This is a genomic window from Vibrio sp. 1CM2L (assembly GCF_023161695.1).
In the GTDB taxonomy this organism is placed as follows: domain Bacteria; phylum Pseudomonadota; class Gammaproteobacteria; order Enterobacterales; family Vibrionaceae; genus Vibrio; species Vibrio coralliirubri.
Genome location: NZ_JALNTT010000002.1, coordinates 807,090 through 864,090, shown reverse-complemented (window position 1 = coordinate 864,090; position 57,001 = coordinate 807,090). Strand labels below are relative to the sequence as shown.

General features: G+C 45.1%; 56 protein-coding genes (1 of these 56 running past the window's edge). 33 read left to right on the top strand and 23 right to left on the bottom strand.

Going from position 1 to position 57,001, the window contains the following annotated elements:
• From MSG34_RS08955 to MSG34_RS08940, 4 genes are all read right to left on the bottom strand, one after another.
• On the bottom strand, positions 1 to 1,036 hold the 5' portion of the coding sequence (locus MSG34_RS08955; protein ID WP_248337085.1) for a BamA/TamA family outer membrane protein. The gene continues 128 nt to the left of window position 1, outside the view; only the first 1,036 of its 1,164 coding nucleotides appear in the window; it begins with the start codon at positions 1,034 to 1,036; its stop codon lies off the left edge, out of view.
• A gap of 188 nt (positions 1,037 to 1,224) precedes the next feature.
• Positions 1,225 to 1,980, bottom strand: a complete 756-nt coding sequence (locus MSG34_RS08950; protein ID WP_248337083.1) for a MipA/OmpV family protein — start codon at positions 1,978 to 1,980, stop codon at positions 1,225 to 1,227.
• Between the two features lie 117 nt (positions 1,981 to 2,097).
• Positions 2,098 to 2,541 (bottom strand): YaiI/YqxD family protein, encoded by a 444-nt coding sequence (locus MSG34_RS08945; protein ID WP_009847429.1) that lies wholly within the window; start codon positions 2,539 to 2,541, stop codon positions 2,098 to 2,100.
• 38 nt (positions 2,542 to 2,579) lie between these two features.
• Positions 2,580 to 2,867 (bottom strand): hypothetical protein, encoded by a 288-nt coding sequence (locus tag MSG34_RS08940; protein WP_017110392.1) that lies wholly within the window; start codon positions 2,865 to 2,867, stop codon positions 2,580 to 2,582.
• Between the two features lie 769 nt (positions 2,868 to 3,636).
• Here MSG34_RS08940 and MSG34_RS08935 point away from each other — a divergent pair.
• Complete coding sequence (locus MSG34_RS08935; RefSeq protein WP_048612224.1) at positions 3,637 to 4,155, top strand: GNAT family N-acetyltransferase; 519 nt, start codon at positions 3,637 to 3,639, stop codon at positions 4,153 to 4,155.
• Here the strand turns inward: MSG34_RS08935 and MSG34_RS08930 are convergent.
• A complete protein-coding gene (locus MSG34_RS08930) occupies positions 4,121 to 4,429 on the bottom strand; it encodes a DUF3301 domain-containing protein (RefSeq protein WP_017060748.1) in 309 nt (102 codons plus the stop codon). The genes MSG34_RS08935 and MSG34_RS08930 overlap by 35 nt on opposite strands.
• A gap of 84 nt (positions 4,430 to 4,513) precedes the next feature.
• Positions 4,514 to 5,554, bottom strand: a complete 1,041-nt coding sequence (locus MSG34_RS08925) for a DUF3549 family protein (RefSeq protein ID WP_248337081.1) — start codon at positions 5,552 to 5,554, stop codon at positions 4,514 to 4,516.
• Positions 5,555 to 5,641: 87 nt separating this feature from the next.
• Here MSG34_RS08925 and MSG34_RS08920 point away from each other — a divergent pair, with 87 nt between their 5' ends.
• On the top strand, positions 5,642 to 5,956 hold the full coding sequence (locus MSG34_RS08920; protein WP_248337079.1) for a YqcC family protein: 315 nt from the start codon (positions 5,642 to 5,644) through the stop codon (positions 5,954 to 5,956).
• Positions 5,956 to 6,705 (top strand): tRNA pseudouridine(65) synthase TruC, encoded by a 750-nt coding sequence (gene truC, locus MSG34_RS08915; RefSeq protein ID WP_248337077.1) that lies wholly within the window; start codon positions 5,956 to 5,958, stop codon positions 6,703 to 6,705. Before MSG34_RS08920 ends, truC begins: the two co-directional genes overlap by 1 nt.
• Positions 6,706 to 6,855: 150 nt before the next feature.
• On the opposite strand, the gene MSG34_RS08910 is transcribed toward truC, so the two are convergent.
• The 3 genes from MSG34_RS08910 to map form a co-directional block, all read right to left on the bottom strand.
• Positions 6,856 to 7,239: a DUF3461 family protein gene (locus MSG34_RS08910; protein WP_004734354.1), complete on the bottom strand. Its 384-nt coding sequence runs from the start codon at positions 7,237 to 7,239 to the stop codon at positions 6,856 to 6,858.
• A 180-nt stretch (positions 7,240 to 7,419) separates the two neighbouring features.
• A complete protein-coding gene (gene glnD / locus MSG34_RS08905; protein WP_248337075.1) occupies positions 7,420 to 10,041 on the bottom strand; it encodes a bifunctional uridylyltransferase/uridylyl-removing protein GlnD in 2,622 nt (873 codons plus the stop codon).
• Positions 10,042 to 10,180: 139 nt separating this feature from the next.
• Complete coding sequence (gene map / locus MSG34_RS08900; protein WP_048612219.1) at positions 10,181 to 11,059, bottom strand: type I methionyl aminopeptidase; 879 nt, start codon at positions 11,057 to 11,059, stop codon at positions 10,181 to 10,183.
• Positions 11,060 to 11,516: 457 nt separating this feature from the next.
• Between map and rpsB the strand changes: the two genes are divergently transcribed.
• The 21 genes from rpsB (at position 11,517) to MSG34_RS08795 (ending at position 34,228) form a co-directional block, all read left to right on the top strand.
• On the top strand, positions 11,517 to 12,248 hold the full coding sequence (gene rpsB, locus MSG34_RS08895; protein WP_032547152.1) for a 30S ribosomal protein S2: 732 nt from the start codon (positions 11,517 to 11,519) through the stop codon (positions 12,246 to 12,248).
• Positions 12,249 to 12,386: 138 nt separating this feature from the next.
• Positions 12,387 to 13,232: a translation elongation factor Ts gene (tsf, locus tag MSG34_RS08890; RefSeq protein WP_048606678.1), complete on the top strand. Its 846-nt coding sequence runs from the start codon at positions 12,387 to 12,389 to the stop codon at positions 13,230 to 13,232.
• Positions 13,233 to 13,382: 150 nt separating this feature from the next.
• Positions 13,383 to 14,114 (top strand): UMP kinase, encoded by a 732-nt coding sequence (gene pyrH / locus MSG34_RS08885; protein WP_017630771.1) that lies wholly within the window; start codon positions 13,383 to 13,385, stop codon positions 14,112 to 14,114.
• A 98-nt stretch (positions 14,115 to 14,212) separates the two neighbouring features.
• Positions 14,213 to 14,770 (top strand): ribosome recycling factor, encoded by a 558-nt coding sequence (gene frr, locus MSG34_RS08880; protein WP_017060741.1) that lies wholly within the window; start codon positions 14,213 to 14,215, stop codon positions 14,768 to 14,770.
• A gap of 98 nt (positions 14,771 to 14,868) precedes the next feature.
• Entirely contained in the window at positions 14,869 to 15,621 is a 753-nt protein-coding gene (locus MSG34_RS08875; protein ID WP_248337073.1) for an isoprenyl transferase, read from the top strand.
• Between the two features lie 15 nt (positions 15,622 to 15,636).
• On the top strand, positions 15,637 to 16,479 hold the full coding sequence (locus MSG34_RS08870; RefSeq protein ID WP_017063365.1) for a phosphatidate cytidylyltransferase: 843 nt from the start codon (positions 15,637 to 15,639) through the stop codon (positions 16,477 to 16,479).
• Between the two features lie 51 nt (positions 16,480 to 16,530).
• On the top strand, positions 16,531 to 17,739 hold the full coding sequence (gene ispC / locus MSG34_RS08865; RefSeq protein ID WP_248337071.1) for a 1-deoxy-D-xylulose-5-phosphate reductoisomerase: 1,209 nt from the start codon (positions 16,531 to 16,533) through the stop codon (positions 17,737 to 17,739).
• Positions 17,736 to 19,094: a sigma E protease regulator RseP gene (gene rseP, locus MSG34_RS08860; RefSeq protein WP_248337069.1), complete on the top strand. Its 1,359-nt coding sequence runs from the start codon at positions 17,736 to 17,738 to the stop codon at positions 19,092 to 19,094. Before ispC ends, rseP begins: the two co-directional genes overlap by 4 nt.
• Before the next feature lie 48 nt (positions 19,095 to 19,142).
• Positions 19,143 to 21,548 (top strand): outer membrane protein assembly factor BamA, encoded by a 2,406-nt coding sequence (gene bamA / locus MSG34_RS08855; RefSeq protein ID WP_248337067.1) that lies wholly within the window; start codon positions 19,143 to 19,145, stop codon positions 21,546 to 21,548.
• Between the two features lie 27 nt (positions 21,549 to 21,575).
• Positions 21,576 to 22,076 carry an OmpH family outer membrane protein gene (locus MSG34_RS08850; protein WP_017063367.1) on the top strand — a complete coding sequence of 167 codons (501 nt, stop codon included), beginning with the start codon at positions 21,576 to 21,578 and terminating at the stop codon, positions 22,074 to 22,076.
• Positions 22,077 to 22,081: 5 nt separating this feature from the next.
• Positions 22,082 to 23,113, top strand: a complete 1,032-nt coding sequence (gene lpxD / locus MSG34_RS08845) for a UDP-3-O-(3-hydroxymyristoyl)glucosamine N-acyltransferase (RefSeq protein WP_248337065.1) — start codon at positions 22,082 to 22,084, stop codon at positions 23,111 to 23,113.
• Between the two features lie 93 nt (positions 23,114 to 23,206).
• The gene (gene fabZ, locus MSG34_RS08840; RefSeq protein ID WP_009847408.1) at positions 23,207 to 23,659 is read left to right on the top strand and encodes a 3-hydroxyacyl-ACP dehydratase FabZ; all 453 of its coding nucleotides are present in this window, start codon (positions 23,207 to 23,209) and stop codon (positions 23,657 to 23,659) included.
• A gap of 1 nt (position 23,660) precedes the next feature.
• On the top strand, positions 23,661 to 24,449 hold the full coding sequence (gene lpxA / locus MSG34_RS08835) for an acyl-ACP--UDP-N-acetylglucosamine O-acyltransferase (RefSeq protein WP_048606664.1): 789 nt from the start codon (positions 23,661 to 23,663) through the stop codon (positions 24,447 to 24,449).
• 129 nt (positions 24,450 to 24,578) lie between these two features.
• Entirely contained in the window at positions 24,579 to 25,775 is a 1,197-nt protein-coding gene (lpxB, locus tag MSG34_RS08830) for a lipid-A-disaccharide synthase (protein WP_248337064.1), read from the top strand.
• 33 nt (positions 25,776 to 25,808) lie between these two features.
• Positions 25,809 to 26,429 carry a ribonuclease HII gene (rnhB, locus tag MSG34_RS08825; protein ID WP_248337062.1) on the top strand — a complete coding sequence of 207 codons (621 nt, stop codon included), beginning with the start codon at positions 25,809 to 25,811 and terminating at the stop codon, positions 26,427 to 26,429.
• A gap of 112 nt (positions 26,430 to 26,541) precedes the next feature.
• Positions 26,542 to 30,021, top strand: a complete 3,480-nt coding sequence (gene dnaE / locus MSG34_RS08820) for a DNA polymerase III subunit alpha (RefSeq protein ID WP_248337060.1) — start codon at positions 26,542 to 26,544, stop codon at positions 30,019 to 30,021.
• Positions 30,022 to 30,066: 45 nt separating this feature from the next.
• Positions 30,067 to 31,026, top strand: coding sequence for an acetyl-CoA carboxylase carboxyl transferase subunit alpha (gene accA, locus MSG34_RS08815; protein ID WP_017060731.1), 960 nt, complete (start codon positions 30,067 to 30,069; stop codon positions 31,024 to 31,026).
• A gap of 124 nt (positions 31,027 to 31,150) precedes the next feature.
• On the top strand, positions 31,151 to 32,485 hold the full coding sequence (gene tilS / locus MSG34_RS08810; protein ID WP_248337058.1) for a tRNA lysidine(34) synthetase TilS: 1,335 nt from the start codon (positions 31,151 to 31,153) through the stop codon (positions 32,483 to 32,485).
• Positions 32,486 to 32,531: 46 nt separating this feature from the next.
• On the top strand, positions 32,532 to 32,855 hold the full coding sequence (locus MSG34_RS08805) for a cytochrome c (RefSeq protein WP_170791809.1): 324 nt from the start codon (positions 32,532 to 32,534) through the stop codon (positions 32,853 to 32,855).
• 130 nt (positions 32,856 to 32,985) lie between these two features.
• A complete protein-coding gene (gene glnB / locus MSG34_RS08800; protein ID WP_017063373.1) occupies positions 32,986 to 33,324 on the top strand; it encodes a nitrogen regulatory protein P-II in 339 nt (112 codons plus the stop codon).
• A gap of 61 nt (positions 33,325 to 33,385) precedes the next feature.
• Positions 33,386 to 34,228 (top strand): endonuclease/exonuclease/phosphatase family protein, encoded by an 843-nt coding sequence (locus MSG34_RS08795; RefSeq protein WP_248337057.1) that lies wholly within the window; start codon positions 33,386 to 33,388, stop codon positions 34,226 to 34,228.
• 106 nt (positions 34,229 to 34,334) lie between these two features.
• Here the strand turns inward: MSG34_RS08795 and MSG34_RS08790 are convergent, their stop codons facing one another.
• The 3 genes from MSG34_RS08790 to gloB form a co-directional block, all read right to left on the bottom strand.
• Positions 34,335 to 35,021 (bottom strand): YIP1 family protein, encoded by a 687-nt coding sequence (locus tag MSG34_RS08790; RefSeq protein ID WP_017060727.1) that lies wholly within the window; start codon positions 35,019 to 35,021, stop codon positions 34,335 to 34,337.
• A complete protein-coding gene (locus tag MSG34_RS08785; protein WP_248337055.1) occupies positions 35,018 to 36,592 on the bottom strand; it encodes a LysM peptidoglycan-binding domain-containing protein in 1,575 nt (524 codons plus the stop codon). The genes MSG34_RS08790 and MSG34_RS08785 overlap by 4 nt, the downstream gene beginning before the upstream one ends.
• Before the next feature lie 70 nt (positions 36,593 to 36,662).
• Positions 36,663 to 37,421, bottom strand: coding sequence for a hydroxyacylglutathione hydrolase (gene gloB / locus MSG34_RS08780; RefSeq protein ID WP_248337053.1), 759 nt, complete (start codon positions 37,419 to 37,421; stop codon positions 36,663 to 36,665).
• A 53-nt stretch (positions 37,422 to 37,474) separates the two neighbouring features.
• On the opposite strand from gloB, the gene MSG34_RS08775 reads away from it, so the two are divergent.
• Positions 37,475 to 38,257: a class I SAM-dependent methyltransferase gene (locus tag MSG34_RS08775; protein ID WP_048661233.1), complete on the top strand. Its 783-nt coding sequence runs from the start codon at positions 37,475 to 37,477 to the stop codon at positions 38,255 to 38,257.
• Positions 38,258 to 38,376: 119 nt separating this feature from the next.
• On the opposite strand, the gene rnhA is transcribed toward MSG34_RS08775, so the two are convergent.
• Positions 38,377 to 38,841 (bottom strand): ribonuclease HI, encoded by a 465-nt coding sequence (rnhA, locus tag MSG34_RS08770; protein ID WP_048661234.1) that lies wholly within the window; start codon positions 38,839 to 38,841, stop codon positions 38,377 to 38,379.
• Positions 38,842 to 38,897: 56 nt separating this feature from the next.
• Between rnhA and dnaQ the strand changes: the two genes are divergently transcribed.
• Together dnaQ and MSG34_RS08760 are read left to right on the top strand one after the other, a co-directional pair.
• Complete coding sequence (dnaQ, locus tag MSG34_RS08765) at positions 38,898 to 39,665, top strand: DNA polymerase III subunit epsilon (protein ID WP_017060722.1); 768 nt, start codon at positions 38,898 to 38,900, stop codon at positions 39,663 to 39,665.
• A 9-nt stretch (positions 39,666 to 39,674) separates the two neighbouring features.
• Positions 39,675 to 40,922: a TIGR03503 family protein gene (locus MSG34_RS08760; RefSeq protein ID WP_248337051.1), complete on the top strand. Its 1,248-nt coding sequence runs from the start codon at positions 39,675 to 39,677 to the stop codon at positions 40,920 to 40,922.
• A 128-nt stretch (positions 40,923 to 41,050) separates the two neighbouring features.
• On the opposite strand, the gene fadE is transcribed toward MSG34_RS08760, so the two are convergent.
• On the bottom strand, positions 41,051 to 43,516 hold the full coding sequence (gene fadE, locus MSG34_RS08755; RefSeq protein WP_050647915.1) for an acyl-CoA dehydrogenase FadE: 2,466 nt from the start codon (positions 43,514 to 43,516) through the stop codon (positions 41,051 to 41,053).
• Positions 43,517 to 43,844: 328 nt separating this feature from the next.
• Here fadE and lpcA point away from each other — a divergent pair, with 328 nt between their 5' ends.
• Entirely contained in the window at positions 43,845 to 44,420 is a 576-nt protein-coding gene (gene lpcA, locus MSG34_RS08750) for a D-sedoheptulose 7-phosphate isomerase (RefSeq protein ID WP_017063379.1), read from the top strand.
• Between the two features lie 67 nt (positions 44,421 to 44,487).
• Positions 44,488 to 45,333, top strand: a complete 846-nt coding sequence (locus MSG34_RS08745; protein ID WP_050649617.1) for a class II glutamine amidotransferase — start codon at positions 44,488 to 44,490, stop codon at positions 45,331 to 45,333.
• A gap of 103 nt (positions 45,334 to 45,436) precedes the next feature.
• Here MSG34_RS08745 and purN read toward each other — a convergent pair whose 3' ends face one another.
• The gene (purN, locus tag MSG34_RS08740; RefSeq protein ID WP_248337049.1) at positions 45,437 to 46,111 is read right to left on the bottom strand and encodes a phosphoribosylglycinamide formyltransferase; all 675 of its coding nucleotides are present in this window, start codon (positions 46,109 to 46,111) and stop codon (positions 45,437 to 45,439) included.
• Positions 46,112 to 46,243: 132 nt separating this feature from the next.
• The gene (gene purM, locus MSG34_RS08735) at positions 46,244 to 47,284 is read right to left on the bottom strand and encodes a phosphoribosylformylglycinamidine cyclo-ligase (RefSeq protein ID WP_008222945.1); all 1,041 of its coding nucleotides are present in this window, start codon (positions 47,282 to 47,284) and stop codon (positions 46,244 to 46,246) included.
• A gap of 169 nt (positions 47,285 to 47,453) precedes the next feature.
• On the opposite strand from purM, the gene upp reads away from it, so the two are divergent.
• On the top strand, positions 47,454 to 48,080 hold the full coding sequence (gene upp / locus MSG34_RS08730; RefSeq protein WP_017060716.1) for a uracil phosphoribosyltransferase: 627 nt from the start codon (positions 47,454 to 47,456) through the stop codon (positions 48,078 to 48,080).
• A gap of 141 nt (positions 48,081 to 48,221) precedes the next feature.
• On the opposite strand, the gene MSG34_RS08725 is transcribed toward upp, so the two are convergent.
• Positions 48,222 to 49,460: a uracil-xanthine permease family protein gene (locus MSG34_RS08725; protein WP_050619933.1), complete on the bottom strand. Its 1,239-nt coding sequence runs from the start codon at positions 49,458 to 49,460 to the stop codon at positions 48,222 to 48,224.
• Between the two features lie 278 nt (positions 49,461 to 49,738).
• Here MSG34_RS08725 and MSG34_RS08720 point away from each other — a divergent pair, with 278 nt between their 5' ends.
• Positions 49,739 to 50,992, top strand: a complete 1,254-nt coding sequence (locus MSG34_RS08720; protein WP_248337047.1) for a DUF2066 domain-containing protein — start codon at positions 49,739 to 49,741, stop codon at positions 50,990 to 50,992.
• A gap of 110 nt (positions 50,993 to 51,102) precedes the next feature.
• Here the strand turns inward: MSG34_RS08720 and MSG34_RS08715 are convergent, their stop codons facing one another.
• From MSG34_RS08715 to MSG34_RS08700, 4 genes are all read right to left on the bottom strand, one after another.
• Positions 51,103 to 51,540 carry a DUF2069 domain-containing protein gene (locus MSG34_RS08715; RefSeq protein WP_050644962.1) on the bottom strand — a complete coding sequence of 146 codons (438 nt, stop codon included), beginning with the start codon at positions 51,538 to 51,540 and terminating at the stop codon, positions 51,103 to 51,105.
• Positions 51,537 to 52,130 carry an NAD(P)H:quinone oxidoreductase gene (gene wrbA / locus MSG34_RS08710; RefSeq protein ID WP_050644963.1) on the bottom strand — a complete coding sequence of 198 codons (594 nt, stop codon included), beginning with the start codon at positions 52,128 to 52,130 and terminating at the stop codon, positions 51,537 to 51,539. The genes MSG34_RS08715 and wrbA overlap by 4 nt, the downstream gene beginning before the upstream one ends.
• A gap of 6 nt (positions 52,131 to 52,136) precedes the next feature.
• Positions 52,137 to 52,487: an arsenate reductase (glutaredoxin) gene (gene arsC, locus MSG34_RS08705; protein ID WP_017060711.1), complete on the bottom strand. Its 351-nt coding sequence runs from the start codon at positions 52,485 to 52,487 to the stop codon at positions 52,137 to 52,139.
• A 122-nt stretch (positions 52,488 to 52,609) separates the two neighbouring features.
• Positions 52,610 to 54,064, bottom strand: a complete 1,455-nt coding sequence (locus MSG34_RS08700) for a M48 family metallopeptidase (protein ID WP_050644964.1) — start codon at positions 54,062 to 54,064, stop codon at positions 52,610 to 52,612.
• A gap of 178 nt (positions 54,065 to 54,242) precedes the next feature.
• On the opposite strand from MSG34_RS08700, the gene MSG34_RS08695 reads away from it, so the two are divergent.
• Positions 54,243 to 54,482, top strand: a complete 240-nt coding sequence (locus tag MSG34_RS08695) for a sulfurtransferase TusA family protein (RefSeq protein ID WP_017060709.1) — start codon at positions 54,243 to 54,245, stop codon at positions 54,480 to 54,482.
• On the top strand, positions 54,475 to 55,551 hold the full coding sequence (locus tag MSG34_RS08690; protein ID WP_248337045.1) for an AI-2E family transporter: 1,077 nt from the start codon (positions 54,475 to 54,477) through the stop codon (positions 55,549 to 55,551). Before MSG34_RS08695 ends, MSG34_RS08690 begins: the two co-directional genes overlap by 8 nt.
• Before the next feature lie 124 nt (positions 55,552 to 55,675).
• On the opposite strand, the gene bcp is transcribed toward MSG34_RS08690, so the two are convergent.
• Positions 55,676 to 56,146, bottom strand: coding sequence for a thioredoxin-dependent thiol peroxidase (gene bcp, locus MSG34_RS08685; RefSeq protein ID WP_050649614.1), 471 nt, complete (start codon positions 56,144 to 56,146; stop codon positions 55,676 to 55,678).
• Between the two features lie 12 nt (positions 56,147 to 56,158).
• On the bottom strand, positions 56,159 to 56,701 hold the full coding sequence (locus tag MSG34_RS08680; RefSeq protein WP_017060705.1) for a glycine cleavage system protein R: 543 nt from the start codon (positions 56,699 to 56,701) through the stop codon (positions 56,159 to 56,161).
• Between the last annotated feature and the right edge of the window lie 300 nt (positions 56,702 to 57,001).

Genomic DNA, 57,001 nt, shown 5'->3' with positions numbered 1-57,001 from the left:
CCTGATACAGGTCATTGGTGTTTTCAGCCGTTGTTGCTAGACCTGCCCACATCGTAAAGCCGTGTTTGGTGTAATCACCATTACTCATAAATGACTGGCGATACTCCATGGTGTGCTCAACGCTGTGCATATCACGGTAGCGTCCGTAATAGATGCCACGCATGGAATCTTGGCCGCCAAAGGTTGGCAGTTCGTAATAAGGAACGTCGCCTGCGCTGAAGTTTGCAGTATTGAGAAAAGCCAAGGTGGAGCCTTTGATTGGTGTCCAGTACAGACGGTAATCAGCTTCAGCTTTTTCAAAATTGGAATCACTGCCAAAGTTGTCTTGGTAGCTCGCATATTCAAGGCTCAGAAACTGACCTTGACGTGCATTTACTGCGATGTCACGGGTATCCCACTGTAAGGCTACACCTACCCCGAGCGTGAAGGGGTTATCTTGACCGTAGATAAAATCGGTATCTTGAGCGACGTTTGATGAAATAGATTCTTCAATCGCCTTTTTGTACTGCAGGCGAAGTATTGGCCCCAGGTAAATGTTGTTACCCAAGTGTATTCCGAGATCGGCGTTGTAGGTGACGAAGTCATAGTCGACTAAGTTCTCTTCATCTTTACCGTTATTGACCCCTGACTGATAACCAGTACCGAAATAGTACAAGCTTTGTTTGCCCATCGATAACTGGCCGAAGTAGCGCAGTTTATTCTGTGGAGAAAATATTTTTTGTTTAGAGCGAACACCAAAACCGACGCCGCTATCCATTTCATTGGCGATACCGACTAATGTGATGGAAGATCGTTGAGTTTTACTCGGTTGTTCAGATGTTGTGTTAAATGAGTACAATCCACCGATGGCAAGCATAAAGCCCGTTTCTGGCATGTAAGCCGGGCCCCCAAGCAGTGAAAATAATCCGCTATCTTTGTTGTCTGGTGTTGAAGGGAGAACGGTATCTTCTTGTGCTAAAGAAGTAGAAGAGAATCCAAGGAGCAGGGAGCAGATCCATTGCAACGAGCCAAAAATAGTCGTTGTTTTACGTAGCATGGTGCACTCATGTGTTCACTAAAAGAGGGAGTATCCATGTCTGCGCTACGAGGAGGTAATGATCCGTTTCAATATCTGATATGTGTTAAGTGTATATCGTTATAGGAATAAGGCTTGGAGCACCATCTTGACCGATTTCAAAATGGTGCATGTAAAATAGGTTGGCTCGTTTATTTGGACGAGTAAACTCATAATCCGGCGAAACGATAGGTAACCCCAAATTCAAATGACCAGCCTAAATCTCGGTGTATCAAAGCGCTGTCGCTGTCGTGATGAATTAAGTCTGCTCGAGCGATACCAATCCAAGTTGGCGTGAACTCATAAAGCCCGATTAACCCCGCTTGATAAACAAACGTCGACTCCGCATCAAACTGGTTTAGTCCCGAGGCAGAAGATTCGGTGTTAGAAATACCATAAAGGTGATTGGACAGTTTCTTGTCACGATAATCGATTTCTAGGTAGGGCGTAATGGTGAATGGCTGCGTCCAGGTCTCTAATGTTCTGCCTAAGTGAAGCTGAACTTCGTAGCCGCTATGTTCTGAAGTCACATCGTGTAAGTAGGTAAGTCGTGCGCCTACCGTACCTAACGTTATCCCCAGCTCTCCATTACCATCTCTGTCTTGAATGCCATTAGGTAGGTCGACAAAAGTGTCTGACACCTCAGCAAAGCGCCAGCTTCCAGATAGCCCGACGTAAGGGAGCAGTTGCCAATTGGCTAAGCTGCCATCAATAAAGCCTTTTGGGCCTGAGTAGAATAGGTTGGGTGTCGCGCCAAATTGAGGGGCACTTTTAGTTGAGAAAACACTTTCACCATAGGTGATGCTGCCTCCGATGATTCCGAACTCTTTATTAGCAAGGTCTTCACCAGCAAAGTTTTCATCGGCAAAGGAAGGTTGAGTGCTGCAAAAAAGAATGGATAGCGAGAGGGCGATTCGACGAACCATAATCAATACTCCGTTATTGTAATAAATATCAAGAACGGAGTATGTCGATTAAAATTTCATCGGGGCTACAGCTATTAAGAACGAATATCAAAGGTTTCGTCGTTAGGAAGGTTGTGGTTAGCGTTTGGCTAGCAGGCGATCGAGGTGGTTGGCAAACTCACGACGGTCGGTTTGAGAAAGGGCACTTGGTCCACCCGTTTGGATGCCACTTGAGCGCATGGTATCCATAAAGTCACGAATATTCAGGCGCGCTTTGATGGTCTCTTTGGTGTATAGCTCGCCACGAGAGCTGAGGGCTTGCCCACCTTTAGTGATCACTTCGTCAGCCAGAGGGATATCGGATGTAATCACGAGATCGCCAGGTTCAGTGCGCTTTACGATTTCATCATCAGCAATATCAAACCCGCTTGGCACTTGAATTGAGTGAATGTTATTGCGTTTAGGAACGGGAACCAGATGGTTTGCCACAAAGGTACATTCAACCCCTGTGCGCTCAGCTGCGCGTACGATTGTTTCTCGGATAACCTTTGGACAAGCGTCCGCATCAACCCATATCTTCATAGTGTTCTATTTCTCTGTTAGCTTATTTATCGTTCAACTTATTGTTCAGTTAACTTAGCTTCAAGCGTAGCTACGCGAGCAGTGAGTTCAAGGATTTGCTTTTCCAGTTGGCTAACACGATCAAGTGCCGGCTCTTCTTGTGTCGCAACTTCAACTTTAGGAACGCGATTTGCGCTTTTCCAGCTCTTGATAGTCGTGATTAAAGCGGGCATCGGAACGGATGTGCTCATACGAGCCTTAACTAAAGCAACTGTCGGCTCTTTCCCTTGCGCTTGCAGTCCTTCAAGCACTGATTTCAACTCTTCAGAAACATCTTTTGTCAGCATGTTGACCTCCATTTTTAGTCTTCAGTCATTTTACTCGCTCTGGTGAATGATAGCGAATCATAAAACCGCCCATGGCTTGTGAGAGATCTCTTACAAAGGCTGTGAGATAACACGAATACATCGCTAGAGAGATTGATGTGCATATAGTTAAGGTGTTGAATTTTATTTGTTTTATATAATTAACAACTTTCTCGAATTCAAAATGTGATGCAAATCTATTGTCCGAAATCCTAAATCGCGTAAATTAAACCTTGTCGGAAGGATTCTGACACGGAACAGGAAAGCACCAAGGATTTGGTTATCTTCAGGATGAAGATTTGGTTACTTAGGATTGAGTGATCAAGCATGGAGCGTAAGGACATTGTAGGGATACAGTCAGTTAACAGGAAGTTAGCTGCAACGGAATGACAATGGACACCTTTAGGATTAAAGGGTTGGATTAGCATCAGGACGATGTAAAGGACACCGCTCACGGAACAAGTGATGTGCGCTAACTAGGATTGTTAGCTTTCAGGATGATTGGACACCGCTAGGACGGCGAAGTAAAGGAAAGAGCTGAAGGATTACAGCCACTATTATGGATGATGCATGGAGCATTAATTAGTAGCCGGACTGCTGCGAGTAAGACCCTAGCCCTGACACTTCGGTGTCGGGGCTTTTCTTTTCCTGAGGCTTTTCTCTATCTAGGAGGCTCTTTTTAATCGAGAGCTTTTTCATCTAAGAGCGCAACATCTGCTTTTCTGCTAATGGTCAACACAAGGAGTGTTTTATGACGATAGCAACCTCAAGAACGCTGTTGGTACCTTATACTGAACAGCTAGAACTCGACTTTATTAAGTTAAATTGCTGCCCCATTAATCGCGCTGAAATGAACGGGCCTCACTCTGTCGCCTCTGCGAAGCATCTTTTTCAAGAAATACTGCAAGATAACGTTGGCTTCTGCCGTGCGATCATCCACAACCAAACCCGCGAATATCTTGGACATGTCTTTGTTTCATCGGAAAAGGGTAAGCATGAACTTGGCTTTATTTTGGATAAAGAATACTGGAATCAAGGCTTTGCTAGTGAGGTACTAAAGCCTTTCTTTAGTTTGGTGCGTTTTGAAGAGCGTCTAACGAATGTTGTTGCGACTGTGAATGTCGGACACAACCCATCGATTAAGTTATTAGAAAAATTAGGCTTTGCATTTAAAGAGACCAAACAAGATCAGTTTGGCCCTTATCATGAATATCGTTATACCGAGTATTGCGACGTTACATTCTATGAGGCTGTAGCTCAAACCGCATAGAACGGAAACCCACCATGGTCAGTTTCCCTTGGTACAGGTCATCACCCAACGCTGAAAACTCAAATTGATACACGGTGTGCCAGCGCCAAATGGTGGTGAGCTCATGGCGCATCTTAAGTTTATGACCACTAAAGGCAACACTTAATAGCTGTAGGTCGAGCTCTTTACATTTTCTCGCAATGGCAGCTTTCGCAAGCTCGGATTGCCTGCGCTGCTGCCAAAACAGAAAGCAAAAGAAGCACAGCATCAAAATAGCCAATAAGTTATCTATCATTTAATCCATACTTCCTTTTATCTCGCTATTCCGTTCGTGATTTGAGCTTTTTGTTATGAGCTACTGAGTTGAGCTGTCTGATATCTATTGCGACTTAGCCGCTTGCTGTAATTCAATAAGTGCATTGGCAAGTTCTGGTGATGGGTTTGAGTTCAGTAGCGGTAAAAATACCATTCTCAGAGTTGGAATCATCACTAAATCTGCAAATAACTGATTGAACAGGTTCTGGTTGCCCGTTTGTGCGAGACGCAGCAAGAACTGCTCAGCAATCGCTGGATCTTGCAGTGCGTGCCAGCTGCGACCAGCTAAACCAATTAACACCTCTTGGTGACTTAAGCGTGGGCTAGCCAAGACTTGATGAATCACGGCGTTAGTAGTGCTTTGCTCTGCACCAGAAAGGGCACGTACCAGTGCTGACAGTAAGAACAGATCTGGCTCTTGACTGTTAATCTCACTCTCTGCCATTTCTTGTAAGCGTTGAGCGAGCTTGTCATTGATTTGCGTGTGCTCAAGCGCCCCGAGTGTCGCGTATAGAGGTTCTGAAGGCAGCTTATTCAATGCTTTGCGAATCGCGACACCATTTTGTTGGCTGCCCAAGCGAGCACACATATCAGTGATGCCTTGTAGGCCAACGGTTTTCCAGTTGTCCCAACCGAGTTCGCCAGTGAAGTAGTGTTGAGCGTGTTCGTAGTATTGGCTCGTCGCAAGGTCTAAACCTGCTCTTACTTGGCTATGGAACACGGCCATTTTGTCTTCTGAAGGTTTGAAGGTATATGGGTTGTTTGACAGCTTTTGTTGTTGCTCTTCGCTGATCTCACCGTTCAAACGTGTGCCCATCGCTTCGATAACAAACTTAAGAAAATTGCCGACATCACCTTGATGTAATAGGCCTCTTTCGTCCAGTTTGAATTTTAGGAACCAGATCCACGGTTGCTTGTGTTCGTTCCAGTAGCTAATTGCTAAGTGAGCTTGTTTCTGAAGTGGAAATGGGTACGGCTGTTTCCCTTGCTCAACATCAGAGAATAAGGTGTTGTCGATTTTCTGAATACGGCGACCTAGGTCGTAGATATCGTATTGGCAACCGCTATTCTTTAGTAACTGAGTGAGCGTGTGAATCGTTTCCATAGTAATAAAGCTCCTAACTTTCTTTCCTAAATAGATGGTACTCTATGCCCCAATTTCAAGGTCACTAGATAAATAACTTGGTGAAAAATGACAGCAGCCACAAAGTTACCTCTTTTACTTCAACAATTAGAACAACAAATGCGCCAATGTTCCCTATGGAGCGCGCTTCCGCCTTCGGATGAAGCTCTGGCGAGCGTAGAGCCTTTTGCGATTGATTCTCTACAGCCAGAAGAGTGGTTGCAGTGGATCTTTATCGTTAAGATCAACGCAATGATGGATGCGAAAATGCCGCTACCGAAGGGCTTTGCTATCCATCCTTATTTTGGTGAAGTGTGGAAAAATGAGGCAGACAAAGTCGAACTGCTAATGACAATTCAGAGCATTGATGAGGTATGCGCGTAATGTTAGAGATCATTTATCAAGATGAGTATTTTGTCGCGGTGAATAAGCCCGCTGGCATGTTAGTGCATCGCTCATGGCTGGATAAACACGAAACGCAATTTGTTATGCAGACACTGCGTGATCAAATTGGTCAGCATGTCTTTCCGTTACACCGTTTAGACAGACCGACATCAGGTGTGTTGGTATTTGCGTTGTCGAGTGAGGTTGCTTCACAGGTGATGCCAATGTTCGCTAATCATGAGATGCAAAAAACCTATCATGCGATTGTCCGTGGTTGGATAGAAGAGGGCGATACGCTTGATTATGCACTTAAGGTTGAGCTGGATAAGATCGCAGATAAGTTCGCGAAAGAAGACAAAGAAGCGCAAGAGGCGGTGACAGTCTATGAACCGCTAGCAAAAGTAGAAGTGCCATATTCAACAGGACGTTTTCCTACGAGCCGCTACTGTTTGATTGAGATGATGCCAAAGACAGGTCGTAAACATCAGCTGCGTCGTCACATGGCTCATCTAAGACATCCGATTGTCGGTGATACTTCACATGGTGATGGTAAGCACAATCGACTGTTCCGTGATGATTTAGATTCGCACCGTTTGTTGTTGCACGCTTCAGAGCTTCGCTTTATTCACCCTTTCACAAAAGAAGAGTTGGTTATGAAGGCCAACCTTGATGAAACTTGGCTAAGGTTGTTTGAAACCTTTGAGTGGGATACTAACTTAATCGATGCTCAAACTTGCTTGTCTAAGTAAGTCTCGCGTGTTTTAAGCAATCGCGAGTCTAAGTGAATAGAGAAAATAGAATAAAAAACAAAGGGCTGATAGTGATATCAGCCCTTTTTGTATCTGTATAACCTTAACGGCATAACTAATGTTAGTTAACAGTAATAGTTAGTCGCGGGATCATTTTAGCTTTTCTAGATCGGCTTCGATCTCAGCGATCTTACTTGATACCACTTTCTCTAGATGGCGTAAGTCGGTAAGGATCTTCTGCTTCACATCCACCTCAGCTGTTGGCGTCGGTTTGGTGATCTTGTTGAGCTCATCAATCACAAGAGTGAGGTTGCGGTTAATCTCAGTCACTTCTTTGTATTGATTATTGCCACCGCTAACAAGCACACTTTTTACTTGTCGTGGGTACTTAAACTTAACGCTTTTCGCGAACAGTTCACCTTTCTGCTTACGAAAGTAAATCTTCAGGATATCTTTGTGCGCTTCTTGGCGAAGGGAGTAACGTTCAATCTGTTTAGGTTCGTGGATACCTAAGCCAGTGAGGTTTGGATACATAAGCGACCTCTAGGTTATGAATGTAATACTTTTATGTAATTGACTTGATCAATGTAGCAGCCTAACGACGAGCTAGATAGTTGATATCTGTGAATTGATTGTAAGTTGTGGGCAAGATCGCTCTCTATCTTTGCCCACACTTATTTGGTTATTAAACCTGCTTTAGACTGAATTCGCTTTCTAAGGTGCGAGTTCCGAAACGTGCTCGGTTAATCGTTCTCTGAGCGCCTGCTCTTGCTCTTCAGACAGCCTTCCTCCCGCTTCACTGGTCAGAATAAACAAATCCTCTGCTCGCTCACCTATGGTGGTGATTTTGGCACCGTGTAAGTTGATGTCTAGCTCCGCAAAGGTTGCACCGACTTGAGCCAATAACCCCGGCGTATCAAGCGCTCTTAACTCCATCAAGGTGCGTTTCTTGCTCTTGGTTGGTAGGAACTCAACTAAGGTTTTGACTTTAAAGTGCTGCAAGTTACGTGGCGTGCGACGCGTCTTAATCTTAGTCGGGCGGCCATCAGCCAATACATGAGTCAGATGCTTAGCAACGGCTTTGTGTCTTGATTCATCAATCGCTTCGCCGTGCTGGTCTAGTACGATAAAGGTATCCAAAACATGGCCATCTTTGCTGACCATGACTTGGGCGTCATGAACGTTAAAATTACGTCTGTCGAGTTCGGCAACCACGGTCGCAAACAGTGCTGCTTGGTCTTTACAGTAAACGAACACCTCAGTACCACCACGTGTCGCTTTCTTACTGATCAATACTAACGGTTGGCTTGGGTCTTCTAGGCGAAGTAAGTGCTCACAGTGCCAAGCGATTTGTTTATGTGTGTGACGTAAGAAGTAATCAGCTTTAAAGCGTTGCCATAGCACTTCAATCTCACGAGCGGTGAAGCCTTCTTTACGCAGCAGTGCTGATGCCATTTGTTGATTGTGACGAATACGGTCTCTGACATCGACAGGATTTTCCAAGCCGCGCCGCAGTGCTCGCTGCGTCGAGTGGAATAGCTCAGCTAACAGGGTTCGTTTCCAGCTGTTCCATAGCTCAGGGTTAGTCGCACAGATATCGGCAACGGTTAAACAAACCAGTAGCTCGAGTGATTCTTCATCACGCACTTTTTTGGCGAATTCGGTGATCACATCTGGGTCGTAGATATCACGGCGCTGAGCCGTTACTGACATCAACAGATGATTTTGTACTAACCACGCGACTTGTTTAGCTTCAGGTTTCGATAACCCGTGTTCAATACAGAAGGAGTAAGCCTCAACCGCACCAATTTCAGAGTGGTCTCCGCCGCGGCCTTTGCCGATGTCGTGGAAGATAGCGGCAAGGATTAGCAACTCTTTCTTCTGTACTCGAGGATAGACTTCACAGCAGATAGGGTGCTTATCGTGGTTCTCGATTTGACTAAAGCGGTTGATGTGCTTGAGCAAGCGAATACTATGCTCATCAACGGTGTAAACATGGAATAGGTCAAACTGCATCTGACCAACGATCTGGCTCCACTGCGGTAAGTACGCTGAAAGCACGCCCAATTTGTGCATTAAGCTAAAGGCTTTGTGTAGGGCATTAGGGTGGCGAACTAGATCCATGAACTTGTCGCGCGCTTCAGGAATGGTATGCAGAAATCGGTTCAATCGGCGACGCGCCGTTCGCAACTGTCGCAATGTTGGGGGACTAACCCCTTCGATAGTCGAGTCATTGGCGATATGGATAAACATATCGAGAATGGTTTCTGGTCTTGCTTGGAATAGTGCTGGCTTGCGTGCTTCGATCAACGAACCTCGGCGTTGGAAGTCATCGTCGAGAATCTCAGCATCTTGGGTCTGACCGCCATTGATGATCGCTTGATCGAATAGTTTAAGCAGCATCTTATTCAGTTCAGCAACACGACGAAGGGTTCGGTAGAACTCCTTCATCATCATCTCAACACCGCGGTTGCCTTCGCCCGTATAACCCAGATGTTCAGCGACTTGAGCTTGATGGGCAAAGGTGAGGCGGTTGTCGTAACGGCGCAGTTCAATGTGCAGTGCAAAACGAACTCGCCATAGGAAATCTTGGCACTCAACTAATTCACGATACTCCGCATCGGTTAGAAATCCGTATTTGCTCATCTCTAACAAAGAGGTCGCACCGAAATGGCGACGCGCAACCCAGCTCAGGGTATGTATGTCTCTGAGTCCGCCCGGAGTCGATTTAATGTCCGGCTCTAGATTGTAAGTAGTGTCGTGGTAGCGAGCGTGACGCTCTCTCTGTTCTTGAATCTTAGCCTTGTAGAAGGTTTCACTTGGCCAAAATGAATCGGAGTGAATCTTCAGTTTTAGCTCTTGGAAAGTGTCTTCACTGCCACACAACAATCGTGATTCTTGAAGGTTGGTCGCAACGGTTAAATCATCAATGCCGATTTCCAGACATTCGGCAATGGTGCGCACGGCGTGGCCGACTTCTAATCTTAGATCCCAGAGTAGGGTGATGAATTGGCTGACTTTCTCGCCGAGTGCTGGTGGCAATGTTTTTTGCGAGACGATAAGAATATCAATGTCGGACAAAGGATGCAGTTCGCCACGACCATAACCGCCCACAGCGACAAGTGAAATATGAGGCAGTTTGTTGAATCCGAAATTTTCCCACAAACGATTGAGAAGTAAATCCATGTATTCGGAGCGCAGTAGAACCAAATCGGTGACGGGGTGGTGGTTAAGAAATTCATTTTTTTGATACTGCGTGAAGATTTCGAGCTGATTTTTTAATTCGCAGATTTCAATTTGTTCGTCATTGAACGTAAGAGGGCATTGATAAGGCATAGTCTGCTATCCGTGCAAGCAAATGAGAATAGTAAACAATTTAACAGAAGCTGATGGAAAATCGAAATTGAGTGGATAAAAAAATATCCTCGACAATGCGAGGATATTCTTAAAAGGCTGATGCGTTCAGTTCGGTGAACTAAGCGTTCTTCATGATACGTGGGATTGTATCATCGCTGCGCAGTGTTAGTACTTCACAACCAGTATCAGTTACAACCAGAGTGTGCTCCCATTGAGCCGAGTTCTTGCTGTCTGCTGTGTATACTGTCCAGCTATCTTCGTCATCAAGACGACAGCCAAACTTACCCGCGTTGATCATTGGCTCGATAGTGAAACACATGCCTGCTTTTAGCACGGTGCGATCGCTGTTCTTGTAGTGAACCACTTGTGGATCTTCGTGGAACTCAGAACCAATGCCGTGGCCACAGTAATCTTTAACAATAGAGAACTTCGCACGTGGGTTGTTCTTGTTGTTTGTTTTGATGTACTTCTCGATAGCTGTACCGATTTGGCCAAGTTGAACACCTGGCTTAACTTGGCGCATGCCTTCGTAAAGTGCTTCTTGAGCAACCATGCACAGACGCTTGTTTGCAGGTGAAACCTCACCCACTAGGAACATCTTAGAGGTGTCACCGTGGTAACCTTGTGGACGAACGCTTAGATCTGCGTTTTCGTCATCAGGGATGATTACCGTGATATCAACGTTAAGAATGTCGCCATCTTTTAATACAGCCGGTTTGAATTGACCTGTGCTGCCAGTCTCATCTTGTGATGCTGGAATACCGTGGCACACAATGTGGTTGATAGACGTACAGATTGACTTAGGGAAACCGTGGTAATCAAGTGGTGCTGAGTATGCGCCTCTTTCTAGAGCGTACTCGTGACAGATTTGGTTTAGCTCTTCTGTCGTTGTACCTACTTGGATGTGAGGTTCAATCATCTCTAGAATTTCAGAAGCCAGCTTGCCGGCGACGCGCATTTTTTCAATTTCTTCAGCAGTTTTAATTTTTACAGCCATTGCATATCTCTTAATTTGGTAGCACCTAAGTGTGCATATTGGGGCTATTCTATCAGTGCAGCATTTTAGCGCAACATTCCCATGTCCATACATTGCTGGTGGATACTGCTCAACGTGAGTGAATCGTGATCGATTTATTGAGACAGAAGTGAATGAGTAGCGACACTATTTATAGGTGAAATTCGCCGATAGGGATCAGTATAGCAGTCGCCATTTTTAGAATTTTTTCTAGCCATAGATAGACAAAATATGGTATAAAGCGCGCCGGACATCAGGACTGTTTTCTCCAATTGGCGAAACAAGCTTTATGTTCACTAACTTATTTCTTTAAATCACACACATTCCGACACATGTTCCGGGGTGCCTCAACAACACAGATAACGGCTGAAAAGTGGTTAGTTGTTAGGGGTCGGATTCATGGGGGATGTGGAGGCCTAACCCCATAGAGGATTTTAAAATGGCAACTGTATCAATGCGCGATATGCTTAAAGCTGGTGTTCACTTCGGTCACCAAACTCGTTACTGGAACCCAAAAATGAAGCCATTCATCTTTGGTGCTCGTAACAAAGTACATATCATCAACCTAGAAAAAACTGTACCAATGTTCAACGAAGCTCTAGCTGAAATCGCTAAAGTTGGCGAGAAGAAAGGTAAAGTTCTTTTTGTTGGTACTAAGCGCGCTGCATCTGAAGCTGTTAAAGAAGCTGCTATCAACAGCAACCAGTTCTACGTTAACAACCGCTGGTTAGGCGGTATGCTAACGAACTACAAAACTGTTCGTCAGTCTATCAAGCGTCTGAAAGAACTTGAAGCGCAAGCTCAAGACGGTACTTTCGACAAGCTTACTAAGAAAGAAGCTCTAATGCGTACTCGTGAAATGGAGAAGCTAGAGAAATCTCTTGGTGGTATCAAGAACATGGGCGGCCTTCCAGACGCTCTATTCGTAATCGATGCTGATCACGAACACATCGCAGTTAAAGAAGCAAACAACCTAGGTATCCCAGTTTACGCTGTAGTTGATACTAACTCTAACCCAGACGGCGTTGACTTCGTTATCCCAGGTAACGATGATGCAATCCGTGCAGTACAGCTTTACCTAAACGCTGCTGCAGACGCGGTTAAAGAAGGTCGCAACAAAGATGTTGCTGCTGTAGCTGCTGAAAAAGACGGTTTTGTAGAAGCTGAATAATAGCGGCTCTGAGCCATATTTAGTTCACATTAAGCGGTCATAATCGATGGCTTAACGGACTGAATACAGTCAATATCAGGGGCCAATTAATTAGGCCCCTGTTTTTTATCTTTTTTAGAATTTACTGAGGAATAGAGAATGGCAACTGTAACTGCAGCTCTAGTTAAAGAACTTCGTGAACGCACAGCTGCGGGCATGATGGAATGTAAAAAAGCGCTTGTTGCTGCTGAAGGCGACATCGAGCTAGCAATTGAAAACATGCGTAAATCTGGCGCAGCAAAAGCAGCTAAGAAAGCTGGTAACGTTGCTGCTGAAGGCGCAATCATCATCAAAGAAGCAAACGGCGCAGCTGCTCTTCTTGAAGTTAACTGCCAAACTGATTTCGTAGCTAAAGATGCAGGTTTCCTTGCATTCGCTAACGAAGTTGCTGAAGTTGCTCTAGCAGAACGTCTAGAAATCGCTGATCTTCAAGCTAAATTTGAAGAAGCGCGTATCGCACTAGTAACTAAAATCGGTGAAAACATCAACATCCGTCGCGTACAATTCGTTGAAGGTGTTGCACTAGCTTCTTACCGTCACGGCGAGAAAATCGGTGTTGTTGTTGCTGGTGAAGGCGAAGCTGAAACTCTTAAGCACGTTGCAATGCACGTTGCTGCATCACGTCCTGAGTTCCTAAACCCAGAAGACGTACCTGCAGACGTAGTTGAGAAAGAAAAAGCAGTTCAAGTTGAAATCGCTATGAACGAAGGCAAACCAGCTGAAATCGCAGAGAAAATGGTTGTTGGCCGTATGAAGAAATTCACGGGCGAAATCTCTCTAACTGGTCAAGCTTTCATCATGGAGCCTAAGCAAACTGTTGGCGCTATCCTTAAAGAGAAAGGCGCTTCAGTATCTAACTTCGTACGTCTAGAAGTTGGTGAAGGCATCGAGAAAGCAGCTGAAATGAGCTTTGCTGACGAAGTTGCAGCGGTACAAAAAGGTTAATCCTTAGCGTATTGTTTGAAAAGAGACCGTGGCAAATGCTGCGGTCTTTTTATGAATAGTGAATTATTTTTTAGCTGTTATGAATGCAAACTGAGCTATTCAGTTTTTATCCATGACTGTTAATCATCAACTCTTTGGAAGGTAAACTCCATGACTACGAACCCTAAACCGGCGTATCAACGTATTCTGTTAAAACTTAGCGGTGAAGCACTACAAGGCGAAGAAGGTTTTGGTATTGACCCGACGATCCTTGATCGTATGGCTCAAGAAGTGAAAGAATTGGTTGAACTAGGTGTTCAAGTAGGCGTTGTTATCGGTGGCGGTAACCTTTTCCGTGGTGCAGGCCTTGCTGAAGCAGGTATGAACCGCGTTGTTGGTGACCACATGGGTATGCTTGCAACGGTAATGAACGGCCTTGCAATGCGTGACGCTCTTCACCGTGCTTACGTAAACGCACGTGTAATGTCTGCAATCCCTCTTAAAGGTGTGTGTGACGACTACAACTGGGCAGACGCAATCAGCCAACTACGTCAAGGTCGCGTTGTGATCTTCTCTGCTGGTACGGGTAACCCATTCTTCACTACGGATTCTGCTGCATGTCTACGTGGTATCGAAATCGAAGCTGACGTAGTTCTAAAAGCGACAAAAGTAGATGGTGTATTTACTTCTGACCCTGTAGCAAACCCAGACGCAGAGCTGTATGATACGTTGTCTTACAACACGGTTCTTGATAAAGAACTTAAAGTAATGGACTTGGCTGCATTTACGCTAGCACGTGATCACAAAATGCCAATCCGTGTATTTAACATGAATAAACCAGGCGCACTACGTCGCGTGGTTATGGGTGAAACTGAAGGTACATTAATCAGCGACGCTGACTAATTTTTCGGGCTTACTGAGGTGTTGTACCTTGGTAAGCTTATCCTTATCACTCCAAATAAAAAGCTTTCTTGAAGAAAGAACATAATCAAGGTGAAATTGTGATTAACGAAATCAAAAAAGACGCTCAAGAGCGCATGGTAAAAAGTGTTGATGCACTAAAAAACAGCCTGCAAAAGATTCGTACAGGCCGTGCGCACCCGAGCCTACTTTCTGGTCTTACTGTTGAGTACTACGGTGCTCCAACGCCTTTGACTCAAGTAGCTAACGTTATCGCTGAAGATGCACGTACACTAGCTATTACAGTGTTTGATAAAACGCTGACTCCTCTAGTTGAAAAAGCAATCCTGACATCTGACCTAGGCCTAAACCCTATGTCTGCGGGTACAGTTATCCGTGTTCCACTTCCACCGCTAACGGAAGAGCGTCGTAAAGACCTAGTTAAAATCGTTCGTGGCGAAGCTGAAGGTGGCCGTGTTGCTATCCGTAACATCCGTCGTGACGCGAATGGCGATCTAAAAGCACTTCTTAAAGATAAAGAAATCTCTGAAGATGAAGATCGTAAAGCACAAGACGAAATTCAAAAGCTAACTGACGCTGCGGTTAAGAACGTAGACGAAGTTCTAGCTGTTAAAGAAAAAGAGTTGATGGAAGTTTAATTTTCCATATTCTTTTCTTTCCGGAAAAACGCTGTACTCACGGTGCAGCGTTTTTTTATGCTACTCTGTTCGACTATTAGAATTTGATTCACTCTTTTATGCATAATTCTCAAGCGTTCACAGACTCTCTTCCTAAACACATTGCTATCATTATGGATGGTAATGGTCGCTGGGCAAAAGCTCAGGGCAAGCCTCGCGTCTTTGGCCATAAAAACGGTGTTCAAGCCGTTCGTAAAACTATCTCTTCTGCAGCCAGGCTTGGCATTAAAGCCGTTACTCTTTTTGCATTTAGTAGCGAAAACTGGCGTCGTCCTGAAGAAGAAGTCGGTATCTTGATGGAGCTGTTTATTTCAGTGCTGTCGAGTGAAGTTAAACAGCTTCATAAAAATAATCTACAACTTCGTGTTATTGGTGATAAAAGTCGTTTCAATGATCGACTACAAAAGAAGATAGAAGAAGCGGAAGCTTTGACTAGCACCAATACTGGTATGGTTATTAATATTGCGGCTAACTACGGCGGTAAGTGGGATATTCAGCAAGCAATGACCTCTATTGCTCAACAGGTAAAGTCTGGTGATATTAATGTAGATGACATTGATGAAGCTATGATTACAAAGCACCTGACGATGGCAGATATTCCTGAAGTCGATCTACTTATCCGTACCAGTGGCGAATGCCGCATTAGTAATTTTATGCTTTGGCAGTTGGCTTACGCCGAAATGTATTTCACTGAACAATTCTGGCCAGACTTTAATGAAGACAGCTTAGTAGAAGCTGTGACTTGGTTTGTTAACCGTGAGCGTCGTTTTGGATGCACCGGTGAGCAAATTAAAGCTCTGATGGACAGTTAATAAGGATTTTTTGGTTTGAAACAACGAATTATTACGGCGTTGATTTTAGCTCCCCTAGTTATTCTAGGTATTTTCGAGTTATCACTTCCTACATTTATTCTTTCACTAGCGGTAATCTCGCTATTGGGTTTTTGGGAGTGGACTCAGTTTGTTGAAAGCAAATCACGTTATGTAGCGTTGATTCCAACGGTTGTGGTAAGTGCTGCAAGTTTTGCTTTTATCCCTTTTGATGCATTTAGCCTTAATAACTTGTCTACTGCTCACTACGCCATTCTAACGATTGGCTCGATTTGGTGGGTAATCGCGAGTGGCATGGCGGTGACTTATCCTAAGTCTATGCCTGCATGGAAAGACTCTTCTCTTCTTCGTCACGCCTTTGGTGTGCTGACTCTGCTGCCATTCTTCTGGAGTGTGGTTATCCTGCGTGCTAACGGTATCGATGCTGATCCTTACCACGGTGCTAAACTGGTGATGTTTGTTTGCTTGCTTGTTTGGGCTGCAGATAGCGGCGCATACTTTTCAGGAAAGAGTTTTGGTAAGCGTAAAATGGCACCAGCGGTAAGCCCTAATAAGACGATTGAAGGTCTTATCGGTGGCATTATTACTGCGGTGATCGTGGCTTGGATCTTTGCTGACTTATTTGACATCCAATTCACAAGCCCACTTCACATGATTGTTATTACCCTTGTGACCGTTGTTATTTCTGTTCTAGGTGACCTTGTTGAAAGCATGTTTAAGCGTGTTTCTGGGGTGAAAGACAGCAGTAATCTGATTCCTGGTCATGGTGGTATACTAGATAGAATAGATAGCTTAACGGCTGCATTCCCTGTCTTTGCTCTGCTTTATTTAGCATTCTAATAAAAAAGGGCAGTGATTCTGCCCTTTATTACATTTCTACGGTCATATGTGATGCGAAATCTAACTATCCTTGGCGCTACCGGCTCGATTGGTGCAAGTACACTAAAAGTCATTGAGCAAAACCCAGATCTCTATTCAGTGGTTGCACTGGCTGCAGGCTCGAATGTTGAAAAGATGCTGGCGCTAGTTGAAAAGTGGCAACCAAGCTATGTTGCTATGGCTTGCCCTGATGCAGCGTCTCAACTGACTGAAGTGTTGTCCGCGAGTTACCCTAACGTAAAAGTGCTTTCAGGCACTGAAGGCATGTGCCAGGTTGCTTCTCTAGAGGAAGTGGATACGGTAATGGCTGCGATTGTTGGCGCCGCAGGCCTGCTTCCTACTATGTCTGCGGTTAAGGCTGGTAAGCGTATCTTGCTTGCTAATAAAGAAGCCTTGGTAATGTCTGGGCAGTTGTTTATCGATGCGGTAGCAAAGTACGGCGCTGAACTACTTCCAGTTGATAGTGAACATAATGCTATCTTTCAATGCTTGCCTCAAAACGTACAAACTAACCTAGGCCGTTGTGATTTAGAAGAGAACGGTATCAACCATATTCTTTTGACTGGTTCGGGTGGTCCTTTCCGTTATACGAACGTTGCTGAGTTAGAGTCGGTAACACCAGAACGAGCTATCGCACACCCTAACTGGTCTATGGGTCCTAAGATCTCGGTCGATTCTGCGACTATGATGAATAAAGGCTTAGAGTACATTGAGGCGAAATGGTTATTTAATGCCTCTCAAGAGCAGCTGAAAGTGATTATTCATCCTCAGTCTGTGATTCATTCTATGGTCCAGTACAAAGATGGCTCTGTGCTTGCTCAAATGGGTGAACCTGACATGGCGACGCCAATCGCTTTGACGATGTCTTACCCTGAGCGCACTGAAGCGGGTGTTAAGCCTTTGGATTTCACCAAAGTGGGCGAGCTTACTTTCCTAGAACCAGATTTTAGCCGTTACCCATGCTTAAGATTAGCGATTGAAGCTTGCTACCTAGGTCAGCACGCTACAACAGCAATTAACGCAGCAAACGAAATTGCAGTCGATGCTTTCTTGAACAATCGAGTGAAATTTACCGATATTGCTGTCATTAACGAGCATGTTATGAGCAAAGTATGTGAACAACATAACTCTGAGGGCTTAGATAGCTTGGAAAGCCTTCTCGAGCTCGATAATATGTCTCGTCAAATAGCCAATCAATTTATTAAAGAGCAGCTAGCATGAGTGGAATTCTGTGGAACTTCGCATCTTTTATTGTAGCGCTTGGTATTCTGGTCGCTGTTCATGAGTTTGGACACTTCTGGGTTGCTCGTCGCTGTGGTGTGAAAGTTGAGAAATTCTCGATTGGTTTTGGTAAATCAATCTGGAGCAAAGTTGGCCGTGATGGCACAGAGTACAGCTTGTCTGTCATTCCATTGGGCGGCTACGTTAAGATGCTTGATGGTCGTGTAGACGACCTTTCTGAAGGCGAACAACAATACGCTTTTGATAAGAAGCCGTTGTGGAAAAGAACAGCGATAGTTGGTGCAGGTCCTGCGTTTAACTTTATCTTTGCCGTCTTTGCCTATTGGCTTGTATTTTTGATTGGCGTGCCGGCGGTTAAACCCGTAATTGGTGAAGTTACTCCGCAATCTATTGCTGCACAAGCCGGAATTGAAACTGGAATGGAACTTAAATCTATTTCGGGAATCAAAACCGCAGATTGGGAATCAGTCAATATGGGGTTGATATCGCATATTGGTGATCAGTCCATGACTGTAACGGTTTCTTCTCAAGACGATATCGGCTTTGAACAACAGATGACATTGGATATTTCAGACTGGTCATTCAACCCAGAAACTGAATCTGCAATGACAACGCTGGGCTTTAGACCATATTCTCCAGAGATATCGACAGTGCTCGCTCAAGTCATTGATGACGGTGCTGCATACGATGCAGGGGTAGAAGCTGGCGACAAAATTGTTGAGATTAATGGGCAGCCTATTGAACAGTGGCAGTCGGTTGTTGAGTTAATCCGTTCAAACCCGATGACACCCTTGGACCTTGTAGTCCTGCGAAATGGAACTGAACAGTCATTAGTTATGACGCCAAAAAGCCGCGAGCTTTCTGATGGTTCCACAATCGGCTATGCAGGTATTGCTCCAGAAGTCGCAGAATGGCCAGAAGATTATCGCTTTGAGTTACAATTTGGTGTAATTGAGTCTGTAGGAAAAGCATTTGATAAAACAGGTCAAATTATTGGTTTGACGCTGACAATGCTTAAGAAGCTCATCGTTGGTGATGTTGGCTTAAATAACTTGAGTGGCCCGATTTCAATAGCTAAAGGTGCAGGGACAACCGCCGATTACGGTTTGGTTTACTTCTTAGGCTTTTTGGCTCTGATTAGTGTTAACTTGGGGATTATTAATTTGGTTCCGCTGCCTATGCTTGATGGCGGACATTTGCTCTTTTTCGCTATTGAGGCCGTTACTCGTAAACCGGTGCCTGAAAAAGTTCAGGAAATGGGATACAGAGTGGGAGGTGCAATCCTCTTCTCTTTGATGGCTCTGGCAATATTTAATGATTTTACTCGTCTGTGAATGGTTTCTCACAGGCATTGGTAGTAGCAAGGAATAATTAGAATAAGTATGGCGATTAAGCAAATTCTGTTCGCAAGTCTATTGGCCACTAGTGTGGCTGCGAACGGAGCACAAAACTTTGTGGTTCAAGATATCAAGATCGAAGGTTTACAGCGTGTTGCATTAGGTGCAGCTCTACTGAAAATGCCAGTGCGTATTGGCGATGAAGTAGATGAAAGCGATGTATCTGAGATCATTCGTGCACTGTATGCTTCAGGTAACTTTGAGGACGTTAAAGTCCTTCGCGATGAAGGTGTTTTAGTTGTTCAAGTGAAAGAACGACCGACCATCGCGAGCATTTCATTCTCGGGTAACAAAGCGATCAAAGAAGAACAACTTCAGCAGAACCTAGATGCGTCTGGTGTTCGTGAAGGTGAAGCTCTTGACCGTACTACGCTGAGTAACATTGAGAAAGGCCTTGAAGATTTTTACTACAGCGTGGGTAAGTACAACGCGACAGTAAAAGCGGTTGTGACACCTCTGCCACGTAACCGTTCTGACCTTAAGTTTGTGTTTACTGAGGGCGTATCCGCTAAGATTCAACAAATCAACTTTATCGGTAATGAAGTCTTCTCTGACTCTGAACTGCTCAGTCGTTTCAACCTGAACGTTGATGTTGCATGGTGGAATTTCCTTGCGGATGAAAAATACCAAAAGCAGGTCTTAGCCGGTGATATCGAAGCGTTGAAATCTTACTACCTTGACCGTGGTTACCTGAAGTTTAAGGTCGACTCTACGCAGGTGGCGATCTCTCCAGACAAGAAAGGTGTTTACATCACACTTGGCCTTGATGAAGGCGAAGCTTACACCGTTAAAGATGTCTCTTTCCGTGGTGAATTAATCGGTCGTGAGGCTGACTTCGAAGCGTTAGTGCCATTCGAAGACGGCGATACGTACAACGGTTCTTCGGTAACGTCTTTGGAAGAGAACGTAAAACGAATTCTTGGTGAATCTGGCTACGCGTACCCACAAGTTCGCACGATTCCTGAATTTGACGATGAGACCAAAGAAGTGTCGTTGGTTATCAATGTAGAAGCGGGCAGCCGTATCTACGTTCGTGATATTCGATTCACGGGTAACAACTCAACGAAAGACGAAGTACTGCGTCGTGAAATGCGTCAAATGGAAGGCAGCTGGCTTAACTCTAAGTCAATTGATACCGGTAAGAGCCGCCTTAACCGTTTAGGTTTCTTTGAAACGGTTGATGTACAAACAGTGCGTGTTCCTGGCAGTGAAGACCAAGTTGATTTGGTTTACAACGTTAAGGAGGCGAACTCAGGCAGCATAAACTTTGGTGTTGGCTACGGTACTGAATCAGGTGTTAGCTTCCAAGTTGGTCTGCAACAAGATAACTTTGCGGGCTCTGGTAACCGTGTTGGCGTAAGTGCCATGATGAACGATTACCAAAAGAACGTGAGCTTAGACTACCGAGACCCATACTGGAACCTTGATGGTGTGAGCTTAGGCGGTAAGATCTTCTACAACGAATTTGAAGCCTCTGAAGCGGATATTGTCGACTATACCAACCAAAGTTATGGTACCAGTCTTACATGGGGTTTCCCTATGGATGAGTTGAACCGCCTTGAGTTTGGTGTTGGCTATACGCACAACAAGATCGGTAATGTACCTACTTATGTACAAGCTGTTCAATTTGCGAAAAGTATTGACCAATATGGTGATGAACATATCTTAACTGATGACTTTGATATCAATATCTCTTGGACTCGAAACAATCTTAACCGTGGTTTTTTCCCAACCGAAGGTAACCATCAACGTGCTTTTGCTAAGGTGACGGTACCCGGTTCTGATGCTCAGTACTTTAAAATGCAGTACGATGTGAAACATTACATCCCGCTGACCAAAAAGCATGAGTTCACACTATTGATGCGTGGCCGATTAGGCTATGGTAATGGTTATGGCCAAACGGATGGTAACGATAACTTGTTCCCATTCTACGAGAACTATTACGCAGGTGGTTTTACTACCCTACGTGGTTTTGGCTCTAACTCGGCAGGTCCGAAAGCTGTTTATAGTGATGGGCAATCAAATAATGGCTCATATGGAGTTGCAACTGATGATTCGGTTGGTGGTAATGCGGTTGCTTTGGCAAGCTTAGAGTTAATTGTACCGACACCGTTTGCTTCTGATGAAGCACGCAGCCAGATTCGAACCAGTGTCTTCTTCGACATGGCAAGTGTGTGGGATACCGAATTCATAGATCGGAACCAACCAAGCAGTGGCAGCCAGTACTACTACGATTACTCAGATCCAACAAATTACCGTTCATCTTATGGTGCCGCTCTTCAATGGATGTCACCGATGGGCCCACTGGTTTTCTCTCTAGCGAAGCCAATTAAAATTTACGAAGGTGATGATGAGGAATTCTTCACATTTACCATTGGTAGAACTTTCTAATATTTAAAGGACAATATTTTGAAAAATATGATTAAAGCAGCAGGTTTAGGCCTTGTAGTTCTTAGCTCTTCTTTCTTTGCAACAGCTGCTGAAGCTGCGCAAAAAGTGGGTTATGTAAACACTGCACAAGTATTCCAGGCTCTACCTCAGCGTGAAGTTGTTCTTCAAAAAATGCAGGAAGAGTTCAAAGATAAAGCGGCTGAGCTACAGAGCATTCAAGCTGAAGCGAAAACGAAGATTGAAAAGCTTAAGCGTGATGGCGAGCTACTAGGTCCTGAAGAAGTTGAGAAGCTTCGTATCGAAGTAGGCCAACTAGACAGCAAATACAAAATCAAAGCTCAAGCACTAGAAAAAGCAAGTCAACGTCGTGAAGCACAAGAGAAGCAGAAGCTGTTCAAAGTGATTCAAGATGCTGTAACTAAAGTTGCAGAGAAAGAAGGCTACGACATGATCGTTGATATTCAAGCTCTACAATACGGTAAGCCTGAATACAACATCTCTGAGCAAGTAATTAAATCACTGAAATAAGTTTTATGAAGAACCTGACTTTAGCCGAATTGGCAACGATTACTGGGGGAGAGCTACATGGAGACGGTACGATTACCGTCTCAGCAGTCGCTCCTATGGATAAAGCGCAAGAAGGCAACATTACGTTCCTTTCTAACGTGAAGTACAGCAAGCACCTAGGTGACTGTAAAGCATCCGCTATTATGGTTAAAGAGAGTGAGCGCGAACTGTGTAAGACCAACGTTATTGTGGTTAGTGACCCTTACGTTGCTTTTGCTAAGGTTGCTCAAGCGCTTGATACTACTCCTGCACCCGCAGCGGATATTGCTGATTCTGCTTCAATCTCTAGCGATGCAACCATTGGACAAAATGTGTCTATTGGTGCGAACGCTGTGATTGAGTCTGGTGCAGTACTTAGTGATGATGTGATCATCGGTGCTGGTTGCTTTATTGGTAAAAATGCAAAAATTGGCGCAGGCACTAAGCTGTGGGCTAACGTAAGTGTTTACCATGAAGTGGTGATTGGTGAAGCATGTCTGATTCAATCAAGTACTGTTATTGGCTCTGATGGTTTTGGTTATGCGAACGAGAAAGGCGAATGGGTTAAGATCCCGCAAGTCGGCTCGGTTCGCATCGGTAACCGCGTAGAAATTGGCGCGTGTACTACCATCGATCGCGGCGCATTAGATGACACAATCATTGAAGACAACGTTATCCTAGATAACCAACTTCAGATTGCTCACAATGTTCACATCGGATATGGTTCAGCTCTTGCAGGTGGTACTATCATTGCAGGCAGCACGACGATAGGTAAGTACTGTATTATTGGTGGCGGTTGTGTGATTAATGGTCATATTGAAATCGTTGACGGCGTTACAATCACCGGTATGGGGATGGTAATGCGCAGCATCACTGAGAAAGGCATGTACTCTTCGGGTATTCCTTTACAGCCAAATAAAGACTGGCGTAAAACAGCGACGCGAGTTCATCGTATTGATGAAATGAACAAGCGTTTGAAAACCGTTGAAAAACTTATTGAGAAGAGCGCGGAATCATAATTCCAGCATTTCTAATAAAAGGCTCGCGTACAGCGAGTCTTTTTCGTTTATAATCCTTCTAATTAAATAAAGAATATACATAGGAATACGACTTTGACTACTGAACAGACAACGATGAACATTACTGAAATTCAGGAACTACTACCTCATCGCTACCCATTCTTAATGGTTGATCGTGTGACTAGCTTTGAAAAAGAAAAAACACTGACCGCAATTAAGAATGTTTCTGTTAACGAACCTCAGTTCACTGGCCACTTCCCTCAGCTTCCTGTATTCCCAGGCGTGTTGATCTTAGAAGCAATGGCACAAGCAACAGGCCTTCTAGCATTCAAATCTTTCGGTGCGCCTTCTGGCAACGAGTTGTACTACTTTGCTAGCGTAGATAAAGCTAAATTCCGTAAGCCAGTAGTACCAGGTGACCAACTGGTTATCGAAGTTGAATTCTTAAAAGAACGTCGTGGCATCGCATCGTTTAATGGTGTTGCTAAGGTTGACGGCGTAGTTGTATGTTCAGCTGAACTTAAATGTGCTCGTAGAGAGTTTTAATATGATTCATGAAACAGCGAAAATTCACCCGGCAGCAGTAATCGAAGGTGATGTAACTATCGGTGCTAACGTGACGGTTGGGCCTTTCACTTACATTGCTGGTAACGTGACAATCGGTGACGACACTGAAGTGATGTCGCACGTTGTGATCAAAGGTCACACAACCATTGGCAAAGAAAACCGCATCTTCCCACACGCTGTTATTGGTGAAGAAAACCAAGACAAGAAATACGGCGGTGAAGAGACAACAGTTGTGATCGGTGATCGCAACGTGATTCGTGAAGCGGTTCAAATTCATCGTGGTACGGTTCAAGATAAAGCAACCACAGTGATTGGTGATGACAACTTACTTTGTGTTAATGCTCACGTAGCGCACGATGTTATTGTTGGTAACCACACTCACATTGGTAACAACGCTATTCTTGGCGGTCACGTAACGGTTGGCGACTACGCTGGTGTTATGGCACTTTCTGCGATTCACCCGTTCTGTTCGATTGGTGCTTACGCTTACATTGGTGGCTGTTCTGCAGTTGTTCAAGATGTACTGCCGTACGTGCTTGCACAGGGTAACCACGCGGCTCCATTCGGTCTTAACCTAGTAGGTTTGAAGCGTAACGGATTTGAAAAACCTGAAATTCGTGCACTACAGAAGGCGTACAAAGAGTTATACCGTTCAGGTAAAACACTTGAAGAAGCGAAAGCGGCTTTAGTTGAAATGGCAAAAGAGTTTACCTCGGTAGCGCCTATGCTTGAAATGCTAGAGAACTCTGAGCGCGGTATTATTCGTTAATACTCGATGTGGTTATGTACCAATCAATGTGAGTATGACAATAATTACTTCATCAGAATGGTATAACAAAAAGATCGCTACTCGTTAGGCGGTCTTTTTTGTTTTAGGCAACAAGGGAATTGAAAAACTATGGCACCGCAAGAAGCAGCAACTAATATCTCGGACTTCGTTTCGAATGAACCATTGCGCGTAGGCATTGTTGTCGGCGAACTGTCTGGCGATACGCTTGGTGAAGGCTTTATCAAAGCGATCAAATCACAATACCCGAATGCTGAGTTCGTTGGCATTGGCGGGCCGAAAATGAAAGCCCTAGGTTGTGAGTCTCTTTTCGAGATGGAAGAGCTGGCCGTTATGGGCTTAGTTGAAGTGCTTGGCCGTTTACCTCGCTTGTTAAAAGTAAAAGCAGAGTTGGTTAAGTATTTCACTCAAAATCCACCCGATGTCTTTGTCGGTATCGACGCGCCCGATTTCAATCTAAGGCTTGAGTTAGACCTTAAGAACGCTGGAATCAAAACGGTGCATTACGTGAGCCCTTCAGTATGGGCTTGGCGTCCAAAGCGTATCTTTAAAATCGACAAAGCAACCGACTTAGTCTTGGCTTTCTTGCCGTTCGAAAAAGCGTTCTACGATAAATATAACGTTGCCTGTGAGTTTGTTGGTCACACGTTGGCAGACGCGATTCCTTTAGAGCCAAGTAAACAAGATGCTCGAGAGCTGTTAGGTCTTGAACAAGGCAAGCAGTGGTTAGCCGTATTACCGGGCAGTCGTGGTGGTGAGATGGGTTTGATTGCTCAACCATTTATCGAAACTTGCCAGCGTATTAAGCAGAAGTATCCGGATATCAATTTTGTTGTTGCGCTCGTTAACGAGCAGCGTAAAAAGCAGTTTACTGAAATCTGGCAATCGACCGCACCTGAGCTTGAATTCACGTTAGTCGAAGATACGGCAACCAACGTGATTACCGCCGCTGATTCTGTGCTCTTGGCTTCAGGTACCGTGGCTCTTGAATGTATGTTGCTTAAACGCCCTATGGTGGTTGGTTACAAAGTAAATAAGCTGACGGGTTACATTGTTAAGAAGTTGGCGATCACTGAGTTTGTGTCACTGCCGAATATTTTGGCTGGTGAAGAGATCGTGAAAGAGCATATTCTTGAAGAGTGTCACCCAGACTTTTTGTTCCCGTCTGTCGATAAAATGCTATCAGCCGATAACAGTGCCTTGATCGAACGCTTTACCGAGATGCATCACTGGATCCGTAAAGACGCAGACAAACAAGCCGCTAACGCAGTATTGAAATTGATTGACCGACCTTTTGTTGAAGCATAAAGCGCTTACCTACAGAACATTAAGAGATTAGTTATGGCAGTAAAAGAGAAAAAAGAGCTTCCTCCATTTGAATATCCGCAAGGCTACCAGCTGTTTGCTGGCGTGGATGAAGTAGGGCGTGGCCCTTTGGTTGGCGACGTGGTGACCGCTGCGGTTATCCTTGATCCAAACAACCCAATCGAAGGCTTGAACGACTCAAAGAGATTGTCTGAGAAGAAGCGTCTTGCGTTACTTCCTGAAATCAAAGAGAAAGCTTTGGCGTGGTCTGTCGGTCGTTGTTCTCCACAAGAAATTGATGAGTTGAATATTCTGCAAGCGACGATGGTTGCTATGCAGCGAGCTATCGCGGGGTTGAGCGTTCAACCTGATATGGCGTTGATAGATGGAAACCGTGTCCCAGAACTGCCGATGGATGGTCTTGCGATTGTGAAGGGTGACTTGCGAGTGGCTGAAATCAGTGCGGCGTCTATTATCGCAAAAGTCGTTCGTGACCAAGAGATGGAAGATCTTGATAAACTTCATCCAGAGTTTGGTTTTGCTAAGCATAAAGGTTACCCGACTAAAGCGCATTTCGAAGCTATTGAAAAACATGGTGTAACCGAGCATTACCGCAAGAGCTTTAAGCCAGTAAAACGTATTCTTGGCATAGACTGAGCTTTACGTTAACTAGAGTTTGGCATCGAATAAAGTTGCTAACTTGTGTTAGAAAAAAATAGAATACACACAGTTGTAATCCTAGGCTCAAACCTAGAACTCAGGAAAAATAATGTCAGATCCAAAATTTGTTCACCTACGCGTACACAGTGACTTTTCGATGGTGGATGGCCTATCCAAGGTGCCACCATTAGTTAAAAAAGTCGCTGAAATGGGTATGCCTGCTCTAGCATTGACCGACTTTACCAACCTGTGTGGTTTGGTGAAGTTCTACGGTACTGCCCATGGGTGTGGGGTTAAACCTATTATTGGTGCTGACTTCTTGATGCAGTCTCCGGAATTCGGTGACGAGTTGACCAAGCTCACCGTTATCGCAACGGACAATAAAGGTTATAACAACCTAACGTTACTTATCTCGAAAGCCTACCTTCGTGGTCATGTTCAACATCAGCCTGTAATTGATAAAGAGTGGCTAATTGAGAATGCAGAAGGCCTGATCATTCTATCGGGCGCCAAAGAAGGTGAGATTGGTAAGGCGTTACTGAAAGGTAACCGTGATTTGGTTGCAAGCAGCGTCGAGTTTTACAAAACGTACTTCGCCGACCGTTTTTACTTGGAACTGATTCGTACTGGACGACCAGATGAAGAGTCATACTTACACTTTGCGTTAGAGCTTGCTGAACAGGAAGACCTGCCTGTTGTCGCAACCAACGAAGTGGTTTTTCTAACTGAAGACCTGTTTGATGCTCACGAAATCCGCGTGGCGATCCATGACGGTTTCACTATGGTCGATCCTCGTCGTCCGAAGAACTACAGTGCGCAACAGTATCTTCGTAGCGAAGAAGAGATGTGTGAGCTGTTCTCAGACATTCCAGAAGCGCTAGAGAACAGTGTTGAGATTGCCAAGCGTTGTAACGTGACCGTTCGTCTGGGTGAATACTTCCTGCCTAACTTTCCTACGGAAGGTTTGGCGATTGAAGACTTCTTGATCAAGAAATCTGAAGAAGGTCTTGAACGACGTTTGGCGTTCCTGTTCCCTGACGAAAAAGTTCGCGCTGAGCGCAGACCTGAATACGATGAGCGACTCAAGATCGAGCTCGAAGTTGTCAATAACATGGGTTTCCCAGGTTACTTCTTGATCGTAATGGAGTTCATCCAGTGGTCAAAAGACAACGATGTGCCCGTAGGCCCAGGGCGTGGTTCTGGTGCCGGTTCTTTGGTGGCTTACGCGCTTGATATCACCGACCTTGACCCGCTTGAATACGATCTCCTTTTCGAACGTTTCTTGAACCCAGAACGTGTATCCATGCCCGATTTCGATATCGACTTCTGTATGGATAAGCGTGACCAAGTTATCGACCACGTGGCTGAGATGTACGGTCGTGATGCCGTTTCTCAGATCATCACCTTTGGTACCATGGCGGCGAAAGCGGTAATTCGCGATGTAGGCCGTGTATTGGGCCACCCGTTTGGTTTTGTTGATCGAATTTCAAAGCTTGTACCGCCAGATCCGGGCATGACGCTAGAGAAAGCATTCCTTGCTGAACCTGCATTGCCAGAGCTTTACGATGGCGATGAAGAAGTTCGCGAGCTGATTGATAAGTGTCGCATCCTTGAAGGTTGTACGCGAAATGCCGGTAAGCACGCGGGTGGTGTTGTTATTTCACCAACCACGATCACCGATTTTGCGCCAATTTATGCCGATGCCGAAGGTAACTTCCCAGTTACGCAATTCGATAAGAATGACGTTGAAACCGCTGGTTTGGTTAAGTTCGACTTCTTGGGTCTACGTACCCTGACCATCATCGATTGGGCGTTAGGCCTCGTAAACCCTCGCCTGAAGAAAGAAGGTAAAGAGCCGGTTCGTATCGAGTCGATCCCTCTTGATGACCAAGCATCGTTCAACCTATTACAAAATTCTGAAACCACCGCGGTATTCCAGCTGGAATCGCGTGGTATGAAAGACCTGATCAAACGTCTCCAACCGGACTGTTTTGAAGATATTATCGCATTGGTAGCCCTATTCCGCCCGGGTCCTCTGCAATCAGGCATGGTAGATAACTTTATCGACCGTAAGCACGGCCGAGAAGCTGTTTCGTATCCTGATGAAACGTGGCAGCACGAATCGCTTAAAGAGACACTAGAACCTACGTACGGCATCATCCTGTATCAAGAACAGGTAATGCAAATCGCACAGATCCTTGCTGGCTATACGCTTGGCGGAGCGGATATGTTGCGTCGTGCGATGGGTAAGAAAAAGCCAGAAGAGATGGCTAAACAGCGTGGTACCTTCAAAGAAGGTGCTGTAGCCAATGGTGTTGATGGCGAGCTGGCCATGAAGATCTTTGACTTGGTAGAGAAATTTGCGGGCTACGGCTTTAACAAATCTCACTCCGCAGCGTACGCACTGGTTTCTTATCAAACGCTATGGCTGAAAACGCACTACCCAGCGGAATTTATGGCTGCGGTAATGACGGCAGATATGGATAACACCGAGAAGGTTATCGGCCTTGTTGATGAATGTTTCCGTATGAAGCTCAAGCTTTTGCCACCAGATATCAACTCAGGTCTATACCGTTTCAACGTGGATGAAGATGGCGCGATTGTTTATGGTATCGGCGCGATCAAAGGGGTGGGTGAAGGCCCTATCGAAGCGATCATCGAAGCGCGAAATAAGGGTGGTTACTTTAAAGACTTATTCGACTTCTGTGCACGCCTTGATCTGAAGAAGGTTAATAAACGTGTTATCGAAAAGTTGATTCTATCCGGAGCCTTAGATAGATTAGGTCCTCACCGAGCGGCGATGATGGCATCTTTGAAAGATGCGGTGAAGGCGGCGAGCCAACATCACCATGCCGAGTCTTTTGGTCAATCTGATATGTTTGGTGTGTTGACCGACGCTCCGGAAGAGGTTGAGCACAAGTATACCCAAGTGCCTAAATGGCCTGAGAAGGTTTGGCTTGAGGGTGAGCGTGAAACGCTTGGTTTGTATTTAACGGGTCACCCGGTTAACGCTTACATCAAAGAGTTAGCGAAATACACCAGCTGTCGTTTGAAAGATGCCACGCCAACGCGTCGTGACCAATCACTAACGATTGCCGGTTTGGTGATTGCAGCGAGAGTGATGACGACGAAGCGTGGTACGCGAATCGGTTTGATGACACTTGATGACCGTTCGGGCCGAATGGAAGTGATGTTGTTCTCGGATGCGCTCGATCGCTACGCAGAACTGCTCGAAAAAGACAAAATTGTGGTCGTTTCCGGACAGGTCAGCTTTGATGATTTCAATGGCGGGCTTAAAATGTCCGCGCGCGAGGTCATGGACTTAGGAAGCGCCCGTGAGAAATATGCTCGTGGGGTGTCGATATCTATCGACCAATCCCAAATTAACGGTCAATTTTTTGAACGCTTTAGTCAAATCTTAGAACCTTATAGAGCCGGAACGGTCCCAGTCAATGTATACTACCAGCGTGCCGACGCTAGAGCGCGGTTAACATTGGGCACAGAATGGCGCGTGACGCCAAGTGATACATTGCTAGACGAATTAAAACAGCTGCTTGGAAATAGCCAAGTAGAACTCGAATTTAACTAAAATTTAGCTTCGCGAATGCGGAGCTGAATCAACAAGGATTCATAGATGAGCCTGAACTTTCTAGAATTTGAAAAGCCTATCGCTGAACTTGAAGCAAAAATCGAAGCGCTACGTGACGTTTCGCGTCACGGTGGTGACACAGCGGTAGATCTAGACAAAGAAATCGAACAACTAGAGAAAAAAAGCTTAGAGCTTAAACAGAAAATCTTTAGTGACTTAGGTGCATGGCAGGTAGCTCAACTTGCTCGTCACCCTCAACGTCCTTACACCAAAGATTACCTGGAGCATGCATTCACAGAGTTTGAAGAGATGGCGGGCGATCGCGCTTACGCTGACGACAAAGCTATTGTGGGTGGTATGGCTCGTCTAAATGGCCGTCCTGTTATGGTTATTGGTCACCAGAAAGGTCGTGAGACTAAAGAGAAAGTGATCCGTAACTTTGGTATGCCAAAGCCAGAAGGTTACCGTAAGGCGCTACGTCTAATGGAAACTGCTGAGCGTTTCAACATGCCTATCATCACTTTCATCGACACAGCGGGCGCATACCCAGGTGTTGGTGCTGAAGAACGTGGTCAATCTGAAGCTATCGCTAAAAACCTAAAAGTGATGGCTGGCCTTTCAGTTCCTGTTATCTGTAACGTTGTTGGTGAAGGCGGTTCTGGTGGTGCACTAGCGATTGGTGTTGGTGACTACGTGAACATGCTTCAGTACTCTACGTACTCAGTAATCTCTCCAGAAGGTTGTGCTTCAATCCTATGGCGCGATTCAGATAAAGCACCACAAGCTGCTGAAGCGATGGGCCTGATTGCTCCTCGCCTTAAAGAGCTTGAGCTTATCGACGAAATCATTCCTGAGCCTCTAGGTGGCGCGCACCGCGACCCTGCACAAACGGCTCAGAACATGAAAGACATGTTAGTTAAACAGCTAGAAGAGCTAGAGCAGTTTGATAACGAAACGCTGCTTGAGCGTCGTTACCAGCGTCTAATGAGCTACGGCTACTGCTGATAAGTTGCCTTAGCGATAAGGCCAGCTATACGAACAAGTTGATGAAAGGGTTGGACTCAGTGCCAACCCTTTTTTATTATTAAAACATTATCCCTTCACACACGACCTCTGGTTTATTAGCCTCATGACACACTTAATTGATACCTTCACATCTGTACTTGATCAAAGCGCGCTTAAGCCTTGCCGGTTGCTCGTCGCTTTCAGTGGTGGTGTCGATTCACGAGTTTTGTTGGAGTTGGCTGCCCAATTCGCTAAGTCCCATCACATCGAGTGCTGTGCGGTACATGTTCATCATGGCTTAAGTAACAATGCTGATCACTGGGCAGAGCAGTGCCAAGCATGGTGTGATGCTTTGTGGGTACCTTTGTTCATTGAACGAGTCTCGCTAGATATCAGCCGTGGAGAAAGCGTTGAAAAGCTGGCTCGAGACGCGCGATACCAAGCCTTTAAAAAGCATATTAGACAAGGCGATGTGTTAGTGACAGGCCAGCACATTGATGACCAAGTCGAGACTTTCTTGTTAGCGTTGAAGCGTGGCAGTGGTCCGAAAGGGCTCTCTTCGATGGCGAAAGTGATGCCGTTTGCTGATGCTCATATTGTTCGCCCACTGCTATCGGTAACTCGAATCGAGATTGAAGCAGCAGCTCACGACATGGGCTTAACTTGGGTAGAAGATGAAAGTAATCAGGACGTGCGTTTTGACCGCAATTTTATCCGTCATCAAGTGACTCCGGTGCTGACTGAGCGTTGGCCTAGTTTTCGAGAATCGGTCAGTCGCAGCGCTCAGCTATGTGCAGAGCAAGAGTTACTGTTGGATGAGTTGCTTGAGTCTCACTTACAGCAAGCTTTGGGAGATAGCCAGAGCTTAAGCATTGAGGCGTTATTCCAACATTCAGACTTGTTACGAGCACGACTGATAAGAATGTGGCTTAGCCATTGTAATCAACCGATGCCAAGCCAAAAGCAGCTCAAACTTATATGGGATGAGGTGGCATGCGCTCAGGCGGACGCTAATCCTAAGCTGGTGTTGAATGAGGTTGAGGTTAGACGTTTTAATCATCAGCTCTATGTCGTCAAAGAGACCAAAGACTTGTCGAACTGGCAAAGTGATATCTCGATGGAAGAGAGCTTAGTTTTGCCTGACGGTTTAGGGGAACTACACTTAACTTCAGCGGCGAGTGATGGTGTATCTAACCACTGTGATGCGCAACATTTTAGTCTCAACACAACGAGAGGAACACTGCGAGTGATCTTTAACCCTGAGGGATTGTCAGCACACCCTGTTGGGCGCGGTCATAGCAGGAAGCTTAAGAAGTTGTTTCAAGAGTACCAAGTACCCAGTTGGTTAAGACGCAGAACGCCGATATTAATTGATGGCGATCGAGTGATCGCTGTTTTAGGCTTATTCGTAGATAAAAACTACGAAGGTCAAGATTGTGAAGCGCTTTGGAGCAAGTAGAAAAAGTTTGTGTCACAATTCACCGTCACTTTAATAAAAATAATTAATGGAATATGCAATGAAGAAAATTACACTAGGATTAGTTCTTGGATTTGGACTATTGAGTGGTAACGCACTGGCGGCTGATGTCGCTGCGGGTCAAGCTAAAGCAGCAATCTGTGCGGCATGTCATGGTGCAGACGGTATCGCAGTGATCCCTGGCTATCCAAACCTTAAAGGTCAAAACGAGCAATACATCGCTTCATCAATTAAGGCCTATAAGAACGGCCAGCGCACCGGCGGTTTGGCCGCTGTCATGCAGGCTCAAGCTTCAATGCTGAGTGATGAAGACATCGCGAATCTAGCCGCTTACTACGCAAGCCTTAAGTAAAACCTTCTCAAAGCGCTGATTAAACAAGATGATAAATTTCGAGCCAGAGCTTTAAAGCTCTGGCTTTTTTCATTGAATGTTTACTATAGCTAACCGATAATGAGCCATTCGCACAGTTTAAGGGATGAACATGAAAAAGATTGAAGCCATTATCAAGCCATTCAAACTTGATGATGTACGTGAAGCACTTGCAGAAGTGGGTATTACGGGTATGACAGTATCTGAAGTTAAAGGCTTTGGACGTCAAAAAGGTCATACTGAGCTATACCGCGGCGCAGAGTACATGGTCGACTTTTTACCTAAAGTGAAACTAGAAATCGTTGTGACCGACGAAGTGGCTGACCAATGTGTTGATACCATCATCGAGACGGCTCAAACAGGTAAAATCGGTGACGGTAAGATCTTCATTACTGAAGTTGAACGTGTGGTACGTATTCGTACTGGCGAAGAAGACGAAGACGCCGTATAAAAAAACTATTACCCTAAAAGGAGCGTTTATCGCTCCTTTTTCATTTCTGGTAGGGTGTTGTATGTTTAAGAAAACCATCATTGTTATCACGCTATTGATAACGCTTGCTGTCGTTAGTTTTCATTTTATCTTCGTGATCCCGAATAAACCCAACCTGATCACTTCCTCTCAAAGTACCAGTAACGACATCTACAGCTGCTACCAAAACTCTGCACCGAAAGCGATTGATGTGTCTGATGGCTTAGACATTACGGTGTGGAATATCTATAAGCAAAACCGAAATAATTGGCAGGGTGAGTTAAATAAGCTGTCGGCAGGTAGCGATTTAGTCTTGCTGCAAGAAGCGCGTATGACAGAAGGACTTCGCCAATGGGTAACGAGCGGACAGTGGGGTAGCACTCGTGTGAATGCGTTTGAGGCGTTTGAGCAAAGTGCAGGGGTACTCAACCTAGCAACTCATTTACCGATTGAAGCGTGTGCTTATACTCATGAAGAACCTTGGCTTCAACTGCCTAAATCCGCGCTTTGGTCGCGTTACCAACTAAGTAATGGCGAAGAGCTGGCTGTGATTAATATCCACGCTGTGAACTTTACCTTTGGTACGGAAGATTATGAAGCTCAGCTCAAGAGCTTAACTGATAATCTGCAAAAGTATCGTGGACCTGTTATTTTTGCCGGGGATTTTAATAGCTGGAGTGAAGCTCGCTTTGCTGTATTGAAAGATGCGTTGGAGAAGGTTGGTTTGACGGAAGTTACCTTTGAGCCAGATAACAGAACTCAGTTCATTACAGGACTGGTGCTCGACCACGTGTTCTATCGAGGGCTAGAGGTAGAAAAAGCAAAAGCGCCCATTACGGACGCTTCTGATCACAACCCTATGCGAGTGACCTTTAAGGCTAAATAGTGATTAGCTATTAGTCATTGGAACTTAACCATTCGCACGGTGGTTACGTTGGGAAATCTAACGGAACAATAGGCTAGAGAGTCTTCGCTAGCCTTATCTCTTCTACTTAAAAGATTAAAATGTAGAGCGCCCAGATTAGGTAGTAGCCAACCCATGGTAAGCCTGAAATCACAAGCGCTTGCCCGCGTTCAAACTCAGTCCACGTTAATACCGCAGCATAACCTAGCACGATGTACCATGGCAGAAGCAGTGGTAATGAGCTAGCAAATTGTGACCAATCATTAGTTAGCGGTAACTTGATCAAGCCATTTAAGCTGTTCAAGTCGGCAGCGTAGTTCATCACATGTCCATGCTTGAGTATCAGGCTTGCGTAGCTTGCTACATCACCTAAAACAGCTGGGAATATAACAACCGATGCCGCTGCAAACCATCGCCAAAAGCTGTGTTGGTGTTGGCTTGGCTTGGTTGCTAGGTTAAACCAGAATGCCAATAGAACAATGGTTAATGTTCGGCCAAATACGTCACTGATGATTTCACTTGCGAGTAAGGTATTGCTGTCAAGTAACGCCAATTGGTCAGGGTTCGTTTGAGCCAGTTGCTGCGATAGCTCTGCACTTAACCAGGCAAAATCTACATTCGAAAAATAAGCACCCCAAAATAAAAATGGGCTGAGCATTAATACGACGTAGGGTTGCCACCCCCAAGCACTTCGTTGATAAAGCGCTAAGAAACAAGCTGTTGGCGAACGGAATATATCCAACAGCATGACGAGTGGGTTACTTGACGGGTTCATACACTTACCTTAGTTACATCAACATACAGCTTCAGTTTTTGTCCTGGCTGTAGGTATTTCTTGTTCTGCAAAGTGTTCCATTTTACAACATCTGCACTTTTTACTTTGAACTTTGATGCAATACCGCTGACTGTGTCACCTGATCTCACGTTATAAAAGATCGTACGGATGATGGCGCCGTCTGAACCGTTCTTCCAAATGACCAGTTCTTGACCAACTCTAAGCGTGTCGCGTGGTCCCATGCCATTCCACTTAGCCAGTGATTGGTGAGATACCTTGTTTGCGCGTGCAATCGTCCATAGGCTGTCACCACTTCTTACAGTATGGCTAAGCTTATATTGACCACGACTCTTCGACTGTGTGCTTGCTAGGCGATTTGAGGCGCTTAGGGCGTATGTCTTGTCGTCTTTGGTGGATGTTGGGATAAGCAAGTGCTGGCCAATACGAATATTGTTGTTGCTCAAACCGTTCGCAGAGCGGATCACTTTGCTGGTGGTGTTATATTTGCTAGCCAGTACGCTAATGCTGTCACCAGATTGAACCTTGTAACGCACCAACTTCATACCTTTGCCTTTATTGGCAGCGACTTCTTTGTTGAATCTTTCAACTGAGTCTAAAGGAAGTAATAGTTGTTGGTGTTTCTCTGGCGCTGTCGCCCATTGGTTGTAAGCCGGGTTGTAACCTTGAAGTTCTTTGACAGGAATGCCTGCATAGTTCGCAGCAATGGCTAAATCAAGTTGTTCTTCTGGGTTAACCAGTGTCAGCACTGGCTTGTTCGGGATCGCCGGAATATCGATTCCATACTTTTCTTGGTTGGCAATGACATCAGCTAGAGCAAGCAGTTTTGGTACATAGCTGCTGGTCTCTTTTGGTAAGTCCAGAGAGAAGAAGTCGATTGGTTTACCCAACTTTTTGTTCTTACGGATTGCGCTGTTTACTCGACCACCGCCACTGTTATAGGCAGCAATCGCATGGTTCCAGTCGCCATCGAAACGTCGGTTAAGGTCTGATAAGAAATCCAATGCGGCGTCGGTAGAGGCGGCAACATCACGGCGGCCGTCATACCAAAAGTTCTGTTCAAGCCCGTAGTCTTTGCCTGTGCCTGAAATGAATTGCCATAGACCTGCAGCACTGCCATGAGAATAGGCAAATGCATCGAAAGAACTTTCTACAACGGGCAATAGGGCCAGTTCTAGTGGTAAGCCTTTTTCTTCAATCTTAGTGGTGATCAGATACAGGAAAGGTTCAGCACGCTTTGATACGGTTTTTAGATGACTCGGGTGCTTGAGGTACCAAGTTCGGTAGTAGTCGACCTTCTTTTGGTCTGGTACTTCCATTTCAAGTTGCATCGCAATGCGTTTCCAAACATCTTGTTGTGTTTGTGGAGTAACGACAGGTGCTTCAACTTTTTGATCTTCTTTGGCTGTGGCTTCTGATGAAACGTTCGCTTGAGAAACTTCTTTAGTAGGAGATGTGTTGGTTTGCTCGGAAGCTTGGTCTGGATTCTCTGACTGAGTTAATTGGCAACCAGAAAGTAGTAATACCAAAGCCCAGCTGTACTTAACTCGCATGTTACAGCCTTTTTAATTAACGGCCGATGATAATACTTGCCACCCCCCATGAGTGACAAGTCTGTATTTGTTAAAATTCGTTCTTCCACGCACGTAAAGCGGTGAATACCGATAAAGGATCGGTCTGCTCGGTGCGATTAGACACTGATTTCACTACACTTGGCTCGGTATAGCGCAAGAAGGGGTTCACAAACTTCTCTTGTCTCAAATTTGTGGGGATGGTCGACTTATTTTGAGCACGAAGTCGGTTCACTTGGTCGCGATATTGCTGCAAATGTTGGTTGTCAGGTTCAACCGCTAATGCGAAAGCGATGTTTGCGGCAGTGTATTCATGCGCACAATAAACTTCGGTTTCTTGAGGCAGCGCCGTGATCTTATTCAGTGCATCGAACATCTGTTGTGGTGTGCCTTCCATGATTCGGCCGCAACCCGCAGAGAATAGCACATCACCACAAAACAGTTTTGCATCACCCACATAACCAATATGACCCGCGGTGTGGCCACTGAGCCCTAGGACGAGGAATACTTCGTCAAACAGTTCTAATTGGTCACCATCATCGACTGGGTGAGTTAAGGTGGGGATTGGTTCATTCCTTGGACCCACGACATCAACGCCGGGAAATTGTCTAACTAGTTCTGGAACGCCACCAATGTGATCGTGGTGGTGGTGCGTAATCAAGATTGCATCTAAAGTTAGCTCATGGTGTGCTAAGTACTCTAATACTGGAGCCGCATCACCGGGGTCGACGACAGCACAACGGCGATCGCTATTTTCAATCAGCCAGATGTAATTGTCGTTAAATGCAGGTATGCTTTTGATATATAACATTATTGGTTCTCCAGTCACTTTTAGTGCGACAGAATAAGTGAGACAGATTATTGATGAAGCCAGCACGTAGCAGAAAGAAGTTTGAACGTCCTTATACTTGGGCGCAATTGCACAATGGGGACTGGTTGAGAGAATCTATTCAAACTCGACTCGATGAGTGGTGCCCAAAGCTATTTGGTTACCATATGCTCAAGCTCGGTGGCCTCAGTAGTGAGATTTCTAGCTGCACATGCAACATTCAACATCAAGTAAACCTAGATATCCAGAACCCATTACATAATGTGATAGCGGATGGCTATAATTTGCCCTTTTTGGAGAAAAGCTTTGATGTTGTGGTGTTGAGTCATCAGTTAGATTATAGCAATGACCCACATCGCTTATTGAGAGAAGTTGATCGAGTCATGATGGACGATGGCTATATCATTATCACTGGCTTTAACCCGATTAGTGTCACTGGGCTTGCCAGTTTGATGCCTTGGCGAAAGAACAGTTTGCCTTGGAGTGGGCGCATGTACACGCCTAACCGAATAAAAGACTGGTTAGGGGTACTTAATTATGAAGTGATTCATTGTGACACCTACGCGCTGTTTCCGATGAGTAAGTATCAAGCGATGTGGACGTGGTTGGAGAACAGCTTAGGTGGATGTGCATCCTTCGCCGGAAGCCAATACTTTATTGTTGCACGTAAACGTACTTACCCGCTAAAACCTATCAAGCCACATTGGCACCTTAAGCGACGTTTCTCACCTGTTGGAGCAAGTTTTAGAACAAATACGCGTCGTACAATGGATTCAGCCAAAGCATCATATCCGCTAAAAACAGAAAAAGCCGACTAGTTGTCGGCTTTTTATCTACTAGTTCGGTTAAGAAACTATCAATTAATTTAAGGCGTTATCAATCAGTTTCAGGAACAATAAATCATTTTCTGAAATGTACGTCTAATTCAAAAAGACGATTAACTTGGCTGATAGCCCGTATCTTCTTTAGTCGGATTTTCCGCTGCGTTTCTTGCTAAATCATCACACATTTCGTTTTCTCTGTGTCCTGCGTGTCCTTTTACCCAGCGCCAATCAACGCTATGACGAGCGGTTTCTTTATCAAGCCTTTGCCACAGATCGGCATTTTTAACCGGTTTCTTGTCGGCTGTTTTCCAGTCACGCTTTTTCCAGTTGTGAATCCACTGTGTGATGCCTTGACGCACGTATTGGCTATCTGTGGTCAGAATCACAGAACAAGGCTCTTTGAGGGCTTGGAGAGCAACGACAGCGGCGAGCATTTCCATACGGTTATTGGTTGTTAGCGTGAAACCTTCTGCTAGCGTCTTCTCGACTTTCTTGTAGCGAAGTACGATGCCATAGCCACCAGGACCTGGGTTGCCTAAACAAGAACCATCAGTGAAAATTTCAACTTGTTTCGTCATGATTTGATACTATTACCTCAAGCACATTATCGGCATAGTCTGACACAGTTATCCTTATGAATACCAGTAGCACTCCAGAACAAAGCACGAACGAAAAAAACAGTTCGAACGAAAATAAGCGCATTGTTGTACTCGATACCGAAACCACCGGTATGAATACAGAAGGTGGTCCTCACTATATGGGGCATCGCATCGTTGAAATTGGTGCAGTTGAGATCATCAATCGTAGATTGACCGGGCGTCATTTCCACGTCTACATCAAGCCCGATCGTGCGATTCAAGAAGAGGCGATTGGCGTTCACGGTATTACCGATGAATTCTTGATTGATAAGCCTGAATACCAAGACATACATAAAGAGTTTCTCGACTTTATCAAAGGTGCTGAGCTGGTGGCTCATAACGCGCCCTTCGATACGGGCTTTATGGACTATGAGTTTGAGAAGCTCAACCCTGCGATAGGTAAAACGGATGACTACTGTAAAGTTACCGATACCTTGGCAATGGCGAAGAAGATATTCCCAGGTAAAAGAAACAACCTAGATATCTTATGTGACCGTTACGGTATCGATAACTCGCACCGTACTCTCCACGGCGCATTGCTCGATGCGGAGATCCTAGCTGACGTCTACTTATTGATGACGGGTGGTCAAACTTCGCTGCAATTTAACGCTGGTCAACAGGAAGGCGAAGCCGAAAGCATACGAAGAGTAGAAAGTGGTCGAAAATCCCTAAAGGTTTTACGAGCTACGGCCGATGAAGTAGAAGCGCATCAAAGTCGTTTAGATCTCGTCGAGAAAAGTGGAAGCTGCCTCTGGCGTCAGTAGGGAGAAAGTATGTTAAGGGTATTGGCTACCGGTTGCTTATTGCTGTTAAGCTTTAGCTTACATGCGGCAACAGAATCCGTAATGAGTTTATTGGACAACCGTTTTCGAGTTGATCCCAGTATTGAACAAGTCACCTTTGTGATTTATCGAGCCGATAACTCTAAACCTGTCGTTTTGGTTCGCCCTGATGGCAAGAAATACTACTCTTGGCGCAATGCTGATAATGTCCGTTGGTACGAAGAATCGTCCATGGACATTATCTCTATCGACAATCCGATGCCTGGCCCTTGGCAAGCGATAGGCAAAGTTTCCCCTAAGAATAATATCAAGCTTCTATCTCATCTTGTTTTGGATGCTAATGAGTTCCCAGATAAGTTGTATCAAACAGAACGCATCAAATTTACCGCTCGACTGACTTCTGATGGCAAGCCGCTGGTGCTGCGTGATTTTCTCGATCGCGTAAAGCTTAAGGTCACCTTTACTAAGTTTGTTGAAAACGAAGAGTCTTTGGTGAGAGAAGCGCGCCCGGTGCCGGTTGTGATGGGCGAGTTTGCCGATGATGGCGTTGATCTTGATGAAAAGGCTGGAGATGGTGTGTTCACGGTCTCTTTGCCAATTGATATCGAGCCCGGTAAATACCGAGCGCGTATTACCTCTGGTAATGGTGTGTTCCTGCGAGCGCAAGAGCAAGAAGTCTTGGTTTACCCAACACCGATCACTAGCACCTTCATTCAATCACGAAAAGAGGGTTTACCTCATACTATTGTGGTGTCTGGTGAGCAGGGGATGATCGCACCGAGCTCGTTAGCGGTTCATGTTGAGCACAAGGCTCCTGATGAATATGTGATGTACAAGCAGGGGCAAGCTGAAGTCGACGCAATGAAAGTCGCTCTTGAGGTGCCTTATAATGGCGATTTGGGGATTTATAATTGGTCAGGGATGGTTTACGCCACTGATGCTTCAAGTCAGCGCCCGCTGATCTTTCCTATTACCGAGCAGTCGTACAGCGTTGTTGAAGATATCGACTTAGCAGAGTCACGACGCCTTCAAGAAGAAGCACTTGCTGAACAGAAGCGTATCGCAACAGAGTTGATGATCCTTCAAAAACGTGAAGATGACAGACAGCGCAGTATGATCATTATTGCGGTGGGTAATGTGGTCGCGATTCTATTGGGCTTATTGATTTGGTTTGTGGCTCGTAAGGTTAAGGCGAAGAAAAAAGCGTTACCTGAGATGCAGCTCAAGGCGCCGAAGTAACTCGCTTAGATGATTAGATTGTCTAGAGAGAATAAGCCGCTAGATAAAGCATTGGAATTTGTGGCAACGAAATCATGAACAAAAAAACGGGACTCATAGGAGTCCCGTTTTTGTTTCTTTTTCTGGTCTTAAGCGACGTTATCAATCGATTGGTCTGGGTATTGAGACTTTGCTGCAAGCTCCTCTGGTGAGAAGTCATCCACGTTAATCGTGTACAGTCTATGTTCCTCAGCGCTAATCAGAAGATTTGCTTCGTCTTGAGTTAAGATACCTTTCTCAAGTCCCAACTGAGCAACAAGATCAAGTCGTAAGAAGGCACGTTTTTGATGCGTCTCTTTGCAGACTTTGTCGAACAGGGGTTCAGCTTGAAGAATCACTTCTAGCGCTTTTTCAATCTTACCTACTGGGTTGTATTCCGTCGCTTCTAGGTATTGGCCGCGACCTATACGAGAGCGTGTTTCGCTTGGTGTTTGTAGAATGTGCGCGACTTTGCTATCCAGTTTGTCGTTTGGTGCACGACGGATACGGCCAAATGGCATTAACACAACACGAAGCAGGCGACCAATCACAGGGTTAGGGAAGTTCGCTAAGAACTCATCAATCGCCACTTCAGTCTGACGTAAGCTATCTTGCATACCCCAATGTACTAACGGTAGATCTTCAGCGTGGCTGCCTTCACTTTCAAAGCGCTTCAACGTTGCTGAACCGAGGTAAAGTTGACTCAGGATATCACCCAATCTTGCTGATAAACGTTCTCTACGCTTCAGTGAACCGCCTAGAACTGCCATTGAAATATCAGACAGTAGCGCTAGGTTTGCACTGTAGCGGTTTAGTTGTTGGTAATAACGCTGTGTCTGTTTATCTGTTTTATTTGAAGGTGTTGGCGCATCAGAACCACGGCCATCGGTTAAACCAAACCACAAGCTGCGGACTAGGTTGCTCATAGTGAAGCTAACGTGTCCTGCTAACGCTGAATCAAACTTATCAAGCGCATCGCTGCTTTCAGAATAAGCGGCTTCCATTTCGTTCAGTACGTAAGGGTGACAACGAATCGCACCTTGACCATAGATGATCATTGAACGAGTCAGGATGTTTGCGCCTTCAACCGTTATCGCGATAGGTGAGCCTTGGTAGCCACGAGCTAGGAAGTTCGATGGGCCTAAGCAAATACCTTTACCGCCGACGATATCCATCGCATCAATGATGCTGCGTTGGCCTCGGTGAGTACAGTGGTACTTAACGATTGCAGAGATAACCGAAGGCTTTTCACCAAGGTCGATACCTGCGACGGTTAGATTACTTGCAGCGTCCATTACATAAGCGTTACCTGCCAGGCGTGCAAGTGGCTCTTCAACCCCTTCCATACGACCAATAGGCTGTTTAAACTGACGGCGGATACGAGCGTAAGCGCCTGTTGCGAGCGCAGCAGACTTAATGCCACCTGTTGAGTTTGAAGGCAGTGTGATACCACGACCAACCGACAGACACTCAACCAGCATGCGCCAGCCTTGACCTGCCATTTTCTGGCCACCAATGATGAAATCGATAGGCACGAAGATATCGTCGCCTTGCGTTGGACCATTCTGGAAAGGTACGTTTAGTGGGAAGTGGCGGTTGCCAATCTCTACGCCTTTTAAATCTGTTGGGATAAGCGCACAGGTGATACCAAGATCTTTTTGGTCACCAAGCAGACCGTCTGGGTCACGAAGTTTAAAAGCCAAGCCTAGAACGGTCGCGACAGGCGCGAGAGTGATGTAACGCTTGTTCCAAGTTAGGCGCATGCCAAGTACTTCTTCGCCTTGCCAGTCGCCTTTACAAACCACACCGTAATCTGGGATTGAACCTGCATCTGAACCGGCTTCTGGGCTAGTCAGAGCAAAACAAGGGATCTCTTTACCTTCCGCTAGGCGAGGCAGGTAGTGGTTTCTTTGTTCTTCTGTACCGTAGTGTTGTAAAAGCTCACCAGGGCCTAATGAGTTAGGTACGCCAACGGTCGATGACAATACACTAGAAACGCCCGTTAGCTTCTGTAGAACCAAAGATTGAGCGTAAGCTGAGAACTCTAAGCCGCCGTATTTTTTCTTGATGATCATGGCGAAGAATTTATGGTCTTTCAGGTATTGCCATACTTCTGGTGGCAAATCAGCAAGCTCATGTGTCACTTGGTAATCATTGACCATTTCACACACGGTATTCACAGGGCCATCTAAAAACGCTTGCTCAGCTTCAGAGAGCTTAGGGTCAGCAATGTTCTGAAGCTTCTTCCATTCAGGTTTACCTTTGAACAGCTCTGCTTCCCACCATACTGTGCCAGCTTCTAGTGCTTCTTTTTCTGTCTGAGACATCGCCGGTAGAACTTTCTTAAATAAAGAGAGTGCTTTTTGGCTGATCAGTGTCTGACGAATGGTCGGTACAGCAAAGATCGCAACGGCTAATAGATAGCAAAGCCATCCAGTGACTGCCACGCCGCCAAACAGTGTTAATGCTACCATTGCGCCGGTTAATACAACTAATGCACGTACCAGACTAACTCTATGGTAAAGACAGACGCCTAAGATGGCGGTCATGCCGAGTAGGGAGAGCAATATGTTCATGATCGATTTCCTTTTCAGAGATCACTTATTGTTATTAAGTTTTAGGTAAGAGGTCTAACCAGTCAAGTGTAAACAAAATATTAAATATTTGTAAAACTCCAAAGTGAGTAAAAAGTGATCTCAATAGAGTTAAAGTTCTAATTGTGAGAGGTTGGTGGCGAATATTTGGACGGATTTACAACGACAAGTTAATTAAGGTGGCAATCTTTGGGCTTAAGTGTCGACACTATTTCATGTTTGTGGGTAAACTCAGCTATAAAGAGGGGAAAACCCTCAGTTCTCATTTCGCGTACTTTAAGTTACGTCAAAAAAATAAGAGATAAGCCTTATGTACCAAGACCTAATCAAAAGTGAATTGAACGAAGCTGCTGACGTTCTGAATAAGTTCCTAAGTGATGACCATAACATCGCTCAAATTGAAGCGGCGGCAAAACTGATTGCTGACTCATTCAAGCAAGAGGGTAAGGTGCTTTCTTGTGGTAACGGTGGTTCACACTGTGACGCAATGCACTTTGCGGAAGAGCTTACTGGCCGATACCGTGAAAACCGTCCAGGTTACGCTGGCATTGCGATTTCAGATCCAAGCCACCTGTCTTGTGTGAGTAATGATTTTGGCTACGACCACGTATTTTCTCGTTATGTAGAAGCGGTAGGTCGTAAAGGTGATGTGTTGTTCGGTCTGTCGACTTCAGGTAACTCTGCCAATATTCTAAAAGCGATTGAAGCTGCTCAAGCTAAAGGCATGAAGACGATTGCATTGACGGGTAAAGATGGCGGTAAAATGGCGGGTTGTGCTGATATCGAAATCCGAGTGCCACACTTTGGTTATGCAGATCGCATCCAAGAGATTCACATTAAGATCATTCATATTGTGATTCAGCTTGTTGAAAAAGAGATGGAATAATAGTTTTACAGACATTTGGAGCCCAGCTTTGTGGCTCCATTGGTTTTAATAGGGAGTAGATTAAACCATGTGTGAATTGCTCGGTATGAGCGCGAATGTGCCAACTGATATTTGTTTTAGCTTTACTGGTCTTATGCAGCGTGGAGGCAATACTGGCCCGCACCGCGATGGCTGGGGTATTACCTTTTATGAAGGAAAGGGTTTTCGTACATTTAAAGATCCTAACCCTAGCTGTGAATCTAAGATCGCTGAGTTGGTTCAAAACTACCCAATTAAAAGCCAAGCCGTTGTCAGTCATATCCGTCAAGCGAACCGTGGTGGTGTTAATCTAGAGAATACACACCCTTTTACTCGTGAGCTTTGGGGGCGATACTGGACCTTCGCTCACAATGGTCAATTAACGGATTACGACGATCTGATTAGTGGTCGTTTCAGACCGGTTGGCGAGACAGACAGTGAGCTCTCGTTCTGTTGGCTACTCAAACAACTTGAAGAGCGTTTCCCTGAGCCACCTCAAGATATGGAAGGTATGTTTCGCTTTGTGGCTGAGTGTTGTGACAAGCTCCGAGAGAAAGGCGTTTTCAACATGTTACTCAGTGATGGTGAGTATGTGATGACCTACTGCACCAACCATTTGTACTGGATAACAAGGCGCGCACCTTTTGGTAAAGCGAGCCTGATTGATGAAGATGTTGAGATTAACTTCCAAGAAGAAACTACGCCTAATGATGTGGTTACAGTGGTGGCAACTCAGCCTCTAACAGACAATGAAGAGTGGTTTAGAATGAAGCCGGGTGAATACGCGCTGTTTCATTTTGGTGAGCTAATTGGCAATAACCATCAAGCGTTGGAAGATGTCGCTTATGCGCCGAAGAAGGTAGCAAGCCAAGCGCCAACTGAGCCATTAAGCTAAGTACTCCGAATAGTATTATTTGAACCGTATAAAAAAAGGCCGCTTACTGAACTAATGAATCAGTAAGCGGCCTTTTTTTGGATTTGATTTAGTTTCTGAAGAATTACTCTTCTGCGTAACCGTGTTTACCTAATGCCTTACCGTCTAAGACAGCTTGCCCATTTAGCATTGATAAACGATCTTCGGCGAACCATTTACAGACCATAGGGTAAATGCAGTGTTCTTGAGTAAGCACTCGGCTTGCCAACATATCAGCATCATCATCTTCAAATACCGGAACCTTAGCTTGTAAGATCACAGGGCCACCATCAAGCTCTTCGGTAACAAAGTGGACACTAGTTCCGTGCTCTTTATCTTGTGCATCAATAGCACGCTGGTGGGTGTGTAGGCCTGGGTACTTAGGTAACAGGGAAGGGTGGATGTTGACCATTTTTCCCGAATAGTGACGAACAAACTCTGAACTCAGGATACGCATGTATCCTGCAAGTACGATCAAATCGGGTTGGTATGCATCAATCTGAATCATCAATTCATGATCGAACTCTTCACGAGAACCAAAGTCTTTTGGATTCACTGAATGTGCGTCAACACCTGCGGTTTTCGCTCGTTCTAATCCAAAAGCCTCTGCTTTGTTTGAAAAGACAGCCTTAACTGAAGCATCAATCATATTGTTATCACAAGCATCCAAAATTGCCTGTAAGTTACTTCCGCTTCCTGAAACTAACACAACGATGTTTTTCTTAGAGTGACTGGTTTTATTTGAGTGATTGTTTTTCATAGAGTGGGTCATACGATTGATTAACGGAACTGTTTACAATGTACCTACATAAACTAAGGTTTTCTGCGGGCTAAATAGCAAAATGAGGACCATTAGGTCCTCATTGATTATCTAAGTAAGTGAGCGTATCACTTATTTGATTTCAACTTGCTCTTCGCCAGCTTCAGCGTTTGCGATCTCACCGATAACCCAAGCGTTTTCGCCTTCAGCTTTCAGTAGTTCAACAGCAGCGTCTGCTTGATCTTTAGGTAGAGCAACGACTAGGCCTACACCACAGTTGAAAGTGCGGTACATTTCAAATGTCTCCACGTTACCTTTCTCTTGTAGCCAGTTGAAGATAGCAGGCCATTCCCAGCTCTTGCCATCAATGACTGCTTTAGTACCTTCAGGAAGTACGCGTGGGATGTTTTCCCAGAAACCACCACCTGTGATGTGCGAGATAGCATGAATGTCATGCTCTGCAATCATCTTAAGTGCCGATTTGATGTAAATCTTAGTAGGTTCTAGTAGGTGCTCACCGATAGTGCGACCTTCTAGTTCTTCACTCTTATCAGCACCAGAAACTTCTAGGACTTTACGAATTAAAGAGTAACCGTTTGAGTGTGGACCACTTGAGCCAACAGCGATAAGTGCGTCGCCTGCTGCTACTTTAGTGCCGTCAATGATGTCAGCTTTTTCTACAACACCAACACAGAAGCCAGCTACATCGTAGTCGTCGCCTTCGTACATGCCTGGCATTTCAGCAGTTTCACCACCGATTAGTGCACAGCCAGCTTGAACACAGCCTTCAGCAATACCAGAAACAACGTCTGCTGCTGTATCTACATCTAGCTTACCTGTTGCGTAGTAGTCTAGGAAGAATAGCGGCTCACCACCTTGAACGATTAAGTCGTTCACACACATTGCCACTAGGTCGATACCAATGGTGTCGTGTTTTTTCAGATCCAAAGCAAGGCGAAGTTTAGTACCAACACCATCAGTACCTGAAACAAGTACCGGCTCTTTGTATTTCGTTGGAAGTTCACATAGGGCGCCAAAGCCACCAATACCGCCCATTACTTCAGGGCGACGAGTGCGTTTAACAGCACCTTTGATACGGTCTACTAGTGCATTACCTGCGTCGATATCAACACCAGCGTCTTTGTAGCTTAGAGAAGAAGTATTACCACTCACGGGATAGTCCTCGAACTTAAGTTGGATGTGAAAACGGCGCTATTCTAACAGGGCTTGATTACCAAGAGCAAACGTTTGCGCGGTTTTTTTTATTAGAATAAAGATTCTGAAATAACCTTAGAGTTCGTGTATAATCTACAGGTTTGTTTAAATATTGCCGGAGTTGGAAATGAAAGTTGTTGAAGTGAAACACCCGCTAGTAAAACATAAAATTGGCCTGATGCGTGAAGGTGAGATTAGCACTAAGCGTTTTCGTGAGCTAGCGACAGAAGTGGGTAGCCTTCTAACATACGAAGCGACATCAGACTTTGAAACTGAGCGTGTGACGATTAACGGTTGGAACGGCCCAGTAGAAGTTGACCAAATTAAAGGTAAAAAAGTAACGGTAGTGCCAATCCTACGTGCTGGTCTAGGCATGATGGACGGCGTTCTTGAGCACATTCCAAGTGCACGTATCAGCGTTGTTGGTATCTACCGTGACGAAGAAACACTTGAGCCAGTACCATACTTCAACAAGCTTGCATCTAACATCGATGAGCGTATTGCTCTAGTGGTAGACCCAATGCTTGCGACAGGTGGTTCTATGATCGCGACTATCGACCTGATGAAAGAGAAAGGTTGTAAGCACTTTAAGATTCTTGTGCTTGTTGCTGCTCCTGAAGGTATCGCTGCTCTAGAAAAAGCGCACCCAGATGTTGAGCTTTACACGGCTGCAATCGATGAGAAGCTAAACGACAAGGGCTACATTGTTCCTGGTCTTGGCGATGCTGGCGACAAGATCTTCGGTACTAAGTAATTCGGTTTCAGCTTAAGTGACCCTAAACAGTTCCTTAACTCTCTGAATTAACCGTATTAATAAAAAGGGAGAGCATTCGATGCTCTCCCTTTTTTGATCTTGTTAGGTTGTGATTCTTTTGAATCTAGCCTTACCGGTTCATTAATCGATTTGAGCTTTATCTACCACAGTGTTGTCACCTAGCTCATCTGGAAGCACTAGGTTAAGTAAAATCGCTACGATGCCACATAGGCTTACGCCCTGTAGGCTAAAGTCACCGATACCAAAGGCCATGCCGCCAATACCAAAGACTAAAGTAATGCCGACAATCACAAGGTTGCGTGATTTGTGTAGGTCAACTTTGTTTTGAATTAGAGTATTCAAACCTACGGTTGCGATAGAGCCAAACAGTAGAATCATGATGCCGCCCATTACAGGAACCGGAATCGTTTGAAGTAGTGCACCTAGCTTACCGACCAATGCAAGAACGATGGCTGTTACAGCAGCCCAAGTCATGATCACTGGGTTGAATGCTTTGGTCAGCATTACCGCGCCTGTTACTTCACTGTAGGTAGTGTTTGGTGGCGCGCCCAACATAGAAGCAGCAATTGTTGCTACACCGTCGCCAGTGATTGTGCGGTGTAGGCCTGGTTTTTTAAGGTAGTCTTTACCGGTCACGTTAGAGATAGCAAGCATGTCACCTACGTGTTCAACAGCAGGTGCAATCGCAACAAATACCATAAAGAAGATCGCGTTGATGTTGAACTCTGGAGCCGTGAAGTTTGGCAGTGCTAACCAAGATGCTTGAGCTACTGGTGTGAAGTCGACTGCGCCATAAACCAAGCTAGTGATGTAACCCGCGACAATACCACCGAAGATTGGTAGTAGCTTAAGGAAGCCTTTAGAGAACACACTGATGACAATGGTCACTAACAGTGAAATCGAAGAGATCCACAGTGCTGCATCTGCATCAACAAGCTGAACTGCGCCATCGCCTGTCTTACCTAGTGCCATGTTTACTGCGACAGGCGCAAGGCCTAAACCGATAACCATGATCACAGGGCCAACTACGACAGGTGGAAGCAGTTTATGGATGAAGCCAACACCACGAACTTTAATTAACGCGCCCATTAGTACATACACAACACCGGCCGCCATAAGGCCACCCATGGTTGCACCTACACCCCAAGTTTGAATACCAAACATGATAGGCGCGATGAATGCGAAAGAAGACGCTAAGAAGATTGGCACTGAACGGCGTGTAATAAGTTGGAATAAAAGGGTACCGATACCTGCGCCAAAGAGTGCAACGTTAGGATCAAGTCCTGTTAGTAGCGGCACGAGTACAAGCGCACCAAAAGCTACGAACAGCATTTGCGCACCTTGCAAAGCATTTTTCATGATATGTCCTTAAAAATGGTCGTTATATGAAAAGTGAAAAATAAAATTCGCGGGATTCTATCACTTAGCAATCGATTGCTACACCAGATAGATCAAATTTATTTATCTTAGTGATGTTTTATATCCATCTAAACCCTAGAAATTCAGTTTATAAGTGAGCGATTTATCATGGCCAGGTGATATTTTGTGGTTATTAAACACAGTGGGCGCTAACGACCTTGCCCCTCAATCCATAGTTGCTTATCATCTAGGCACAAGATTTGAATATTAGGATCAGTATGCGCTACATAGCATTGTTGTTGATGGGACTATTAACCTCTCCGAGTTATGCCTTAACTCAAGTAGATATTTTTAGTGCTGAAGTTGCGATTAACGCTGAAGACAAACAGCCAGAACAAGTGGCAAGAAATACAGGTATGGAGCAGGTATTGATACGTGCGACTGGCCAAACTGATGTCGCTTCGAATGAGACGATTCAAAAGGCGATGCGCAAGAGTTCGCAGTACATGTCTCAAATGAGTTTTGGCGAAAGCAATGACCAATCAACATTGCGTATGCGTTTTAACGGTGCTCAAATCCGTTCTCTACTGACTCAAGCACAGTTACCTTACTGGCCTGATACGCGTTCAAACATCCTTGTTTGGCTGGTGGAAGAGGACAACTACGACAAGAACATCGTATGGGAACACTCTAACTCACAGTTGGCCGCTGGCTTACAAGCGAACGCAAAAGAGCGTGGCTTGCCTCTAACGCTGCCTGTGGGTGACTTTGACGATATTACAGGTATTGCGACTTCTGATTTGTGGGGCAGCTTTGTTACGCCAATCAGTAAAGCGAGTCAGCGTTACCCTGTTGATGCTGTGCTGGTGATAAAGGCTCAATCTTCAGGCCTACGTTGGGCTCTATACGATCAAAAGCCAAGTCAATTGACGAGCGCACCAACATCGCCTGTAAGTGGTTCTTTATCAGGTAACAGCGCAACGACTTCTAAGAAGTTAGTCGACCAAATCAGTAACTACTACGCAGGCAAAAGTGCTGTGACGGTAGCGAGTGAGTCATCAGAATCGATTTTAACGCAGTTTATTAGCCTGAATAATGCTCAAGACTTCTTCCAGTTGGAAAACGCACTTAAGCGTCTAAACTCGGTTGCAAGCCTAGATATTCTGAAGATTCAGAACAACGAAGTCACTTTCCGAATTCACTTATTGTCGACTCAACAAGAGTTTGAGCAAGAAGTAGCAAGTATTCGCCAAGTTGCGAAGGTTGAAGAATCTTACATTGAGCCTGAAGTGAGTCCTGAATTTGAAACTCAAGACAACACAATGTCTGTCGGTGATGATTCAACAGACGCTGCTGAAGTCGTTGGTGACGAAACTGACTCAGGCGTACAAGTGATTAAGGGCAACGAGGTATCTGAGGATGCTGAGCTAACGCCTGACGCAACGTTAGAGGATTCTAGTACAGAAGATCTAACCATCACTGCGCCAGTACATGCTAAGCCAAGCTTGGTCTACGAGTGGGTTCGCTCATAATTGTCAGCTGACATGACTGATTGAAATGAAAACATGAAAAAAGCCCTGCAAGAGCAATCTCGCAGGGCTTTTTGTTTATAAGCGGTCAGTTTAAAAGCATGGGTTTAATATTACTGCTCGAACTTAGCTTTCTCTCTCTTTTCTACTTCGGAAAGGCGCTTCAATTTGATGCCTAACTCTTTGGCTCTAAAGCGAGTAAATAAGATATTGCCCACGAAACCTAGAGTCGTCAGAAGCAGTTCTATAGCCGCTAATAAACGTTCACCATCGTCTACATACAAGATAGTTAATGCGTGTAGGAAATAGAGCATCAAGACGAAATTCGCCCATGCGTGCGTATAAGGTTTTCCTGCTAAAATGCCCGGCAGTGGCAGTAACAGTGGGATAGCCCAAGCAATCGCCAGTGTGACATTACTGAGATGAGGGTGCGGTGAAAGCGTTATCTGCCAAGCCACCACCCAGAATAAAAGTGACAAGTTGCCCGCTAAAGCAAGGTAGCGAAATAGCTTGGTTTTGGGAGACATAGCCTTCTCTGGCATATACATCATTGAGAAATTCCCTTTTGGTTTAACGCGATGCGCGCTAGGCGTTTACCTAGGTTTTGCGCCAACTCAATCTCTTCTTTGCTAAGCGAAGCGCTCTCTCCAGTACTGCTTGCACCATAAGGCGTACCACCGGTTTGCGTGGTGTGCAGTGCAGGCTCTGAGTAGGGGATGCCCACGACTAACATGCCGTGATGAAGCAGAGGCAACATCATGCTTTGCTGTGTCGTCTCTTGACCACCATGCAGTGATGAAGAAGAGGTAAAGACACAAGCTGGCTTATCGATGAGATCACCATTGATCCACATTGATGTCGTGCTATCCCAAAAGTGCTTCATTGGCCCGGCCATGTTGCCAAACCAAACCGGACTGCCTAGCGCCAAACCATCACAAGATCGAAGCTCTTGTAACGAGGCAATAGGATCGGTTGGTTGATAGCGCGAATCAGGCTGCTCTTCTACCGTGTACACGTCGTTCACCGTTCTTAACATGGCTTCACAGTCCGGGATGGACTCCACCCCTCGTGCAATCTGCCTTGCTAGAGCTTGTGTGTTGCCGTGGCGACTGTAATAAAGAACAAGAATGTTAATGCTCATATTGGATTACAGAATCTCTAGCACTTGCTCTGGTGGACGACCAATTTTTGCTTTGTTGTTCGCGACAACCACTGGGCGCTCAAACAGTTTTGGATTGGTTGCCATCGCGGCGAAAAGATCTTCATCAGTAACCGAAGCATCGCCAAGGTTTGCTTCTTTGTAGTCCGCTTCTTTGGTGCGCATCATGTCGCGAACACTGTCAAAACCAAGCTGAGTGAACAGTACTTTCAGCTGTTCAACTGTTAACGGAGTCTCCAGGTATTTGATGACCTCTGGCTGTACGCCGTTTTCCTGAAGCACTTCTAGAGTTTGACGGCTCTTTGAGCAGCGTGGGTTATGATAAATCACGACAGACATGGTTCTTCCTCATTATTATTTTTGATTTAGTTGTTTAGCTGAAGCCACCAGGGGTGACTTCTTTTTTGTGTAACGTTGAGCTTTCTTTTTATTCTGGTAACGAGCTGTTACCAGTAAACATCCTATTGTAGCGACAAGAAGCGTTCTCTCTGAATCATTAGCTGATCAATTCGAGCGTCGTAGCGTGCTTGTTTTAGGCTTCCTAATTCTGCGATTTGACTTGCTTGCGTGTAGTACTGAATCGCTTTGTTCCAGTTGGCTTGCAGAGCCAAAATTTCTGCACGAGCAGCCAGTTCTTCGTCGCTATTACCAAGGCTCGTATTTACTTTTGAAAGTAAGTGCCAGCCATTGGTGTCGTTCGGATTATCGTGGGTGTAACGTTGCAATACGCGAACAGCTTCTTGTAGATCTTCATTTTCAATCAGTGCGTTGGCGTAGTTAATGGTCAGAACCGGGTTGTTTGGTTGACGAACCAGTGCCGATTTAAGTTCTTTAATGGCAACCTCAGGCTGTTTCTTCTCGATGTGCAGATCGGAAATAGCATCTAGATAAAACAGGTTGGTTGGATCGCTGTTAATCAGCTTGTTCAGAATCGGCTCTGCTTTGTCTAATTTTTTAGAGTCTAGGTAAACCAGTGCTTGGCCATATTCTAATGACGGAACCAAAGCTTTAGGGGCTTTCTTTAGCTGACGCTCAAACCAATCAAGAGCTGCATCATTATTAATGCCAGCATAGCGCGCAACAATGCGGGCTCTTGCTAGGTGGTAGTCCAGAGACGGAGCCAGTTTCAGTGGCGGGTAACTACGAGCACGAGCACGTGAATCGGTGATTCGGTCTTCTGGTAATGGGTGAGTCAGTAGCATTGGCGGTGGTGTACTTGCATAGCGGTATTCATCAGCTAAACGGCCAAAGAAACGTGGCATAGCATTCACATCAAACCCAGCTTTTGCCAGCGTGTTGATACCAAAGCGGTCGGCTTCTTTTTCATTACTACGTGTGTAGTTGATTTGGCTTTGCATATTACCCGCAGTCGTTGCCGTTAGGGCTGCAATGCCGGCTTCAGGCGCTGCAATTGCGAGTAATACAGAGGCTGCTAGCGCTGCAATGGTTGCTGGAGAGCGGCGCGCTTGGTCTTCCATACTACGCGCTAAGTGACGTTGGGTTACGTGCGCGATTTCGTGCGCTAATACAGAAGCCAATTCACTTTCAGATTGTGCATGCAGGAATAGACCTGAGTGCAAAGCAACATAACCACCAAAGAAAGCAAAGGCGTTGATGTTGCGGTCACGGATCATAAAGAACTGGAAAGGTGTCTTTACATCATTTGCGTTCGCGACCAGACGATGGCCAAGCGTATCAATATACAGGTTTAGAACTGGGTCGTTTACGATAGGCTGGCTGCTTCTGATGATGCGCATGTAGGCATCACCATAGATAAGCTCTTGGTCGATAGTGAGTGTGCCGCCAGCAGCGGTACCGATATCTGGTAGCTCCAAACTATTGGTATTCGCCATAGTTGGGGTGCTTAATGTGGCTGCGATGCATAAGCAAGCAATTGAGCGAGCGCGTTTAAACATATTAGTCAGTAATACTCCGTTTCTTCTGACAGTAAGACAAGTGCAATGCAAATTGGTTCTTTATCTGATTTAACCTTTGCCAAGTGCGTGCGCTATCATGAAGGAAGATGAATGAATGATGGCGCGTTTTCAAAAACAGATTACAATACGACCCTTATAATAAGCATCGAGCTCAAGAATGACACCTAATATTCTAGATTTACGCCAAGAGCGCTGTCCAATGGCGCTATTATTAGCCAAGCGTCACAGTGTAAAGTTAGAAGTAGGGCAATCATTGTCAATTTATGTCTCTGATAACAGCTCGATGAAAGATATTGTTACTTATTTGTCTAAGCAAGCCTATGACGTCATCACTGAGGTTTGCTCTAATTACCATCATCTCCTCGTCACTAAAAAGGAATTGCAGTCAGATGCTTGAAATGGTCAATCGTTGGTATAAACGACGTTTCTCTGATCCCCATGCTGTCAGTTTGGTTGCCATCATTCTCTTCGGCTTTATTACGATCTACTTCTTTGGTCACCTAATTGCACCACTCTTGGTTGCGATTGTGTTGGCTTATTTGCTTGAGTGGCCTGTTACCCAACTTCAAAGACTCGGTGTTCCAAGAACGCCCTCGGTGATGTTGGTGATCATGATGTTCTTTAGCGTGATGCTACTTGCGATCTTTGGCTTGGTACCAACCATTTGGGAACAAGTAGGTAACCTAATCAATGACATCCCAAGCATGTATGGCAGTTTACAAAACTTCATTGCAACGATACCTGAACGCTATCCAGAATTAGCCAACCTGCAGATCGTTGAGTCCATTATGTCTAACGCCAAGAATAAAGCGTTAGGTTTTGGTGAAAGTGTTGTCAAAGGCTCTCTTGCTTCTCTTGTGAGCTTAGCGACCTTGGCGGTTTACTTGATTCTTGTACCACTGCTTATCTTCTTCTTGTTAAAAGACAAAGAAGAGATGATCAGAATGGCGAGCGGTGTACTTCCTCGAAATCGTCGTTTAGCGACCAAAGTATGGGAAGAGATGAACCAGCAAATCTCGAACTATATTCGCGGTAAAGTCTTAGAGATTTTAATCGTTGGTGGTGTCAGCTACGTAACCTTCGCGATTCTGGATCTGCGCTATTCAGTCTTGTTGGCTGTCGCGGTTGGTTTCTCGGTACTAATTCCTTATATCGGTGCGGCAGCTGTGACTATTCCGGTGGCGATCGTTGGTTTGTTCCAATGGGGATTAGAGCCTCAGTTTTACTGGCTGCTTCTCGCTTACGGTATTATCCAAGCGCTAGATGGCAACGTGCTCGTTCCGGTTCTTTTCTCTGAAGCGGTGAACCTGCACCCAGTGGCTATTATTGTTGCCGTGTTAGTGTTTGGTGGACTGTGGGGATTCTGGGGCGTGTTCTTTGCTATCCCGTTGGCAACGTTAGTTAAGGCGGTTTGGAATGCCTTACCGAGTCACGCATTAGACGATGACCCCGAACATCAAAAGTAATTGATCTTGTTATAGAAAAAGGCCGAACATCCATGATGTTCGGCCTTTTTGCTCTTAGCTTAATGAGTGTTGCTATTGCCTTAGAGAGTGGTGAATCTAAGTCATTAACTCACTCAAATAGCCCTTAAGCTTCTTGATTGAAGTAATCTAGAACCACTTCGTGGTGAGTCTTAGTCTTGAACTTGTTGAAGACGTGTTCAATCTGGCCTTCTTCATCAATTAGGAAGCTAATACGGTGCAGACCATCGTATACTTTACCCATGAATTTCTTCTCGCCCCAAACACCAAACTGTTCAGCAACGCTGTGGTCTTCATCAGATAGCAGGGTGAAGTTTAGAGATTTCTTCTCAACGAAGTTTGGTAGACGTTTTACTGGGTCAACACTCACACCTAGAACAACCACGTTTAGTTCATCAAGCTGTGCTTTGATATCACGCAGGCCTTCCGCTTGCACAATACAACCTGGAGTCATTGCTTTTGGGTAAAAATAGAAAAGTACTTTTTTACCTTTGAAGTCACCAAGAGATACGATATTGCCATCTTGATCTGGAAGAGAAAAAGCAGGTGCTGGAACACCAGCCGTTAGCGTATTCATGACATTTCCTTTTTAAAGACTGTTTTTGATAAAGTTGAGCGAGCCTTGGACTGATAGGCTCTGACACAGCGAATCGAATTCTTCTTGTAGCTGCATCAAGTTACATTCTGATTGCACAGAAGCGGTAATAGAGATATGGAATTGGTCGTTATCGAGTTGAACCTTAGACTTATTGATGGTTCGTGCACTTAACGAATCGAGGCCGATGTTTCGGTCTGCGAAGAACTGGGTAAACTGCTCAGTAAGTCCGATTTTATCGTCTGACTCAACGAACACCTCTACTGTGTAAGAGTTCTCAATAACATCATGAGTTGAGGTTCGCTTCATAATCGTAATCAAGTCGTGCTCTTGTCCAAGCAAGGGCAAGGTGGTTTCAACGCGGGTAATGTTGTTTGCCTTTCCAGACAGCAGCATGATAAGCGTAAATTCTTCGCCAAACAGGGCGATACGGCTATCAATAATGTTACAGCCTGATTGGGTGACTAAATGAACCACTTGGTTGCATACACCTGGGCGATCAGTGCCCACAGCTGTGATTACTAGATGTTGAGTCATAAAATCACGTCTCTTTATATTCCATTGATTCATGCATGTTAGCACAGTTAGCTCGTGGAATAAGCGTGCGGGCGGGGCTTTTTATGAGCGACCTTGCTTCGAACATGCAACCAATGATAAGAATATCGAGCGCGTTAAAAAATGAGATAGAGCGATGAGAGCACAGCTTACTTGTTACTGACATCCAGTGATGTGCTATCCGCTAGATTGAGTGCAGGTTACCCAAATTTTAGGTAGAACGCCGTTAGAAGTCGTTTTACCTCAAACATACGACAATATTTAATGCAGATGTTGCCGGTA

Bases quoted from the DNA above. Each gene is read 5' to 3' on its own strand.
- bcp (WP_050649614.1), bottom strand. From the start codon at position 56,146: ATGAATACGCTAACGGCTGGTGTTCCAGCACCTGCTTTTTCTCTTCCA.
- MSG34_RS08950 (WP_248337083.1), bottom strand. From the start codon at position 1,980: ATGGTTCGTCGAATCGCCCTCTCGCTATCCATTCTTTTTTGCAGCACT.
- lpcA (WP_017063379.1), top strand. From the start codon at position 43,845: ATGTACCAAGACCTAATCAAAAGTGAATTGAACGAAGCTGCTGACGTT.
- dnaQ (WP_017060722.1), top strand. From the start codon at position 38,898: ATGAATACCAGTAGCACTCCAGAACAAAGCACGAACGAAAAAAACAGT.
- tsf (WP_048606678.1), top strand. From the start codon at position 12,387: ATGGCAACTGTAACTGCAGCTCTAGTTAAAGAACTTCGTGAACGCACA.
- glnD (WP_248337075.1), bottom strand. From the start codon at position 10,041: ATGCCTTATCAATGCCCTCTTACGTTCAATGACGAACAAATTGAAATC.
- MSG34_RS08745 (WP_050649617.1), top strand. From the start codon at position 44,488: ATGTGTGAATTGCTCGGTATGAGCGCGAATGTGCCAACTGATATTTGT.
- bamA (WP_248337067.1), top strand. From the start codon at position 19,143: ATGGCGATTAAGCAAATTCTGTTCGCAAGTCTATTGGCCACTAGTGTG.
- MSG34_RS08945 (WP_009847429.1), bottom strand. From the start codon at position 2,541: ATGAAGATATGGGTTGATGCGGACGCTTGTCCAAAGGTTATCCGAGAA.
- arsC (WP_017060711.1), bottom strand. From the start codon at position 52,487: ATGTCTGTCGTGATTTATCATAACCCACGCTGCTCAAAGAGCCGTCAA.
- lpxA (WP_048606664.1), top strand. From the start codon at position 23,661: ATGATTCATGAAACAGCGAAAATTCACCCGGCAGCAGTAATCGAAGGT.
- fadE (WP_050647915.1), bottom strand. From the start codon at position 43,516: ATGAACATATTGCTCTCCCTACTCGGCATGACCGCCATCTTAGGCGTC.
- rnhB (WP_248337062.1), top strand. From the start codon at position 25,809: ATGGCAGTAAAAGAGAAAAAAGAGCTTCCTCCATTTGAATATCCGCAA.
- glnB (WP_017063373.1), top strand. From the start codon at position 32,986: ATGAAAAAGATTGAAGCCATTATCAAGCCATTCAAACTTGATGATGTA.
- upp (WP_017060716.1), top strand. From the start codon at position 47,454: ATGAAAGTTGTTGAAGTGAAACACCCGCTAGTAAAACATAAAATTGGC.
- lpxB (WP_248337064.1), top strand. From the start codon at position 24,579: ATGGCACCGCAAGAAGCAGCAACTAATATCTCGGACTTCGTTTCGAAT.
- MSG34_RS08925 (WP_248337081.1), bottom strand. From the start codon at position 5,554: ATGGAAACGATTCACACGCTCACTCAGTTACTAAAGAATAGCGGTTGC.
- map (WP_048612219.1), bottom strand. From the start codon at position 11,059: ATGGCTGTAAAAATTAAAACTGCTGAAGAAATTGAAAAAATGCGCGTC.
- MSG34_RS08795 (WP_248337057.1), top strand. From the start codon at position 33,386: ATGTTTAAGAAAACCATCATTGTTATCACGCTATTGATAACGCTTGCT.
- rnhA (WP_048661234.1), bottom strand. From the start codon at position 38,841: ATGACGAAACAAGTTGAAATTTTCACTGATGGTTCTTGTTTAGGCAAC.
- MSG34_RS08785 (WP_248337055.1), bottom strand. From the start codon at position 36,592: ATGCGAGTTAAGTACAGCTGGGCTTTGGTATTACTACTTTCTGGTTGC.
- tilS (WP_248337058.1), top strand. From the start codon at position 31,151: ATGACACACTTAATTGATACCTTCACATCTGTACTTGATCAAAGCGCG.
- accA (WP_017060731.1), top strand. From the start codon at position 30,067: ATGAGCCTGAACTTTCTAGAATTTGAAAAGCCTATCGCTGAACTTGAA.
- MSG34_RS08940 (WP_017110392.1), bottom strand. From the start codon at position 2,867: ATGCTGACAAAAGATGTTTCTGAAGAGTTGAAATCAGTGCTTGAAGGA.
- MSG34_RS08760 (WP_248337051.1), top strand. From the start codon at position 39,675: ATGTTAAGGGTATTGGCTACCGGTTGCTTATTGCTGTTAAGCTTTAGC.
- MSG34_RS08875 (WP_248337073.1), top strand. From the start codon at position 14,869: ATGCATAATTCTCAAGCGTTCACAGACTCTCTTCCTAAACACATTGCT.
- MSG34_RS08790 (WP_017060727.1), bottom strand. From the start codon at position 35,021: ATGAACCCGTCAAGTAACCCACTCGTCATGCTGTTGGATATATTCCGT.
- truC (WP_248337077.1), top strand. From the start codon at position 5,956: ATGTTAGAGATCATTTATCAAGATGAGTATTTTGTCGCGGTGAATAAG.
- purN (WP_248337049.1), bottom strand. From the start codon at position 46,111: ATGAAAAACAATCACTCAAATAAAACCAGTCACTCTAAGAAAAACATC.
- MSG34_RS08700 (WP_050644964.1), bottom strand. From the start codon at position 54,064: ATGTTTAAACGCGCTCGCTCAATTGCTTGCTTATGCATCGCAGCCACA.
- MSG34_RS08775 (WP_048661233.1), top strand. From the start codon at position 37,475: ATGAAGCCAGCACGTAGCAGAAAGAAGTTTGAACGTCCTTATACTTGG.
- lpxD (WP_248337065.1), top strand. From the start codon at position 22,082: ATGAAGAACCTGACTTTAGCCGAATTGGCAACGATTACTGGGGGAGAG.
- MSG34_RS08910 (WP_004734354.1), bottom strand. From the start codon at position 7,239: ATGTATCCAAACCTCACTGGCTTAGGTATCCACGAACCTAAACAGATT.
- MSG34_RS08680 (WP_017060705.1), bottom strand. From the start codon at position 56,701: ATGACTCAACATCTAGTAATCACAGCTGTGGGCACTGATCGCCCAGGT.
- MSG34_RS08695 (WP_017060709.1), top strand. From the start codon at position 54,243: ATGACACCTAATATTCTAGATTTACGCCAAGAGCGCTGTCCAATGGCG.
- rpsB (WP_032547152.1), top strand. From the start codon at position 11,517: ATGGCAACTGTATCAATGCGCGATATGCTTAAAGCTGGTGTTCACTTC.
- MSG34_RS08805 (WP_170791809.1), top strand. From the start codon at position 32,532: ATGGAATATGCAATGAAGAAAATTACACTAGGATTAGTTCTTGGATTT.
- pyrH (WP_017630771.1), top strand. From the start codon at position 13,383: ATGACTACGAACCCTAAACCGGCGTATCAACGTATTCTGTTAAAACTT.
- MSG34_RS08725 (WP_050619933.1), bottom strand. From the start codon at position 49,460: ATGAAAAATGCTTTGCAAGGTGCGCAAATGCTGTTCGTAGCTTTTGGT.
- rseP (WP_248337069.1), top strand. From the start codon at position 17,736: ATGAGTGGAATTCTGTGGAACTTCGCATCTTTTATTGTAGCGCTTGGT.
- wrbA (WP_050644963.1), bottom strand. From the start codon at position 52,130: ATGAGCATTAACATTCTTGTTCTTTATTACAGTCGCCACGGCAACACA.
- MSG34_RS08850 (WP_017063367.1), top strand. From the start codon at position 21,576: ATGATTAAAGCAGCAGGTTTAGGCCTTGTAGTTCTTAGCTCTTCTTTC.
- ispC (WP_248337071.1), top strand. From the start codon at position 16,531: ATGCGAAATCTAACTATCCTTGGCGCTACCGGCTCGATTGGTGCAAGT.
- gloB (WP_248337053.1), bottom strand. From the start codon at position 37,421: ATGTTATATATCAAAAGCATACCTGCATTTAACGACAATTACATCTGG.
- MSG34_RS08720 (WP_248337047.1), top strand. From the start codon at position 49,739: ATGCGCTACATAGCATTGTTGTTGATGGGACTATTAACCTCTCCGAGT.
- MSG34_RS08690 (WP_248337045.1), top strand. From the start codon at position 54,475: ATGCTTGAAATGGTCAATCGTTGGTATAAACGACGTTTCTCTGATCCC.
- MSG34_RS08930 (WP_017060748.1), bottom strand. From the start codon at position 4,429: ATGATAGATAACTTATTGGCTATTTTGATGCTGTGCTTCTTTTGCTTT.
- MSG34_RS08715 (WP_050644962.1), bottom strand. From the start codon at position 51,540: ATGATGTATATGCCAGAGAAGGCTATGTCTCCCAAAACCAAGCTATTT.
- dnaE (WP_248337060.1), top strand. From the start codon at position 26,542: ATGTCAGATCCAAAATTTGTTCACCTACGCGTACACAGTGACTTTTCG.
- MSG34_RS08920 (WP_248337079.1), top strand. From the start codon at position 5,642: ATGACAGCAGCCACAAAGTTACCTCTTTTACTTCAACAATTAGAACAA.
- MSG34_RS08935 (WP_048612224.1), top strand. From the start codon at position 3,637: ATGACGATAGCAACCTCAAGAACGCTGTTGGTACCTTATACTGAACAG.